This is a genomic window from Marinobacter sp. (genome assembly GCF_033722195.1).
In the GTDB taxonomy this organism is placed as follows: domain Bacteria; phylum Pseudomonadota; class Gammaproteobacteria; order Pseudomonadales; family Oleiphilaceae; genus Marinobacter.
The window spans coordinates 1-57,671 of record NZ_JAWVZL010000005.1 but is presented as its reverse complement, the minus strand read 5'-3'; the positions used below and the strand labels follow the sequence as shown (position 1 = coordinate 57,671).

At 63.7% G+C, this 57,671-nt stretch carries 49 protein-coding genes and 2 tRNA genes (1 of these 51 running past the window's edge); 21 read left to right on the top strand and 30 right to left on the bottom strand.

The window, feature by feature from the left end:
- Nucleotides 1-190, top strand: partial view of an Rne/Rng family ribonuclease gene (locus tag R3280_RS02075; protein WP_318996917.1) — the final stretch only. Its footprint begins 2,984 nt before the window's first position; only the last 190 of its 3,174 coding nucleotides appear in the window; its start codon lies off the left edge, out of view; its stop codon occupies nt 188-190.
- 72 nt (nt 191-262) lie between these two features.
- On the top strand, nt 263-802 hold the full coding sequence (locus R3280_RS02070; RefSeq protein ID WP_318996936.1) for a YecA family protein: 540 nt from the start codon (nt 263-265) through the stop codon (nt 800-802).
- An 18-nt stretch (nt 803-820) separates the two neighbouring features.
- Here the strand turns inward: R3280_RS02070 and R3280_RS02065 are convergent, their stop codons facing one another.
- Entirely contained in the window at nt 821-1,708 is an 888-nt protein-coding gene (locus tag R3280_RS02065; protein ID WP_318996916.1) for a PHP domain-containing protein, read from the bottom strand.
- Between the two features lie 103 nt (nt 1,709-1,811).
- Here R3280_RS02065 and R3280_RS02060 point away from each other — a divergent pair, with 103 nt between their 5' ends.
- From R3280_RS02060 to R3280_RS02050, 3 genes are all read left to right on the top strand, one after another.
- Complete coding sequence (locus R3280_RS02060; RefSeq protein WP_318996915.1) at nt 1,812-2,111, top strand: YciI family protein; 300 nt, start codon at nt 1,812-1,814, stop codon at nt 2,109-2,111.
- Nucleotides 2,112-2,264: 153 nt separating this feature from the next.
- On the top strand, nt 2,265-2,900 hold the full coding sequence (locus R3280_RS02055; RefSeq protein ID WP_318996914.1) for a TIGR04211 family SH3 domain-containing protein: 636 nt from the start codon (nt 2,265-2,267) through the stop codon (nt 2,898-2,900).
- Nucleotides 2,901-3,058: 158 nt separating this feature from the next.
- Entirely contained in the window at nt 3,059-3,349 is a 291-nt protein-coding gene (locus R3280_RS02050; RefSeq protein WP_318996913.1) for a PilZ domain-containing protein, read from the top strand.
- A gap of 104 nt (nt 3,350-3,453) precedes the next feature.
- On the opposite strand, the gene rraA is transcribed toward R3280_RS02050, so the two are convergent.
- Both rraA and ppsA read right to left on the bottom strand, forming a co-directional pair.
- The gene (gene rraA, locus R3280_RS02045) at nt 3,454-3,936 is read right to left on the bottom strand and encodes a ribonuclease E activity regulator RraA (RefSeq protein WP_318996912.1); all 483 of its coding nucleotides are present in this window, start codon (nt 3,934-3,936) and stop codon (nt 3,454-3,456) included.
- An 85-nt stretch (nt 3,937-4,021) separates the two neighbouring features.
- Complete coding sequence (gene ppsA / locus R3280_RS02040) at nt 4,022-6,400, bottom strand: phosphoenolpyruvate synthase (protein WP_318996911.1); 2,379 nt, start codon at nt 6,398-6,400, stop codon at nt 4,022-4,024.
- Between the two features lie 174 nt (nt 6,401-6,574).
- On the opposite strand from ppsA, the gene R3280_RS02035 reads away from it, so the two are divergent.
- Nucleotides 6,575-7,390, top strand: a complete 816-nt coding sequence (locus R3280_RS02035; RefSeq protein ID WP_318996910.1) for a pyruvate, water dikinase regulatory protein — start codon at nt 6,575-6,577, stop codon at nt 7,388-7,390.
- Between the two features lie 68 nt (nt 7,391-7,458).
- On the opposite strand, the gene R3280_RS02030 is transcribed toward R3280_RS02035, so the two are convergent.
- Nucleotides 7,459-10,383 (bottom strand): insulinase family protein, encoded by a 2,925-nt coding sequence (locus R3280_RS02030; protein ID WP_318996909.1) that lies wholly within the window; start codon nt 10,381-10,383, stop codon nt 7,459-7,461.
- A 138-nt stretch (nt 10,384-10,521) separates the two neighbouring features.
- Here R3280_RS02030 and R3280_RS02025 point away from each other — a divergent pair, with 138 nt between their 5' ends.
- The 3 genes from R3280_RS02025 (at nt 10,522) to R3280_RS02015 (ending at nt 13,813) form a co-directional block, all read left to right on the top strand.
- Complete coding sequence (locus R3280_RS02025) at nt 10,522-11,109, top strand: hypothetical protein (protein ID WP_318996908.1); 588 nt, start codon at nt 10,522-10,524, stop codon at nt 11,107-11,109.
- A 178-nt stretch (nt 11,110-11,287) separates the two neighbouring features.
- Nucleotides 11,288-12,625: a PEGA domain-containing protein gene (locus tag R3280_RS02020; protein WP_318996907.1), complete on the top strand. Its 1,338-nt coding sequence runs from the start codon at nt 11,288-11,290 to the stop codon at nt 12,623-12,625.
- 90 nt (nt 12,626-12,715) lie between these two features.
- On the top strand, nt 12,716-13,813 hold the full coding sequence (locus R3280_RS02015) for a response regulator (protein ID WP_413468731.1): 1,098 nt from the start codon (nt 12,716-12,718) through the stop codon (nt 13,811-13,813).
- 10 nt (nt 13,814-13,823) lie between these two features.
- Here R3280_RS02015 and R3280_RS02010 read toward each other — a convergent pair whose 3' ends face one another.
- A complete protein-coding gene (locus R3280_RS02010) occupies nt 13,824-14,441 on the bottom strand; it encodes a nucleotidyltransferase family protein (RefSeq protein ID WP_318996905.1) in 618 nt (205 codons plus the stop codon).
- 94 nt (nt 14,442-14,535) lie between these two features.
- Between R3280_RS02010 and R3280_RS02005 the strand changes: the two genes are divergently transcribed.
- Nucleotides 14,536-15,387 (top strand): 6-pyruvoyl trahydropterin synthase family protein, encoded by an 852-nt coding sequence (locus tag R3280_RS02005; RefSeq protein WP_318996904.1) that lies wholly within the window; start codon nt 14,536-14,538, stop codon nt 15,385-15,387.
- 112 nt (nt 15,388-15,499) lie between these two features.
- On the opposite strand, the gene R3280_RS02000 is transcribed toward R3280_RS02005, so the two are convergent.
- The 3 genes from R3280_RS02000 to gltX form a co-directional block, all read right to left on the bottom strand.
- Nucleotides 15,500-15,575, bottom strand: a tRNA-Glu gene (locus R3280_RS02000).
- A gap of 7 nt (nt 15,576-15,582) precedes the next feature.
- A tRNA-Ala gene (locus R3280_RS01995) sits at nt 15,583-15,658 on the bottom strand.
- A 104-nt stretch (nt 15,659-15,762) separates the two neighbouring features.
- A complete protein-coding gene (gene gltX / locus R3280_RS01990; protein ID WP_318996903.1) occupies nt 15,763-17,247 on the bottom strand; it encodes a glutamate--tRNA ligase in 1,485 nt (494 codons plus the stop codon).
- Nucleotides 17,248-17,405: 158 nt separating this feature from the next.
- Between gltX and R3280_RS01985 the strand changes: the two genes are divergently transcribed.
- Nucleotides 17,406-18,467 (top strand): zinc ABC transporter substrate-binding protein, encoded by a 1,062-nt coding sequence (locus R3280_RS01985; RefSeq protein WP_318996902.1) that lies wholly within the window; start codon nt 17,406-17,408, stop codon nt 18,465-18,467.
- Here R3280_RS01985 and R3280_RS01980 read toward each other — a convergent pair.
- Nucleotides 18,447-19,361 (bottom strand): AEC family transporter, encoded by a 915-nt coding sequence (locus R3280_RS01980; RefSeq protein ID WP_318996901.1) that lies wholly within the window; start codon nt 19,359-19,361, stop codon nt 18,447-18,449. The genes R3280_RS01985 and R3280_RS01980 overlap by 21 nt on opposite strands.
- 156 nt (nt 19,362-19,517) lie before the next feature.
- Nucleotides 19,518-20,183: an SOS response-associated peptidase gene (locus R3280_RS01975; RefSeq protein WP_318996900.1), complete on the bottom strand. Its 666-nt coding sequence runs from the start codon at nt 20,181-20,183 to the stop codon at nt 19,518-19,520.
- A 143-nt stretch (nt 20,184-20,326) separates the two neighbouring features.
- Here R3280_RS01975 and dusA point away from each other — a divergent pair, with 143 nt between their 5' ends.
- The 5 genes from dusA (at nt 20,327) to R3280_RS01950 (ending at nt 24,888) form a co-directional block, all read left to right on the top strand.
- Complete coding sequence (gene dusA, locus R3280_RS01970; protein ID WP_318996899.1) at nt 20,327-21,373, top strand: tRNA dihydrouridine(20/20a) synthase DusA; 1,047 nt, start codon at nt 20,327-20,329, stop codon at nt 21,371-21,373.
- Between the two features lie 144 nt (nt 21,374-21,517).
- A complete protein-coding gene (gene tal, locus R3280_RS01965) occupies nt 21,518-22,483 on the top strand; it encodes a transaldolase (RefSeq protein WP_318996898.1) in 966 nt (321 codons plus the stop codon).
- Nucleotides 22,484-22,505: 22 nt separating this feature from the next.
- A complete protein-coding gene (locus R3280_RS01960) occupies nt 22,506-22,961 on the top strand; it encodes a TerB family tellurite resistance protein (RefSeq protein WP_318996897.1) in 456 nt (151 codons plus the stop codon).
- An 11-nt stretch (nt 22,962-22,972) separates the two neighbouring features.
- Nucleotides 22,973-24,100 (top strand): 3-deoxy-7-phosphoheptulonate synthase, encoded by a 1,128-nt coding sequence (locus R3280_RS01955; RefSeq protein WP_318996896.1) that lies wholly within the window; start codon nt 22,973-22,975, stop codon nt 24,098-24,100.
- Nucleotides 24,097-24,888: a glycerophosphodiester phosphodiesterase gene (locus R3280_RS01950; RefSeq protein WP_318996895.1), complete on the top strand. Its 792-nt coding sequence runs from the start codon at nt 24,097-24,099 to the stop codon at nt 24,886-24,888. Before R3280_RS01955 ends, R3280_RS01950 begins: the two co-directional genes overlap by 4 nt.
- Before the next feature lie 27 nt (nt 24,889-24,915).
- Here R3280_RS01950 and sthA read toward each other — a convergent pair whose 3' ends face one another.
- The 10 genes from sthA to R3280_RS01900 form a co-directional block, all read right to left on the bottom strand.
- On the bottom strand, nt 24,916-26,307 hold the full coding sequence (gene sthA / locus R3280_RS01945) for a Si-specific NAD(P)(+) transhydrogenase (RefSeq protein WP_318996894.1): 1,392 nt from the start codon (nt 26,305-26,307) through the stop codon (nt 24,916-24,918).
- 86 nt (nt 26,308-26,393) lie between these two features.
- Complete coding sequence (gene nqrM, locus R3280_RS01940) at nt 26,394-26,636, bottom strand: (Na+)-NQR maturation NqrM (protein ID WP_318996893.1); 243 nt, start codon at nt 26,634-26,636, stop codon at nt 26,394-26,396.
- Nucleotides 26,637-26,645: 9 nt separating this feature from the next.
- Nucleotides 26,646-27,680, bottom strand: coding sequence for an FAD:protein FMN transferase (locus R3280_RS01935; RefSeq protein ID WP_318996892.1), 1,035 nt, complete (start codon nt 27,678-27,680; stop codon nt 26,646-26,648).
- Nucleotides 27,681-27,689: 9 nt separating this feature from the next.
- Nucleotides 27,690-28,916 carry an NADH:ubiquinone reductase (Na(+)-transporting) subunit F gene (gene nqrF / locus R3280_RS01930; RefSeq protein ID WP_318996891.1) on the bottom strand — a complete coding sequence of 409 codons (1,227 nt, stop codon included), beginning with the start codon at nt 28,914-28,916 and terminating at the stop codon, nt 27,690-27,692.
- A gap of 38 nt (nt 28,917-28,954) precedes the next feature.
- On the bottom strand, nt 28,955-29,563 hold the full coding sequence (nqrE, locus tag R3280_RS01925; RefSeq protein WP_318996890.1) for an NADH:ubiquinone reductase (Na(+)-transporting) subunit E: 609 nt from the start codon (nt 29,561-29,563) through the stop codon (nt 28,955-28,957).
- On the bottom strand, nt 29,563-30,228 hold the full coding sequence (locus tag R3280_RS01920) for an NADH:ubiquinone reductase (Na(+)-transporting) subunit D (RefSeq protein WP_318996889.1): 666 nt from the start codon (nt 30,226-30,228) through the stop codon (nt 29,563-29,565). Before R3280_RS01920 ends, nqrE begins: the two co-directional genes overlap by 1 nt.
- Before the next feature lie 2 nt (nt 30,229-30,230).
- On the bottom strand, nt 30,231-31,034 hold the full coding sequence (locus R3280_RS01915; RefSeq protein ID WP_318996888.1) for a Na(+)-translocating NADH-quinone reductase subunit C: 804 nt from the start codon (nt 31,032-31,034) through the stop codon (nt 30,231-30,233).
- Complete coding sequence (locus R3280_RS01910) at nt 31,021-32,235, bottom strand: NADH:ubiquinone reductase (Na(+)-transporting) subunit B (protein ID WP_318996887.1); 1,215 nt, start codon at nt 32,233-32,235, stop codon at nt 31,021-31,023. The genes R3280_RS01915 and R3280_RS01910 overlap by 14 nt, the downstream gene beginning before the upstream one ends.
- 4 nt (nt 32,236-32,239) lie before the next feature.
- Nucleotides 32,240-33,586, bottom strand: a complete 1,347-nt coding sequence (locus R3280_RS01905) for a Na(+)-translocating NADH-quinone reductase subunit A (RefSeq protein ID WP_318996886.1) — start codon at nt 33,584-33,586, stop codon at nt 32,240-32,242.
- A 362-nt stretch (nt 33,587-33,948) separates the two neighbouring features.
- Nucleotides 33,949-35,424, bottom strand: a complete 1,476-nt coding sequence (locus tag R3280_RS01900; RefSeq protein WP_318996935.1) for a glyceraldehyde-3-phosphate dehydrogenase — start codon at nt 35,422-35,424, stop codon at nt 33,949-33,951.
- A gap of 236 nt (nt 35,425-35,660) precedes the next feature.
- On the opposite strand from R3280_RS01900, the gene mfd reads away from it, so the two are divergent.
- Nucleotides 35,661-39,197, top strand: a complete 3,537-nt coding sequence (mfd, locus tag R3280_RS01895) for a transcription-repair coupling factor (protein WP_318996885.1) — start codon at nt 35,661-35,663, stop codon at nt 39,195-39,197.
- A gap of 32 nt (nt 39,198-39,229) precedes the next feature.
- Nucleotides 39,230-40,060 (top strand): CsiV family protein, encoded by an 831-nt coding sequence (locus tag R3280_RS01890; RefSeq protein ID WP_318996884.1) that lies wholly within the window; start codon nt 39,230-39,232, stop codon nt 40,058-40,060.
- Here the strand turns inward: R3280_RS01890 and R3280_RS01885 are convergent.
- The 5 genes from R3280_RS01885 to R3280_RS01865 all read right to left on the bottom strand — a co-directional run bounded on the left by R3280_RS01885 (nt 39,999) and on the right by R3280_RS01865 (nt 44,435).
- On the bottom strand, nt 39,999-40,775 hold the full coding sequence (locus tag R3280_RS01885) for an S-methyl-5'-thioinosine phosphorylase (RefSeq protein ID WP_318996883.1): 777 nt from the start codon (nt 40,773-40,775) through the stop codon (nt 39,999-40,001). The genes R3280_RS01890 and R3280_RS01885 overlap by 62 nt on opposite strands.
- Nucleotides 40,772-42,040, bottom strand: a complete 1,269-nt coding sequence (locus R3280_RS01880) for a mechanosensitive ion channel family protein (RefSeq protein WP_318996882.1) — start codon at nt 42,038-42,040, stop codon at nt 40,772-40,774. Before R3280_RS01880 ends, R3280_RS01885 begins: the two co-directional genes overlap by 4 nt.
- A gap of 47 nt (nt 42,041-42,087) precedes the next feature.
- Entirely contained in the window at nt 42,088-42,591 is a 504-nt protein-coding gene (locus R3280_RS01875) for a L,D-transpeptidase (RefSeq protein ID WP_318996881.1), read from the bottom strand.
- Between the two features lie 60 nt (nt 42,592-42,651).
- Entirely contained in the window at nt 42,652-43,326 is a 675-nt protein-coding gene (locus R3280_RS01870) for a TetR/AcrR family transcriptional regulator (RefSeq protein WP_318996880.1), read from the bottom strand.
- 134 nt (nt 43,327-43,460) lie between these two features.
- Nucleotides 43,461-44,435, bottom strand: a complete 975-nt coding sequence (locus R3280_RS01865; protein WP_318996879.1) for a hypothetical protein — start codon at nt 44,433-44,435, stop codon at nt 43,461-43,463.
- Nucleotides 44,436-44,614: 179 nt separating this feature from the next.
- Here R3280_RS01865 and R3280_RS01860 point away from each other — a divergent pair, with 179 nt between their 5' ends.
- The gene (locus R3280_RS01860; protein WP_318996878.1) at nt 44,615-45,229 is read left to right on the top strand and encodes a riboflavin synthase subunit alpha; all 615 of its coding nucleotides are present in this window, start codon (nt 44,615-44,617) and stop codon (nt 45,227-45,229) included.
- Here the strand turns inward: R3280_RS01860 and R3280_RS01855 are convergent.
- From R3280_RS01855 to R3280_RS01835, 5 genes are all read right to left on the bottom strand, one after another.
- On the bottom strand, nt 45,208-46,356 hold the full coding sequence (locus tag R3280_RS01855; RefSeq protein ID WP_318996877.1) for a class I SAM-dependent methyltransferase: 1,149 nt from the start codon (nt 46,354-46,356) through the stop codon (nt 45,208-45,210). The two genes, R3280_RS01860 and R3280_RS01855, sit on opposite strands and share 22 nt — an antisense overlap.
- Nucleotides 46,357-46,496: 140 nt before the next feature.
- Nucleotides 46,497-48,350, bottom strand: a complete 1,854-nt coding sequence (locus R3280_RS01850) for a diguanylate cyclase (protein WP_318996876.1) — start codon at nt 48,348-48,350, stop codon at nt 46,497-46,499.
- A 179-nt stretch (nt 48,351-48,529) separates the two neighbouring features.
- The gene (locus R3280_RS01845; protein WP_318996875.1) at nt 48,530-49,396 is read right to left on the bottom strand and encodes a UDP-2,3-diacylglucosamine diphosphatase; all 867 of its coding nucleotides are present in this window, start codon (nt 49,394-49,396) and stop codon (nt 48,530-48,532) included.
- 99 nt (nt 49,397-49,495) lie between these two features.
- Entirely contained in the window at nt 49,496-50,536 is a 1,041-nt protein-coding gene (locus R3280_RS01840; RefSeq protein ID WP_318996874.1) for a methyltransferase, read from the bottom strand.
- Nucleotides 50,537-50,701: 165 nt separating this feature from the next.
- Complete coding sequence (locus R3280_RS01835) at nt 50,702-55,594, bottom strand: NAD-glutamate dehydrogenase (RefSeq protein WP_318996873.1); 4,893 nt, start codon at nt 55,592-55,594, stop codon at nt 50,702-50,704.
- A gap of 210 nt (nt 55,595-55,804) precedes the next feature.
- On the opposite strand from R3280_RS01835, the gene R3280_RS01830 reads away from it, so the two are divergent.
- Together R3280_RS01830 and R3280_RS01825 are read left to right on the top strand one after the other, a co-directional pair.
- Nucleotides 55,805-56,767 carry a MoxR family ATPase gene (locus tag R3280_RS01830; protein ID WP_318996872.1) on the top strand — a complete coding sequence of 321 codons (963 nt, stop codon included), beginning with the start codon at nt 55,805-55,807 and terminating at the stop codon, nt 56,765-56,767.
- Nucleotides 56,768-56,784: 17 nt separating this feature from the next.
- Nucleotides 56,785-57,671: DUF58 domain-containing protein (locus tag R3280_RS01825; protein ID WP_413468730.1), on the top strand; the 887-nt coding region annotated here is incomplete at its 3' end.

Below are 57,671 nucleotides of genomic sequence, written 5' to 3'. Positions count from 1 at the left end.
AACTCCCAAGCCGGCCCCCCAGGCTGCGGACTCCCTGGGCACGACCCCGGGACGCGCCTACAACGACCCCCGCGAGGTGCGTAAGCGCCAGCAGGCGGCCGAAGCGGCGCGCAAGGCCCAGGCCCGCAGCGCCGACGAGGCGAAGGACGATGACACGGCCAAGCAGGACGCCCAGCGTTCTGAGAGCTAGAATGATGCACCAGGGGGAGGCCACGGCCTCCCCCGCCAGTCATCGCCACGGCATTACGCCAGGAGCTTTATGATGTTAACAAACGCGGAAATCGAGTCCCTCGAGGACATTCTGTTTGCCAAGCCTTGGGGCGATGACGCCCTCGATTTCTTTGGTCTTCACGGTGTGGTCTGCGCCAGCGTGGTGGGCCCCGAGCCGGTCTCGGTGGAAACCATGTTCCGCCTCGCCACCGGCCAGGACGAACTGCCGGAGGACGGCGTGCCGGAGACCTTCCGGGCACTGGTCAACCGTCTGTCCCGGGACCTGGCGAATTCGCTGGACATGGGCCAGGCCCTGGAGCTTCCGGAGCCTGAGGATGGCGACCCAATGAACGCCCTGGAAAACTGGTGTGCCGGCTTCGTGGACACCTTCCTGGAGCAGGAGGATGCCTGGCTCAGGGCCGACGAGGCCGAGACCGCGGACTTGCTGGTGCCCATGCTGGCGCTGTCCGGTCTGTTCGAGGACGAGGACTTCCAGCGGGTACGTAACAGTGAGAAGCTGTCGAACCAGATGGCGGATGCCATTCCGGATTCACTGACGGATCTCTATCTGCTGTTCCACGCCCCCGAATAAACCACGCGGCCGCGCTCCCTACCGGCTGATCGCGGCCGACTGACCTGCCACGGGCTGGCGGAAATGCTGCCAGACCGGCACCAGGCCCTCAGGCAGGGCCGGAATCCTGCCCAGCTCACACCAGGGCGCACCGGGAAAGTGAAAATCACTGCCCTGGGAGGCCCACAGGCCCTCACGCCGGCAGAGCTCCGCCAGAAAACCCAGATCACCACTGGACTGGCCGGACGTAATCACTTCCAGGGACTGGCCACCGGCACGCTGGAAGTCCCCCACCAGCGCCCGAAGCTTGGTGGCTGTCAGCTTGTACTTGCGGGGGTGCGCCAGGACGGCGACGCCGCCTGCATCCAGAATCCACTGCACCACGGTCTCCAGCGCCGGCCAGTAAGCCTTCACATCCCCCGGTTTGCCGGTCCCCAGGTAACGCTTGAACGCCTGGTTGGTGTCCTTCACTACACCGGCCTCGATCAATGCTTTGGCAAAATGGGGCCGCCCCGGGACGTCGCCATCGGCCAACGCCCGGGCCCGGTCCAGCAGGTCCGGCACCTTCAGCCGCTCCAGCCTTTCCGCAATCATCGCGGCCCGGCGCCAGCGATTGGCGGTCTGCTCCGCCACGGCCGCGACAAACCCCGGAGCACGGGCATCGAAGTCGAGACCCACCACGTGAATGGTCTGGCTCTTCCATTGGCAGGACAGCTCGATGCCGTTGATCAGCTCGATGCCCGCCTCTTCCGCCGCGCTGCGGGCCTCCGCCAGGCCATCCAGGGTGTCGTGGTCGGTCAGCGCCAGATGGGTCACACCCCGCTCACTGGCCCGGGCCACCAGTTCAGTGGGCGTCAGGGCGCCATCGGAGGCGCGGCTGTGGCAATGCAGGTCGATGCAGGTAAGGCGGGCTTGCGGTATAGTCACGGGATATCCAGAACCGGTAGCGCGGAGCCCTGGCTCCGCCGTAGACGAGCCAGCAGTCTAACAGCTGGCGTCCCAACCCGACAGAAGGAGCGCTCAAGCATCCATGTACTACGCCATCATCAGTGAAGACGTTGAGAACAGCCTGCCCCTGCGGCAATCCGCCCGGCCTGCCCACCTGCAGCGCCTGGAAGACCTCAAAGGCCAGGGCCGCCTGCTGGTGGCCGGGCCGCACCCGGCAATCGACAGCGAGAACCCGGGAGATGCCGGTTTTACCGGCAGCCTGGTGGTTGCCGAGTTCGATTCCCTGGAAGCGGCCAAGCTCTGGGCCGATGCCGACCCCTATCTGGCGGCGGGCGTGTACAAGACGGTGACCGTCAAGCCCTTCAAGGTGGTACTGCCCTGACGGCAGTGCCCCATCGGGGTGCAAGAATGAGCGTTTTGTAATCACAGCCTTCTTGATTGACCCCGCAACTGTGCCAGAATTGCGGCTCTACTTTTAGTTAGTACCTCGGGAACCGACTCAGTGACACCTATCCGCCTGACTGCCCTGCTCCTTATGCTCGCGACCTGCCTGCCCCTGCAGGCCAAGACCGTTTACATCGACGACACCCTTTACGCGCCGGTCCGCAGTGGTGAAGGCACGCAATACCGTATCCTCCATAACGGCCTGCGCAGCGGCACCCCCGTCGAGCTGCTGGAGCGCGCGGAGTCCGGTTACAGCCGCGTCCGCACCCCGGACGGTATCGAGGGCTGGATCGTCAGCCGCTACCTGAGCGAGCAACCCATTGCGCGGGATCGCCTGGCGGCCGCACAGCAGCAGCTGGAGCGTACCCGCAATGAGCTCGCCAGCGTGCGGGAGACCCTGCAGCAGACCCAGGCCGAGCGAGACGAACTGGCCAACGCGGAAAGCCGGCTGGAGAATCGCTCGGAAGAACTCGCAGAGGAGCTCCGGGAAATCAAGTCCATCTCCGCCAACGCCATTTCCCTGAAAGAGCGCAACCAGGAACTGCAGGAGGTCAATCAGCGCCTGCGCAACGACGTGGAAGTACTGACCGCGGAAAAGGAGCGGCTGGAAGCCAAGAAGGAGTCCGACTTCATGCTGCTGGGCGCAGGCCTGGTGCTGCTGGGCGTGATCCTGGCTTTGGTGGTGCCGCTGCTCAAGCCCACCCGCAAGCACGACACCTGGGCCTGACCGGGGCGCCACCCTACATCTGGTGGCTCAACGACCAGAGAACCACTAAATAGTCGGCATTTGCCGATTTTTATGACGGATGATTCTTTGACCGGAGCTCCGTCAGGCCTTATAACTACCAAAACCACAGGCAAGGGGCCGCAGTCATGTCGATGTCCATGAAAGACTATTCCGAGAAGCGTGATTTCCACCGCATGCGGGTGAACTCGGAAATCCAGATCACCACCCTGCAGGGCGAGACCTTCACCGGCATCTGCCGCGATCTCAGCGGCACCGGCATGCAGCTGTATGTGAACAGGCCGGTGGCCGAAGGCGACGAACTGCTGACCCTGCTGGCCGCCAGTGGCAAGGATTTCCCACCTTTTGAAACCAGTGTACGGGTGCTGCGGGCAGAGCCGGAAGGCGACGGTTACCTGCTGGGCACCGCCATCATCGAGGTTAAGCGCTGATATTGACCCCTGACGGGATCTGGAATCGAGCTTGAGAGGGTTCTGGAAGGGGTATGGAAGGGAGTTGCGCCGGTCCGGAAGCCGGCGCTCTCACCAGGGGGACATCACTCCCCGAACAGCGGCTTCTCTGACACCACGATGCCATTGTTGTCGGCGTAGACGTAATGACCGGGCTGGAAGGTAACGCCGGCGAAGGTCACCGGAATGTCCTGCTCTCCCACACCACGCTTGTTGCTCTTGCGGGGATGAGATCCCAGCGCCTGCACACCAAGTGACGTCTTTCCGACCACGTCCACGTCGCGGACGCAACCGTAGATGATCAGCCCGGCCCAGCCGCTGTCAGCGGCTTTCTCCGCCAGCATGTCACCCAGCAGTGCACAGCGTTTGGAGCCGCCGCCATCCACAACCATGACCCGGCCCTTGCCCGGTTCGGCCACCAGCTCCTTGACCAGGGAATTGTCCTCGAAACACTTGACCGTCACGATCGGACCGCCAAAGGCTTCCACGCCACCGTAATTGCGAAAGCCGGGGTCCACCACCTGCACTTCCGGGTGATCGTCACAAATATCGGGTGTTACTATCGGCACGCCTTGCCTCCTGTCATCACTACTGCCATCGTCTGCCCGGCGGGCGCGTTCCCCCGCCTCCCGCCGCCTCAGACACCGTCACATCTCAGCCCATGTCCACCTGTTCTTCCGCCAGGAAGAACCAGGTGTCCAGCACCGAATCCGGGTTCAGGGATACGCTGTCGATACCCTGATCCATCAGCCACTTGGCCAGGTCCGGATGGTCGGAAGGGCCCTGGCCGCAGATGCCCACGTACTTGCCGGCCTTCTTGCAGGCCTGGATGGCGTTGGACAGCAGCGCCTTGACCGCGTCGTTACGCTCATCGAACAGATGCGCCACAATGCCGGAGTCCCGGTCCAGGCCCAGGGTCAGCTGGGTCAGGTCGTTGGAGCCGATGGAGAAACCGTCGAAGTGCTCCAGGAACTGCTCCGCCAGCAGTGCATTGGCCGGCAGTTCACACATCATGATCAGGCGCAGGCCGTTTTCGCCCCGACGCAGGCCGTTCTCCGCCAGCAGCTCCACCACCTGGGCCGCCTCGCCCACGGTGCGCACGAAGGGCACCATGATCTCGACGTTGTCCAGGCCCATCTCGTCACGCACTTTCTTCAGCGCCCGGCATTCCAGCTCGAAGCAGTCACGGAAGGTCTCGGAGATGTAGCGGGAAGCGCCGCGGAAGCCCAGCATCGGGTTCTCTTCGTCGGGCTCGTACAGGGTACCGCCGATCAGGTTGGCGTATTCGTTGGACTTGAAGTCCGACAACCGCACGATGACTTTCTTGGGGGCGAAGGCCGCCGCCAGGGTGGAGATGCCCTCCACCAGCTTGTCGATGTAAAAGTCCACCGGTGAGGTGTAGCCGGAAATCCGCTTCTCCACGGTCTGGCGGATGTCGCGGGGCAGGCCGTCAAAGTTCAGCAGCGCCTTGGGATGGACGCCGATCATGCGGTTGATGATGAACTCCAGGCGGGCCAGGCCCACGCCCTCGTTGGGCAGCGACTGGAAGTCGAAGGCCCGGTCCGGGTTGCCCACGTTCATCATGATCTTGAAGGGAATGTTGGGCATGGACTCGACGGTGTTCTCCCGCAGTTCGAAATCCAGCTGGCCGTCGTAGATCAGGCCGGTATCGCCCTCGGCGCAGGATACGGTGACCGGCTGGCCGTCCTTGAGGAGCTCGGTGGCATCGCCACAGCCCACCACCGCCGGTATGCCCAGCTCCCGGGCAATGATGGCGGCGTGGCAGGTGCGCCCGCCGCGGTCGGTGACGATGGCGGAAGCCCGCTTCATCACCGGCTCCCAGTCCGGGTCGGTCATGTCGGTGACCAGTACGTCGCCGGCCTGGACCCGATCCATCTCGTTGATGCTGGTGACGATCTTGACCGGGCCACTGCCGATCTTGTGACCGATGCTGCGGCCCTCGACAATCACCTTGCCCTGCTCTTTCAGCAGGTAGCGCTCCATGACGTTGGCGGAGGCCCGGCTCTTGACGGTTTCCGGACGGGCCTGAACGATGTAGATGCGGCCGTCGTCACCGTCTTTCGCCCACTCGATGTCCATCGGGCGCTGGTAGTGCTCCTCGATGATCATGGCCTGCTTGGCCAACTCCGACACTTCCGCGTCGGTGATGCAGAAACGGTTGCGGTCCTCCGGCTCCACCTTGACGGTGTCCACCGAGCGTCCGGCTTCCTGGGTGCCTGAGTAGACCATCTTGATGGCCTTGCTGCCCAGGTTGCGACGCAGCACGGCGGGGCGGCCGGCGGTCAGGGTGGGCTTGTGGACGTAGAATTCGTCCGGGTTGACGGCGCCCTGCACCACGGTCTCGCCGAGGCCGTAGGAGGCGGTGATGAAGACCACGTCCTGGAAGCCGGATTCGGTGTCCAGGGTGAACATCACGCCACTTGCGGCGGTCTCACTGCGCACCATCTTCTGGATACCGGCAGACAGGGCCACCAGTTTGTGGTCGAAACCGTGGTGGACACGATAGGAAATGGCGCGATCATTGAACAGGGAGGCGAATACCTCCTTGACGGCGGTTTTGACCTGCTGCAAGCCAACGATATTGAGGAACGTCTCCTGCTGGCCGGCAAAGGACGCGTCCGGCAGATCTTCCGCGGTGGCGGACGAGCGCACCGCAACCGCCATCCGGTGGTTATCCTTGCGCAGCTGCTCGTAGGCCTGCTCCAGGGCGTCTTCCAGGGGCTTGGGCAGAGGCGTGTCCACCACCCACTGGCGAATCTGGGCGCCCACATGGGCCAGTTCGTTGACGTCGTTTACGTCCAGGGAGTCCAGGGCGTTGTCGATGCGCTCTTTGAGGCCATCCTTGGCGAGAAACTCGCGGTAGGCATGGGCGGTGGTCGCGAACCCGCCGGGGACGGTGACCCCGGCATTGGCAAGATTACTGATCATTTCGCCGAGGGAGGCGTTCTTGCCGCCAACCCGGTCAACGTCAGCCATGCCCAGGTCGTCAAACCAGATAATGTAATCTTCCAAAGCGGATCTCCCTTGAGTCTGTAACGCTGCGAGCCAAAAACATTCTGAGGGTCTCGAACCAGGCCCGTATCATACTGTAACCTGCATGGATTACCTAGCCAACAGAGCCCTCCGGGGGCCCTGATATGACTGCACTGGCGTCATAAACCGCCACAATGGAGCCTGTACCCGATCATGAAACGCACCGCCTTTTTTATCTCCGACGGCACCGGCCTGACAGCCGAGGGGCTTGGCAACAGTCTGCTGGCCCAGTTCGAGAAAATAGAGTTCGAGAAGATCACGGTGCCCTACATCGACAATGTCGAGAAGGCGGAGGACATGGTGACCCGGATCAACCAGGCGGCGGAGGTGGATGGCGCCAAGCCGCTGGTGTTCGACACCATCGTCAACAGCGACATCCGGGAGGTGATCGGGCGCGCCAACGGCTTCATGGTGGATATTTTCGGGACTTTCCTGCAGCCGCTGGAAACCGAGCTGAATTCATCCTCCTCCTATACGGTGGGCCGCTCCCACGCCATCAACAACGAAAGCAACTACGAGCGGCGCATTCATGCGGTCAATTTTGCCCTGGATAACGACGACGGCGCCCGTACCCGGCATTACGACGAGGCGGACCTGATCCTTGTCGGGGCTTCCCGCAGCGGCAAGACCCCCACCTGCCTGTACCTGGCACTGCAGTACGGCATCAAGGCCGCCAACTATCCGATCACCGAGGAGGATTTGGCCGATCAGCAGATGCCGGTGCCGCTGCGGCCCCACAAGGAGAAGATTTTCGGGCTCACCATCGACCCGGAGCGGCTGGCCACCATCCGCAACGAGCGCCGGCCCAACTCCCGTTACTCGTCCATCAAGCAGTGCCTGCACGAAGTGGAGGAAATCGAGCTGATGTACCGTCGCGAGCGGATTCCCTACATGAACACCACCACCTCATCGGTGGAGGAGATTTCCACCCGCATCATGGTGACCACCGGCCTGAAGCGTCACCGCTAGACCGTCACCAGACCAGGCAAAGCCGGCCCGGGGCTTTCCGGGGCCGGCTTCCTTTCCCAGGGATTTCTCTAGAGCTCTTCGATCGCCAGACCCAGGGATTCGGCCTTGGCGCGCTGGTCCGGGCTGGTAATGACCGCGGTGCTGGCCTTCTCCGGCACCAGCCAGGTTTTCGCCACCCGGCGCAGGTCGTCGATGGTGGTTTCCAGCACCCGCTGGCGGAACCGGGCCTGCTGTTCCGGTGTGCGCCCGAACAGCCGGTTCTGGAAGGCATGGCGGGCCTCACCGGACGGTGACCGGGGCTTGTCCAGGCCACCGATCACCCCCAGAATCGATTCCTCCAGCGCCTGGGGGTCATGGTCTGCGGTCTGCAGCCATTCCAGGGCATGATCGAAGTCGTCCAGAGTCTCCGCCAGCCGCGGATCCCGGTAGGAGAAAAAGCGGAAGCTGCCGTTGACGCTGTCCTGGCCGGCGCCGCCACCGTAGGCGCCGCCCTTCTCCCGGATTGCCCGGTGCAGGAAGCCATTGCGCAGGAAACCACCCAGCACCGTCAGCGCCGCCGCATCGGGATGATCCACCGGCACCGTGCTGTAGGCCTTGGCACAGAAATTCACCTGGGTGGAGGTGAGCCAGGCCTGGCGGCTCTGGTAGTTCACCGGCTCCACCTGCCAGCGCTCACCCTCCGACTGCTCTGAACTGGGCCAGCACTTGCGGATACCCGCCACCAGCGATTCCAGTTGCTCCTCTTCGGCAATGGCCAGGAACTGCCGCTGCTGCTGGCGCATGCGCCCGTGCAGGTCCGCCAGGCGCTGGCACAAACGCTCCAGCTCCCTGGGGTCGTCCAGGGCATCGTCCAGGGCCTTGATACCCCGGATGGCCTCCAGTCCGCCCAGCTGAAATGAAAGCCAGGCGCCCGGGCTCAGGCCCTGGGACGCCGCGGCCATGGCCAGGGCGTGGCCACTGCCGGTCACCGACTGCTCGCGACGAGAGCGGATCTGGGCGATCAGCTCCCGGATGCGGCCCTGCTCGTCAAAGCGGGCGCCCTGCACCAGGTCGTGGAGCAGTTTGCTGAGGGCGTCCCGGTTGCGGGCCAGGGCCTTGCCGCTGTAGATCAGGTAGCCGGACAGATCCTGCACATCATCGACGCTGCCACGGGCGGAAATGGAGGCAGACAGCCCGCCGGACTCCGCCGAGATGCGGTCCTGCATCGCCAGGTAATCCAGCTCACCGCAGCCCACCTCGGTCACGCAGGTGGTGTAGAGCGGCAGCAGCAGGAGTTCGTCGCGGTCCATGGGGGGCAGCGGCACCACGATCTGCTCGTACACAAGGCCGTTGGTGCCCTGGGCATAGAGGGTGGCCGGCAGCTCGCCACTGTAGCGGGCTTCCGGCTCCGGCATCTTGAGGGGCACGTCGGTCAGGTCCACCTTGGGCAGGATGCTGTCGTCGTCCTTGCGGGTCTGGCGGGCCTCCAGGGCCTGGGCCCGCTCGACGATGCGCCGGGCTTCCTCGTCGCTGAGGGCCTGCTTGCGGCGCTCCAGGGCCGCCCGGATGGCGGCCTGGCGGCGGCTCTCGATCTGGTCGTCCGGACGCAGGGTCAGGGTGACCCGGTGGGGGTTGTCCAGCAGTTTGCGGCGGATCAGATCCGGTATGTAGACGGGGTCCTTGATCTTCTCCCGCATCTCCACCAGGACCGGCTCCAGGTCAAGCAGGGCCACCGGGTCGCCCCCGTGAACCATGGGCGAGATAGCCTCCATGATCAGCTGCAGGCCATAAGGCATGCCGTCACCCGAAATCTCCCGCTGATGCAGTTCGAGCTGGTGCAGGATCGCCTCCAGGCGCTCCTGGCTGACGCCCTCCTCGGCCACCTGTTCGAGCACGCCCTCGATCAGGGCTTCCACGTCGCCGTGGCGGCCGGGTTCGGTGCCCTCGATGCCGCAGACAAAGGTCATTTCCCGGTTGGAGTCCTCCAGCCCGCACAGGGGCGAGGGCGCATGGCCGATATCGTTGGTTTCCAGGGCCCGCATCAGCGGCGAGGCGCTGTTTTCCAGCAGTACGCTGGCCAGCAGCTGGTTTTCCAGGTTTTCCTGCAGGTCGAAGCTGTGGCCCAGCAGCCAGCCCATCACCACGTGGGTCTTGCCCTCGGTGTCCTCGCCCTCACTGACGGCGTAGGCCTGCTCCACCCGTACCGGTGAGAACATCCGCTTCTCGTCCCGCACCGGCAGCTCGATGTCCAGGTGCTCGAAGCGCGACAGCGCCAGCTCCTCGAATTTCTGATGGTGCTCGAAGGCGGGAATGTTGCCAAAGGTGGCAAAGAAAGCGTTGCTGGGGTGGTAATGGTGCCGGTAGAAGGACACCAGGTCGTCGTAGTCCAGCTCGACGATTTCGTCCGGATCACCGCCGCTGTTGTAATGGTAGGTGGTGGTGGGGAACAGGTGGCTGGACAGGGTCTGCCAGAGCTGGGAGGTGGCCGAGCTCATGGCGCCTTTCATCTCGTTGTAGACCACGCCCCGGTACACCAGCGGCGTGCTGGGGTCGTCCGGGGTCTCGAATTCCAGGCGGTGGCCTTCCTGGGCAAAGTCCAGCGGATCCAGCTTGGAGAAGAACACCGAATCCAGGTAGACCGACAGCAGGTTGTCGAAATCCTTGCGGTTCTTGCTGGCGAATGGATAGGCCGTCCAGTCGCTGCTGGTGAAGGCGTTCATGAAGGTGTTCAGCGAGCGGCGGATCATCATGAAGAAAGGATCACGCACCGGGTACTTCTCGCTGCCGCACAGGGCGGTGTGCTCCAGGATGTGGGCCACGCCGGTGGAATCCATGGGGAAGGTCCGCAGCGCCACGAAGAACACGTTCTCGTCGCTGTCTGACGCCATATGGAGATGACGGGCGCCGGTCTTACGGTGCCGGTACTCTTCAACAACGATATTGAGGGTGGCGATGCGGTGACTGCGCACCTTCTCGAACGCTGGATGCACGCCGTTTTCGCTGCCTGCTGTCATTCCGATATCCTGTCTGGTAACAAGTGAGGTCTGTAGGTTAACACGCCATTTCGATTAATATGCAGGTGTGAGGTTTTACGCTACTCGATCAGTCGATAGCTGTATAGACATACTCCTGACCGAGGAAATCCGACCACCATGACCACTGACTCCCAATCCCGACCGGCAGATTCCGACAGTGGCTTTACCCCGGTCAGTGACGCCGGTCCAGACGAAGCCGTAGCGGGGCCGGCACTCGCGGAGACACATCAGGAGCCCGAGCCCCAGGCAGCCTCCGGAGCTGCCACGGCCTCCCGTCCGGCGCCGGGCATCGCCGCCTACTGGGCCGAGCGCCGGCATTACCTGCAGAACATCCGTAAGGTGCCTGAATTGCGGCAGAAGTTCGTCCAGGCCCTGGCCATCTACATCTTGCGGCGCGCGCTCTGGTCGTTCGGCTTCTTTCCGGTTTTCATCGCTTTCTGGGTGCCCTTCGTGCTGGCCAGCTTCAATCCGGTGGTGCTGGTGGGTGAGCTGCTGCCGGCGCTGGAGGCCTTCCTCAACGCCAATCCCGAAGTCCAGGCCAACACCATCAGCACCCTGGTGATCGCCTGGCTGTCCATCGGCTTCTTCTTTCTGGTGTTCGATTTTGTCCTCACGCCCTTCCGCTCCCCCTACCAGTACGAGGCCGATGTCTACATGCGGGCCTGGGAGCTGCGCAACCATGACCAACTTCCGGACAAAGTGTGATAGGGGCTGCAATCTCGTTAACTTAGGTCACTTCCTGTTACATAACGTACAGCCGACCCGCTAAGATGATTTGGCATTGCTGCCAGATCGGTCGCCGGCGGGCACCGCTGAGACCCTGCCCGTTTGCCCCGGCCCCGACAACGCACGCTAAACCGACTGCAGATTGACGAGGATCCGGATGGTCGATTTCAGACCGCTACTGTTCATCAACGCCCTGGCCCTCATGTTGCTGGTCACTGCCGGTTTTGCCGCCATCCAGGAGGGTCCGGATCAGGCCGTGGCAGCACCGGTTGCCGGGACGTCGCAGCCGCGGATCAGCGCCGCCACCAGCATGGCCGACGAGCCCGCCGATGCGCCCCCGGTCTTTGCCGAGACCACTGCACCTGGGTCCGAGCCCGCGCCCGAGGTGGAGCCGGTTCAACTGGCCCTGGCGGAGCCGGCGATGCAGCCGCCCTTCTCCGTAGGCAGCCCCGAATCACCGGCGCCAGCGTCTGCCGGCCCGGACATCGCCAACGCCCCAGCAGACGTTGAGCCCGAGCCACGGGCAACTGCGCAGGAGCAAAGGCCGGAACCGGAGCTACCAAGCCTGGCCAGGGTCACCCTGCGCTCCAACGTCTACCAGGATCAGGTCACCATCAACGGCGAGCCCCGGGGCTCCACCCGGCTGGAGCTGGAGCTGGAACCCGGTCAGTACGAGGTCGTGATCAGCAAGCCGGGCTACCGGCCCTGGCAGCAGAGCCTGGCGGTGGACGCCGGCGATGAGCTGACCCTGGTGGGCGAGCTGGCAGCCTATACCCGGGTGGACTACCGCAACGGAACCTGGGTGGGGGGCGTGAAGACCGGCGACGGCACCTACGACGACCGCGACGGCCTGCGCTACGAGGGCAGCTTCGTGGACGGACAGTTCCACGGCAAGGGCACCGCCTGGTATCCCGACGGCGGCCGCTACGAGGGCGACTGGGACATGGGCCGGCGTGCCGGTGAAGGCAGCTATCGCGGCGCCGACGGCTCCCGCTACACCGGTCAGTTCGCCGGTGACCAGTTCAATGGCCAGGGCACCCTCACCCGGGCCAACGGCGATATTCTCACCGGCGAATGGGTGGACAACCGGCTCAATGGCCACGGCTCGCTGACCACCGCCGACGGCATGCTCTACGTAGGCGGCTTCCGCAACGACCGCTTCCACGGTGAGGGCTCCCTGACCTACCCCGACGGCCGGGCCTACGAAGGCGAATTCTCCAATGGCCAGTTCCACGGCGCGGGCAGCGAGATACTGGCCAGCGGCAAGAAATACCAGGGCGAATACGTGGAAGGAAAGTTCCACGGCAAGGGGCTGCTGCTGAATCCCAACGGCAGCTCCATCGAGGCTACCTTCCGTTACGGCGAGCCTTATGGCCAGGTCAAGCTCACCACCCCGGAGGGCGAGATCTTCCGGGCGCGCACCAGCGAACCGGGGGTTTGCTACCGGGACAAGAGCTACCGCGCAACCCAGTGCCCGCCACTGGAAGGCTGGTAGGCAAAGGAAGTTTCAATGGCAGGGGACGCCCGGGCAGACCGCCGGCCGGCGTTGATCACACAGACACGTGGTAAAGGTTGAGGTTGTATGATGGCTATCAAGAACGCACTTCTGGTGGACGACTCCAAGGTGGCCCGTTTCGCGCTCAGCAAACTGCTGGAGGGCCGCGAGATGGAGGTCAATATGGCCGGCTCCGCCGAGGAGGCACTGGAATACCTCAGCAACAACGGCCGGCCGGACGTCATCTTCATGGACCACCTGATGCCGGGCATGAACGGCGTCGAGGCCACCAAGGCCATCAAGGGCAACCCGGACACCGCCGCCATTCCCATCATCATGTGCACGTCCAAGAAGTCAGCCTCCTTCATGGAGGAGGCCCGCAACTTCGGCGTCTACAACATTCTCACCAAACCGCCCCACACCGAGGGGCTCAATTCGGTGCTGACCCAGCTGGCCAGCGATGTGGCGGAAGGCAACCTGCCAGAGGCCCCCAAACTGACCGCCGTTACCGACCAGGATGCCGGTGAGGACGACGTCCAACTGCCGCCCCACGCCTCCCTGGACATGACGCCCAAGGGCGAAGAGCGGGGCAACGGCCGCGCCACCGGCCCCCAGGTGGTACCGCTGACCAGCGAGCTGATCGAGCAGATTGCCCGCTCGGCGGTGAAAACCCACATCAACAATCGGCTGCACGAGCTGCTCAGCAGCCTGTTTGACGAGCAGTTCGACCATCTCAAGCGGGCCCTGGACGAGGCCGACCGCAAACAGGGCCAGGCCCTGGAAGACCGTCTCGGCGCGGTTACCGAGGCCCTGGAAAAGCAGACTCAGAACCTGAAGGACGAGCTAACCACCGAAGTCAGCCTGACCCTGGCCCGGGAGATGGCGGAACTGCGCAAGGATCTGACCCGCAGCGGCGGTTTCACGCGCGAGCATATGGCCGAGCTCAAGGACCACATCACCAGCGTCCAGACCATCGACACCGAGTTCTGGCAGACCCTGCAATCCGAGGCCATCCAGCAGGCCCACGAGATCTCCCGGGAGACCGCCGAGGACATCGCCCAGCGCACCATCGACCTGTATGTGAACCAGCAGAAAGCCGCCAGTTCCCGACTCTACACCCTGGGACTGTCGGTGAGCCTGGGCATATTTGCGGTGGGTATTGCCTGGTTGTCAGGCCTCTTCGCCTGACCCGAAGCGCTTACGGGTCCTGAGCCGCCCCCGTGAAAGCAAGGGACCGCCAGCGCCGCCACTGGGCCGGGGTATCCAGGTCCCGATCACAGCCCGCCATCCGGATGGTATGGGCGCCCTTCCTGCGCAGCACCTGAGCCGCGCCCCTGTCTCCACGCAATTCCATAAGCTCGGGCCAGAGTCCACGCGGCAGGTATGCCGGCACTCCAGGGCGGCCCCCGTGGTCGGCGGCGACGGGCTGGTCCGGCCGGGCTTCGGCAGCGGCGGCCAGCGCCTGCAGGGATGCCGGCGCAATCAGCGGCTGGTCCACCAGCAACACAAAGCAGCCGGGCACATCCACCGGCAAGGCCGCCAGTCCGGTCTGCAGGGATGAGGCCATACCCTCCGGCCAGCGCTCGTTGAACAGCCAGCGGTAAGGCCGGCGCCGGCAACGGTAGCGCAGCAGCGGATAGCGGCAGCCGGCCACCACCCAGACCCGCGGGCCCAGGCAGAGGCCCTGACCCATGGCGTGGTCCAGCAGACTGCCCTCGCCCCAGCTCAGCATGGCCTTGGACCGCCCCATGCGGCGGGAGGCACCGGCGGCCAGGATCAGGACCGGGAACCGGGAAGACGGGGGCGCGTCGGCCATCGCATTTTCTCACTCTGCCAGGCGGTTTTTTGCTAGAATCCGGCACTATTCAACCATACCCGCGCAAGCAGACCTATTGTCAGCAGGCCTCTTCATGAACCACCTTTTCGTCGACAACCTGACCGTGATCGATTTCGCCTACCTGGACCCGAGCCGCGGCCTGGTGGGGGAAAGCTGGATCGTGGACGTGGTTCTGGGTGGCGAGCTGGACGAGCAGGGCATGGTGTTCGACTTCAGCGCCGTCAAACGCAGCATCAAGCGGGTGATCGACGAGCGGGTCGACCACCGGCTGGTGGTGCCGGCTGACTATCAGGGCCTGGAGCTGGCCCGGGACACCGGCAACACCCTCGTGTGGCAGCTGCGGGACGGCGGGCGCATCGTGCATCGGGGGCCGCAGGAGGCCTTTGTGCTGGTGCCCGGCGAGACCCTGATCACTTCTGCGGTGGCGCAGTTGCTGGAGCGGGAACTCAGGACCGTGCTGCCGGGCAATGTGCAGGACATCCAGATCCAGCTGCGGGAGGAGATCATCGAGGGCGCCTACTACCACTATGTCCACGGCCTCAAGAAGCACCTGGGCAACTGCCAGCGCATCGCCCACGGCCACCGCTCGCCGATCCAGATTCGACGCAACGGCCAGCGGGACCTGACACTGGAGCGCCACTGGGCCAGGCTCTGGCAGGACATCTATGTGGGTTCCGAGGAGGACGTCAGCGACCGTTACGTGGACGACCAGGGCACCGCCTACGTCACCTTCGACTACGAGGCCAACCAGGGCGAGTTCAGCCTGACGCTGCCCGAGGAGCGAGTCTACATGATGGACAGCGACACCACGGTGGAGCTGATTGCCGCCCACATTGCCGACCAGTGTAAGCGGCAGCTACCGGAGGACAGCATTCAGGTGAAAGCCTTCGAGGGGGTTGGTAAGGGGGCGCTGGCGGTGCGCTAGCGCCAGGCGGGTCCGGCAGGGCCCTTTCCGGCTCCGAATGACAGACACAAAAAAACCGCCAGCAGGCGGTTTTTTTGATGGCTGGCCGGCATGCACCGGACTGCCTGAATAGTGGCGTCCCCTACCGGGTTCGAACCGGTGTTACCGCCGTGAAAGGGCGGTGTCCTAGGCCACTAGACGAAGGGGACTGAAAAATGGTGGAGCCAGACGGGATCGAACCGTCGACCTCGACGCTGCCAGCGTCGCGCTCTCCCAGCTGAGCTATGGCCCCATCAACGGAGCGGTATATTAGTGATCGGTCCGGGGTGCGTCAACCCCGGCAACCGCATTTTTTTCAGATAATTCGCGATCGCCGGGAAATCGATCAATTACCGCTCAGTCCAGCGCCAGACTGGCGTATTCCTTTTCCACCGTCTTGGTTTCCTTCTTGGAAAAGCCACCGAGCACATTCAGGGCATGGCGCAGGCGGGAGCGGGTCATGTCCGGCCCCAGCAAGGCCATGGAGTCCATCACCGACCAGGAGTTGGGGGTGCCGGCGATGGCCACGAAGATCGGCGTCATGAAGTCCCCCATCTTCAGGTCCATGGCCTTGGCCAGGGCCTTGATGTCGGCGAAGATGTTGGCCTTGCTCCAGTGACGCTGGGCTTCCAGGCGCCAGAGGGTGAACTGCACCACCCGCCGCAGGGTGCCGTCATCCAGCTTGGAGTGGTTGAAGTCCTCAGGGGTAAGGTTCAGCAGGCCGGAGAACATGAAAGCGGCCATGGGCGCCACATCGCTGAAGATCTCCGCCCGGCCCTTGATATGGGGTACCAGCTCGGCCAGGGCCTCGCGGTTGAACCACCAGTCCCGCATCCGGTCCATGAACTGCTCGTCGCTGAGGTCCTCCCGCAGCCAGACGCCGTTCAGCCAGCGCAGCTTGTCCATATCGAAGATGGGCCCGCCCAGGGACACCCGCTGAATGTCGAAGTTGGCCACCATCTCGTCCAGGGTAAACTTCTCGCGCTCATCCGGCATGGACCAGCCCATCCGACCGAGGTAGTTCAGCACCGCCTCCGGCATGAAGCCCATGCGCTCGTAGAAATTGATGCTGGTGGGGTTCTTGCGCTTGGACAGCTTGCTCTTGTCCGGGTTGCGCAGCAGCGGCATGTGGCACAGTACCGGCATCTGCCAGCCGAAGTACTCGTACAGCAGCTTGTGCTTGGGCGCCGAGTTGATCCACTCCTCGCCCCGCAGCACGTGGGTGATGGCCATCAGGTGGTCGTCCACCACATTGGCCAGGTGGTAGGTAGGCATGCCGTCGGACTTCAGAAGGATCTGGCAGTCCACCTGGGCCCAGTCGATTTCAATGGTGCCCCGCAGCATGTCGTCGATCTGGCAGACGCCCTCGTCCGGCACTTTCATGCGGATCACGTAGGGCTCGCCCGCATCCAGCCGCCGTTTGACCTCGTCCGCCGGCAGTTCCAGGTCGCCCTTGATACCGGGATTCAGGCCCTGGGCCTTGCGCTCCTCCCGGATCGCCTCCAGCTCCTCCGGCGTACGGAAACAGTAGAAGGCATGGCCCTTGTCCACCAGCTCCATGGCGTACTGGCGGTAATCGCCCTTGCGCTCGGACTGGCGGTAGGGCGCGTAGGGGCCGCCCACGTCCGGGCCCTCGTCCCACTCCAGGCCGAGCCAGCGCAGGGCCCGCAGGATGTCCCGTTCGGATTCGGCGGTGCTGCGGGCCTGGTCGGTATCCTCGATGCGCAGGATGAACTGGCCACCGTGCTGGCGCGCGAAACACAGATTGAACAGCGCCACATAGGCAGTGCCTACGTGTGGATCACCGGTGGGGGACGGCGCGATGCGGGTACGTACGGTCATGAAAGCATCCTGGTTGACGGGCGCCGCGAACGGCAGCCGTGAGTGGAAAAGCCCGCATTATACCGGCGATGACCGGATTTCGCATGAGCGGGTCAGGATTGACTGTGCCGTTCAATGCAATATTATAACATTCCAAATTTATTCAGCCGGAAGACCCCATGCGCCGATCCCGATTTCCCTCACTGTTGCCCTCCGCCGCCCTGCTGGCCCTGCTGCTGCCCGCCGGCGCCGCATTCGCCGAGCCGGACGTCCGCATCGTCACCTCCCTGAAGCCCATCGAGCTGCTGGTACACGCCGTGGCCACGCCGGGGATGACGGTCACCACCCTGGTGCCCAGCGGCGCCAGCCCCCACACCTACCAGATGCGACCCTCTGAGCGGCAGGACCTCGCCCGGGCGGACCGGATCTTCTGGGTGGGCCCGGGCATGGAAAACTTCCTGAATCGCATACTGACCGGACCGGATTTCACCGACCGGGCGGTGAGCCTGGCGCCGCCGGGCCTGCTGACGGCGCATGGCGACGAAGAGCATGATGACGAGGGCCATGAGGACCATCATGATGAGCACCACGATGATCACCACGGCCACGACGAGCACCATCACGATGAGCATCATGGTGACCACCACAAGGAGGAAGGCCATGAAGAAGCTCATCACGAACAGGCCGAAGACCCCCACGCCCACGACCATGGCCACGGTGCCGACCCCCACCTCTGGCTTGACCCCGCTCTGGCGCTGATCATGGCCGGCCAGATCCGGGACTCCCTGGCAACACTGCCGGGCGCCGACAAGGCCGCCCTCGATGCCAACCTGGCCCGCTTCCGGGACACCATGAAGGCCAAAGAGAGTCAGATCCGCCAGCAGCTGCAGCCGGCCCGGGACATCGCCATCTTCACCTACCACGACGCCTTCGGCCGCTTCGCCGAGCATTACGGGCTGTCCATCGCCGGGGTTCTGACCCCGACCCCCGAGCGCTCACCGGGCGCACAGCACCTGGCCAAGGTGCAGCAGCAACTGGCCCAGGCCGGGCAGCCCTGCCTGCTGACCGAACCCCAGTTCAGCCGCCAGTGGTGGCGCAACCTGACGGAAGAAGTGAACCTGCGCTTCAGCACTTGGGATCCGCTGGCCAGCGACATCGAAGCGGATCAGGACGGTTACCTGGAATTCCAGCAGAGCCTGGCGGACGCCGTGCTCAAGTGCCTACCAGAGCAGGCCCAGTAACAGTGGCACGGTGACGGTGGCCAGCAGGGTCTGGCCACTGATTATGGCGGCCATCAGGGGGGCGTCGCCCCCCAGCTGGCGGGCCAGGATGTAGGAGGAGGACGCCGTCGGCAGGGCCGCCAGCAGAATCGCCACCTGCAGCATCAGGCCACTCACCCCCAGCAGCAGCGCCAGACCCAGGGTCAGCAGGGGAAACGCGACCAGTTTGGCAACGGCGGCCACCACGAAGGGCATAGACGCGCCCCGCAGGGCCCGCAGCTGCAGGCCGGCACCCACCGTCATCAACCCCAGCGGCAGCGCCAGGTTGCTCAGCGGCTCCAGCATGCCCGCCAGGATCGGATGGAAGCCGATCCGGAAGAAGCTCCAGACCACCCCCACCACCGACCCGATGATCAGCGGGTTGGTGACAATGGCCTTGAGCACCGGCTTGAAACGGATCGGGCCCTGATCCGCAGTCAGCGCGAACATCACGATGCACAGTAGGTTCAGCAGTGGCACCATCACCGCCACCGCAATGGCCATCAGCGACAGGCCCGCGTCTCCCAGCAGCAGACCGGCCGCCGCCAGCGCCACATAGGAGTTGAAGCGGGCGGCTCCCTGGAACACCGAGGAATAGACCGGGCCCGACCAGGACCAGATCAGACGGACGATCACCAGCAGGGCCGTCATGGCCGCCAGCATGGCCAGGATCAGCACCGCGATTTCCAGATAAGCGGAAGGAGCCAGCTCGGCGCTACCCAGCTTGTAGATCAGCATGGCGGGGAAAAGCGCGTAGTAGGTGAAGCGCTCCGCCAGCGGCCAGAAACCTTCACCCGGGAACTGCCAGCGCCGGAACAGGTAACCCAGCATGATCAGCCCGAAAATCGGTACCAGTGCCTCAACCATCACTGCCATCGGAACCGCTCTCCCTTCTGGTCTCGCTACCGCACAGGCGCGGAATGATAGCAGCCCGCCGGTTTCCTCGACAGCAGACCCTCGGACGGATACTGAAAGGTCCCGGTGAAGAATCGGCGATCACCACGGATGCCAGCCGCTTTCTGCCGGGACCGCTCAGTCCGGGTCAAGAACCTCGGCCTCGCCCACCGGCGACAGATTGTTCGGGCTGCATACCGGCTGACATACCAATGGCGCCGGGATATGGCTGCGCAGCAGGCCCCGGAAGGCATCGACATCGTGGAAACCCGGATCCAGCCAGAGGTCGAAATCCTCCGGCCGCAGCATCAGCGGAATGCTCTTGGGGTGAATGTGCTCAAAGCGGGGGTGCGGCGGCAGTGTGATCACGGTAAACGCATGCACCAGCTCGTCTTCGAACTGGTAGGAGCGCCAGAGGCCCCCCAGCGCCGTGGCCTCCCCTTCAGGATGAATGTTGTAGACCTGCTTGCCCCTCCATTCGTGAAAGGCGCTGACCGGCACGACGCAGCGCTGGGACCGGAACGCACTCTTCCACAACCTGCTCTCCATCAGGCGGCTGGACTTGGCATTGAAGGTGCTGAACTTGGGATTAGGGCGGTAGCCGGACTCATCCGGCTTCTCCTCGATGAGCAGCGACCAGATGCCCGGTACCAGATGACGCTTGCCGCCGTTTTCCAGTACAAAATCAGCGGTGCCCCCCGGCGGTACGTTCTTCTGCGGCCGGGGATACAGGCCCGGCAGGCCCAGCTCCTCCATGAGGCCCTGAACCAGAGGGTCGTCACTGACGTTGAAACGGCCACACATACCTTCTCCCTGGCCCGCGCAGGCCATGGGCCCCAAGCAACGAATTCCTGCCCATCAGACGGGCGCCAACACCAGAATACGATCCCGGCAGGCTGCGGCCAACCCCGATGTCCGCAGCGCCACTTTGTTGGTAAACTGCCGCCATGAATTCGACCTCGACCCAGAAACACTTGTCAGATGCCGTGGACGCCCGCGCGCCGGAGCCGTCCCGACGCTTCTGCGTCGCACCGATGATGGACTGGACGACCAGTCACTACCGCTACCTGGCCCGGACCCTGTCCCGTCATGCCCTGCTCTATACCGAGATGGTGACCACCGGGGCGCTGATTCACGGTGACACCGAGCGTTTTCTGCGCCACCAGGCCTACGAATACCCGCTGGCCCTGCAGCTGGGCGGCAGCGATCCGGCCGAGCTGGCCCATTGCGCCCGCCTGGCGGAAGCCGCCGGCTACAGCGAGGTGAACCTGAACGTGGGCTGCCCCAGCGACCGGGTCCAGAACAACATGATCGGCGCCTGCCTGATGGGCCATCCGGACCGGGTGGCCGAGGCCGTTGCCGCCATGATCGGCGCCACCCGCCTGCCGGTCACCGTCAAGCACCGCATCGGCATCAATGGCCGGGAATCCTGGCAGGACCTGTGCGAGTTCATCGAGAAAGTGGCCGCCGCCGGCTGCCGGACCTTTATCGTGCATGCCCGGATCGCCGTGCTGGAGGGTCTGAGCCCGAAGGAAAACCGGGACGTGCCGCCGCTCAAGTACGACTGGGTCTACCGCCTCAAGCAGACTTACCCGGAGCTGGAAATCATCATCAACGGCGGGATCAGAACCTTCGCCGAGTGTGACGACCACCTGCGCCATGTGGACGGGGTGATGCTGGGCCGGGAGGCCTATCACAACCCCTGGCTGCTGGCCGGAGTGGATACCGAATTCTTCAACGCGCCGGCGCCGGTGGCCAGCCGCCATCAGGCCCTGCGCCGCATGCTGCCGTTCATCCAGGCGGAACTGGACCGGGGCGTCTACCTGGGCCATATGTCCCGCCACCTGCTGGGTCTGTTCCATGGCTGCAAGGGGGGCAAGCAGTTCCGCCGCCACATCAGCGAGAACGCCCACAAGTCCGGCGCCGGCCTGGAGGTGATCGAAACCGCCATGAGTCTGGTGCCGGAAATGGAGGTCCGGGCCGAGCCTGCCTGACCGCCCGGTCTAATAGCGGCCATCTCGCCTGCCCTGGCGCCCAGGCGCCTTGTTCCTGTCAAATCCCGCGGTTATTGTAGTTACAGAAGGCCGGCGGGCGCGCCCCGGCGCCGGCCCGGACAATAACACCGATCAGGACGACACATGACAACCAAGCTTGAACAACTGAAAGCCATGACCACCGTGGTGGCCGATACCGGAGACCTGGAGGCGATTGCCCAGTGGCGGCCCGTGGACGCCACCACAAACCCCTCACTGCTGCTCAAGGCGGCCGCTTCCGAGGCCTACCGGCCCATGCTGGATGCCGCCATTGCCGAATCCCTGAGCGCACGGGCCGCCGACGCCGACCAGCTGGCCTACGCCACCGACATGCTGGCAGTGATGGCCGGTGAGAAGATCCTGAAGCTGATTCCCGGCGTGGTATCCACCGAGGTGGACGCCCGCCTGTCCTTCGATACCGACGGTACCGTGGCCCGAGCCCGGCGCCTGATCGAAATGTACGACCAGCGCGGTGTCGATCCGTCACGGGTGCTGATCAAGATCGCCTCCACCTGGGAGGGCATTCGTGCCGCCGAGCAGCTGGAGAAGGAAGGCATCCGGTGCAACCTGACGCTGCTGTTCTCCTTCGTCCAGGCCGCGGCCGCCGCCGACGCCGGGGCCTACCTGGTGTCCCCCTTCGTGGGCCGGATCCTGGACTGGCACCTGGCCAATTCCGATCGTGACGCCTTCGCGCCGGCGGAAGACCCGGGTGTGCTCTCGGTGACCCGGATCTACAACTACTTCAAGGCCAATGGCTACGACACCGTGGTCATGGGCGCCAGTTTCCGCAACGCCGGCGAGATCGAGATGCTGGCCGGCTGCGACCGGCTGACCATCAGCCCCGCGCTGCTGCAGACCCTCCAGGACGACACTGGCGACTTGCCCCGCCGGCTGTCCCCGGAGAAGGCCAGGTCCAGCGACCAGCGCCTGGCCATGGACGAGAACCGCTTCCGCTGGGAGTCCAACGAGGACGCCATGGCGACGGAAAAGCTGGCGGACGGCATTCGCCGCTTCGCCGCCGACCAGATTCAACTGGAAAACCAGGTCCGTAAGCTGTCCAGCGCGGCCTGACCTGTAACTGTGAGAGCGGCCGATGATCGATCTTCTGAAGCAGTGGTTCAGCAACGACACGGGCCGGGAGCAGCGGCCGCCGGATAAACACGACCTGGCGGTCGCCGCCACTGCGCTGATGGTCCAATTGTCTCGGGTGGACAACAACGAGGATGATCGGGAACTGGAAACCATCGTCGACTGCGCAGTGCGGGCCCACGAGGTCACGCCGGAGGAGGCCCGGGCAATCCTGGACGATGCCCGGTCCCACGCCAGCGACGCCACGTCGCTCTACGAGTTCACCGGCAAGCTCAACGACCAGCTCGACCAGGAGGGCAAGCAGGTGATCCTTGAGAGCATCTGGCGGGTCGCCTTCGCCGATGGCCGAATCGACAAGTACGAGGAACACCTTATACGCCGGATGGCGGACCTGCTGCATCTTAACCATCGTGAGTACATGCAGTGTCGCCATCGGGCGGAAGAGAAGATGTCTTCATGACGGAGTAAGCCATGCTCGCCATACTTCACCCGGATACGCCTCTGGACAGCCAGGCTTACCGGGAGACCATGCAGTTTCTGGAGAACCTGCCCAACGTTTCGGTGCGGGTCCACGAGGTCCAGGGCACTCATCAGAAGCTGACCGAAATCTATCTGCTGGGGGAAACCAAGACCCTGGACAAGGATGAGATCGCCGCCCTGCCCGCGGTTGAACGCGTCATCCGCATCTCCGAGGACTACCGGATCCTGGGCCGCCATCGGGACGGCCAGCGCCAGAACGGTTTCAGCTACAACGGTGTCAGCTTCACCCAGGAAAACCTGAACGTGTTCGCCGGCCTCTGCGCCGTCGACAACCAGGAGCACGTGGACATCATGATGCGGGCCCTGAGCGAGCACGGCCAGGTCTGCACCCGCATGGGCGCCTACAAGCCCCGTACCAACCCCTACTCGTTCCAGGGCCACGGCAAGGGCTGTCTGCCCTGGGTGTTCGAGACCGCCGGCAAGTACGGCATCAAGGTGATCGCCATGGAGATCACCCATGAGAGCCACATCGAGGAAATCGATCAGTGCCTGGAGAAGCTGGGGCGGCCGACCGGGGTCATGCTGCAGGTGGGCACCCGCAACACCCAGAATTTCGAGCTGCTCAAGGCCATTGGCCGCCAGAAGACCTACCCGGTGCTGCTCAAGCGCGGTTTTGGCATCACTCTGAATGAATCACTGAACGCCGCCGAGTACCTGGCCAGCGAGGGCAACGCCAACGTCGTTTTCTGTCTGCGGGGCATGAAGACCGAGGCCGGCCAGCCCCATCGCAACATGGTGGATTTCGCCCACGTACCCACCGTCAAGCGTCTGACCCGCATGCCGGTGTGCGTCGACCCCTCCCACTCCGTGGGAAGCCGGGACCGGGCGCCGGACGGTCTGCTGGATGTAACCCATGCCACCGCCCAGGGCATCATCGCCGGTGCCAACATGGTGCTGGCGGATTTCCATCCGCGGCCGGAAAAAGCCCTGGTGGACGGACCCCAGGCCCTGCAGATGTCCGAGCTGCCTGCCTTCCTGGCGGACATACAGCTCTGTCACGACACCTGGAAGAAACGCCAGGCGCTTTACCGCAAACTCGAAGGAAACGAGTCAGAATGATCGTGTACGGACATCGCGGCGCCAAGGGAGAGGCGCCGGAAAACACACTGGCCAGCTTTCGTCATGCCTACCGCCACGGCATCCGGCATTTCGAGCTGGACCTGCTGCTCTCCAAAGACGGCGTTCCGGTGATCATCCACGACCAGACACTGGAGCGGACCACCGGCCACAGCGGCAAAGTGGCGGATCTGACCGCCGCCGAGCTGGCCAAGCTGGACGCCCGGCGCAACACATCGCCCTGGCCCAAACCCACGGGCGTGCCCTCGCTGGTGGACTTTCTGGAAGCGTTTCCCGATCTGGAGCATGTGCAGCTGGAGGTGAAAACCGACAGCCGCCACCGCCTCAACATCCTGTGCAATCGGCTCACCGAGCTGGTCCAGCGCAACAAGCTGGTCAACCGGGTGGCCATCACCTCCTCAGACACCTGGTTCCTGCAGGAAACCAAGCGCCGGGACCGGACCATCCGCACCGGCCTGGTGGCGGACCGGCGCTTTCCCAACCCGCTCAAGCAGGCCCTGCGGCTGAAATGCGACTATCTGTGCCTGAACTGGCGAATCTGCAGCACGGCCATGGTGGAGGCGGCCCACCAGCGGGATCTGCACGTGTCCACCTGGACCGTGAACCGGATCCACGACATGCTGGAGCTTGAGAAGCGTGGTGTGGACAGCATCATCACGGATTTCCCCACCAGCACCCACATCTACTTCCAGAACCGCGACAGCACCCTGCAATTGCGCCTGCCCGAGCGGGGCAAGAATCAGGACGAGCCCGCTACCACCAGCCCCTGAGGCAAGCGGCAGCGGCCGGAAACCGGATCAGAAAATCCGGTTCAGCCCGTTCAGTGCCGCCACCCGGTAGGCTTCCGCCATGGTGGGGTAGTTGAAGGTGGTGTTGATAAAGTAGTTGAGGGAGTTGGCCTCGCCTTCCTGGTTCATGATGGCCTGGCCGATGTGCACGATTTCCGCCGCCTGGTCGCCGAAGCAGTGGATACCAAGGATCTCCCGGGTTTCCCGGTGGAACAGGATCTTCAGCATGCCCACGGCTTCTCCGGTGATCTGCGCCCGGGCCAGGTCCTTGAAAAAAGCCTGGCCAACCTCGTAAGGCACCTTGGCCTCCGTCAGCTCACGTTCGGTGCGCCCCACCGAGCTGATCTCCGGAATCGTGTAGATTCCGGTGGGCACGTCCGACACGTAGCGGAAATGCTCGTCCTTGACGATATCCGAGGATGCCGAGCGACCCTGATCGTAGGCGGCGCTCGCCAGGCTGGGCCAGCCGATCACATCGCCGGCAGCATAGACGTTGGGCACTGCCGTCCGGTAGTGCTCATCCACCGCCAACTGGCCACGGCTGTTGGGCTCAAGGCCGATGTTCTCCAGCGCCAGGCGGTCGGTGTTGCCGGTGCGGCCGTTACACCAGAGGAATGCGTCGGCACGGATCTTCTTGCCGGATTTCAGCGACAGCACCACCCCCTGCTCGTCACCGTCCACCGACTCGTATTCCTCGTTGTGCCGCACCAGGACCCCGTTGTTGCGCAGGTGGTAACTGAGGGCGTCTGAAATTTCGTCATCCAGGAAGGTAAGCAGCCGGCTGCCGGGGTTGATCAGGTCCACCTTGACCCCGAGCCCGGCAAAAATCGACGCGTACTCGCTGCCGATGACACCCGCACCGTAGATGATCAGCGTTCGCGGCGTGTGGGACAGGTTGAGGATGGAGTCACTGTTGTAGATCCGGCGATGGCGGAAATTCACATCCGGTGGCAGGTAGGGACGTGAGCCGGTGGCGATGACGACACTCTTGGTGTGCAGGACATCGTCCGCCTTGGCGCCCCGCACCTGGATCCGGTTGGCGTCGATGAAGGAAGCCTCTCCGGTGATCAGGTCGACCCGATTGCGGGCGTAGAACTGGGTTCTGAGCTTGACCTGCTTGCCGATGACTTTCTGGGCGTTTTGCAGCACACGGGGAAAGGAGAACCAGCGGGGCTCACCAATGTCGCGGAACATGACATTGGTGTTGAAGGTGATGATCTGCTTGACCGAGTGCCGCAAGGCCTTGGAGGGGATGGTGCCCCAATGGGTGCAGTTGCCCCCGACTGTCTGCTTGTCTTCGATGATCGCGACACGTTTACCGCTTTTCGTCGCATTCATGGCGGCGCCTTCGCCAGAAGGGCCCGCTCCGATCACAACGACGTCGTAATGATGTTCTGCCATCTGCGCAGTGTCTCCTCAGCTACGTCTAGGAATTTGTCTGAGCCGTACAGAATGCAAAAACCGGCCCTCGGGCCGGTTTGCTGGTATCAGGAACGTTTTTCGTCCATGGCGTTGTAGGCCAGTGGCGTGCCGTCTTTGGCGGCCTTGCGCTCGTTCTCTTCTTCGCATTTCTTGGTGTCACCCCCGCAGATATCACAGGAACCCCCGAGACCCAGGGCGCCGATACCCCCGCAAGTGCCGCTGATGGGCTTGCGGCCCATGATGACTCCGATTGACATGGCCACCAGCAGGAAGCCGACAATCAACAAAACCAGAAGAAAGGTCCCCATAGATCCCCCTCAATCCACAATGTAGGACGAAAACGCCGGCGTCTGATAGGTCTCAAACCCGCTCTCGCCCCTGACAATAAAATAGGCCGCCAGGTTCAGTCGGGTGGCCAGTGCCATGGCCTTCTCATGGCCCATGACGTTGAATGCCGTCGCCAGGCCGTCGGCCATGGTGCAGTTCTCCACGATCACCGTCACCGAGGCCAGCTTGTGTTTGATCGGCCGCCCGGTTTCCGGGTCAATGGTGTGGGAGAACCGTCGGCCGTTCACTTCGTAGTAATTACGGTAATCGCCCGAGGTGGCCATCGCCTGGTCCTCAAGCACCACGATCCGGTTCACCTGCCGGGCCTGCTCCACCGGTTCCTCCACCGCCAGCCGCCAGGGTTGCTCGCCGGGCTTGCGGCCATGGGCCCGGACCTCTCCCCCGATCTCCACCAGGAAGGCATTGGCGCCCTCGGCGGCAAGGTATTCGGCCACCGCATCCACCGCGTAGCCCTTGGCGATAGCCGACAGGTCAATGTACTGACGCTTGCTGCTGCGGACCGCCGGTGGCTCCTCCCGCAGCTCCAGTGTCTCATATCCGACGCTGGCGAGCACGGACGCCAGGGCCGCGTCGTCCGGCACGGTGTCCGGTCGAGCTTCCGGGCCGAAGCCCCAGAGGTTCACCACCGGCCCTACCGTCACATCAAAGGCACCGTCCGACAGCTTCGATATGTTGTGGGCCGCTGCCAGTACCTCGTATAACGGCTGGGAAATGGGGAACCACTCGCTCTGGTCTTCGACCGTGTTGAAGCGCGACAGTTCCGAATCCGGCCGCCAGGTGGACATGGAGCTGTCCACCGTCTCCAGCACGGCCTTTATGCCGTCCGCCAGGTTCCGCAGGCGGTCCGGATCGTTTTCGAGCACCAAATCGACGGTATAGCGGGTGCCGAAGACCGGACCGGAGATCTCCCAGACCTTTTTCTCAGGTTCAAACGAACAGCCCGCCAGGGCCATGATGGCAGCAGCCACCACGGCCAAGGCGGGCCGGATCACGCTGGATGTCATGAGTCTGTATCAGCCCCCGAAGTCATCCAGCATGATGTTCTCGTCTTCAACACCCAGGTCCTTGAGCATCTTGATGACCGAGGCATTCATGATTGGCGGCCCGCACATGTAGAACTCACAATCCTCCGGTGCCGGGTGGTCCTTCAGGTACTTGTCGTAGAGCACGTTGTGGATGAAGCCTGTGGGCCCGTCCCAATTGTCGTTTGGCTGGGGGTCGGAAAGCGCCACGTGCCATTCGAAATTGTCGTTCTCCTCCGCCAGACCATCGAAGTCCTCCACGTAGAACATCTCGCGGACACTCCGGGCGCCGTACCAGAAGCTGATCTTACGCTTGGAGTTCAGGCGCTTGAGCTGGTCGAAGATATGAGAGCGCATGGGCGCCATGCCGGCACCGCCGCCGATGAAAACCATTTCAGCGTCGGTCTTCTTGGCGAAAAACTCGCCGAAGGGACCGAATACGGTGATCTTGTCACCGGGCTTGAGGTTGAACACGTAGGTGGACATCAGCCCAGGCGGGTGATCGGTTCCCGGAGGCGGTGTCGCGATACGGATGTTGAACTTCAGCACACCCTTCTCTTCCGGGTAGTTGGCCATGGAGTAGGCCCGAATCACCTCCTCCTTGTTCACACCCCGGTAGCGCCAGATGTCGTGCTTGTCCCAGTCTTCGTGGAACTCTTCCTCGATGTCGAAGTCCTTGAAGCTGATGTCGTAGGGCGGACATTCCAGCTGAACGTAGCCACCGGCACGGAAGTCCACTTCCTCGCCTTCCGGCAGCTTCAGCACCAGTTCCTTGATGAAGGTCGCCACGTTGTGGTTGGACTCCACCGTGCATTCCCACTTCTTCACACCGAAGAATTCCTCCGGCACTTCCACTTTCATGTCCTGCTTCACCGGGACCTGGCAGGACAGGCGCCAGCCTTCCTTCTCTTCCCGGTTGGTGAAGTGGGTCTTCTCGGTGGCCAGCATGGCACCGCCGCCTTCCAGGACCTTGCACTTGCACTGGGCGCAGGTGCCGCCGCCACCACAGGCGGAGGACAGGAAGATACCGTTACTCGCCCGGGTACCCAGCAGCTTGCCGCCGGCCTCGGTGGTGAGGGTATGTTCCGGGTCGTCGTTGATTTCGATAGTCACGTCACCGGTGCTGACCAGCCTCGAGCGTGCCGCCAGGATAATCGCCACAAGCGACAGCACGATAACGGTGAACATGACCACGCCAAGAATGATTTCTGTATTCATGGTCTCGCCTTTTCGTTAAACCAGATCAACGGGTTCGGTTACAGGGAGATGCCGGAGAACGACATGAACCCGAGCGACATCAGACCGACGGTGATGAACGTGATGCCCAGACCGCGAAGCCCTTCGGGCACGTCGCTGTACTTGAGCTTCTCACGGATACCGGCCAGGGCCAGAATCGCCAGCGCCCAGCCTGCGCCGGCGCCGAAGCCGTACACCAGACTCTCACCGAAGGTGTAGTCCCGCTCAACCATGAAAAGGGAGGCACCCAGGATGGCGCAGTTCACCGTGATCAGCGGCAGGAACACACCGAGGGCCGCATAGAGCGCCGGTATGTACTTGTCCAGGATCATTTCCATGATCTGAACCATGGCCGCGATCACACCGATGTAGGTCAGCAGACCCAGGAAGCTCAGGTCCACATTGGGCAGACCGGCCCAGCCCAGCGCCCCTTCCCGCAGGATGTAGTTGTAGATCAGGTTGTTGACCGGCACGGTCAGGGTCAGCACCACCACCACGGCGATGCCCAGACCGAACGCCGCTTCGATCTTCTTGGAGATGGCCAGGAAGGTACACATCCCCAGGAAGAAGGCCAGCGCCATGTTCTCTACGAAGATGGCCTTAACGATCAGGCTTATATAGTGCTCCATCAGAAGGCCTCCTTCACTTTATGCCGTGACATCTTGTAGTCCGGCGCCTCAACCTGCTCCGGCTTCCAGGCCCGCAGACCCCAGATCGCCAGACCGATGATGAAGAACGCACTGGGCGGCAGCAGCAGCAGGCCGTTGGGCACGTACCAGCCGCCCTCGTTGACCACCGGCATCAGGCTGACTCCGAACAGCGAACCGGCACCGATCAGCTCCCGGAAGAACGCCACGAAGATCAGCAGCACCGAGTAGCCCAGACCGTTACCGATGCCGTCCAGGAAGCTCAGCCAGGGCCCTTCCTTCATGGCGAAGCCTTCGGCCCGGCCCATGACGATACAGTTGGTGATGATCAGACCCACGAACACCGACAGCTGTTTGCTGATCTCATAGGCGTAGGCCTTGAGCACCTGATCCACCACGATAACCAGCGACGCGATGATGGTCATCTGCACGATGATCCGGATGCTGTTGGGAATCTGCGTCCGGACCAGGGATACCGCCAGGTTGGAAAATGCCGTTACCGCGATCACCGAGGCACACATGACCAGGGTCACGTTCATGCTGGTGGTCACAGCTAGCGCCGAGCAGATCCCGAGAATCTGCAGGGCGATGGGGTTGTTGTTGAATACCGGTTCGAAGAGAACCTGCTTGGCTGTCAGATCCGCCATGATCAGACCTCCCCTTGACGAAGTTTTTTCAGATAAGTCGCGAAACCGCGCTCACCCATCCAGTAATTCACCAGGTTCTCCACACCGCGGCTGGTGAGGGTGGCGCCCGAAAGGCCGTCAACCTTGTGCTCGCGGTCCTGGGCATCGGCACTGACACCGCCCTTGACCAGGCGAATCTGGGGGTCACCGATTTCCTCGTCGTAGAGCTGCTTGCCAACCCACTGGGACTTCCAGCGGGGGTTGTCCACCTCGCCACCAAGGCCCGGGGTTTCAGCGTGATCGTAGAAGCCGATGCCCTCGATGGTGTTCAGGTCCCCTTCCAGGGACACGAAGCCGTACAGGGTCGACCAGAGGCCGTACCCGTGGATCGGCAGCACCACCCGCTTGAGCTCACCGTCCTCCCGCAGCAGGTAGATCTTGGTGACGTTGGGACGACGCTTGATACCCGCCGGGTCTTCCGCGGCCGGAAGATTGATGGAGAGTTCCGGATTGGCGGCGGCACGATACTGGTCGTAGCTCATCACATCCGAGGCACCCACCTCGTCAGGATCCACGTATTCTCCGGTATCCAGGTTCACAAGGCGCACATCGAACTCCTGGAAGGTCTGCTCGATTTCCTGCGGACTCATGCCGGGCTCCAGCATGCCCGCTGCGGCCAGGATGTTGCTCTTGATGTCCAGGCTCTGGTTGGTGATCTGGATCGGGCGCAGCATGACCGCCGCCGCCGATACCACGACCGAACACACAATGCACAGTGCCAGGGCCACCATGATGGTTCTGGAGACGGTTTCCTTAGGCTTGGACACGGGCGAGCCTCCGTTTTACGTTGGCCTGAACCACGTAGTGGTCCATCAGCGGAGCGAAAAGATTGGCGAACAGGATGGCCAGCATGACGCCCTCCGGGAAGGCCGGGTTGATGACCCGGATCAGCACGGTCATCACGCCAATCAGGATACCGAAACACCATTTACCCGTGTTGGTCATGGCAGCGGACACCGGGTCGGTGGCCATGAACATCATGGCGAAGGCGAAGCCGCCGATCACCAGGTGCCAGTGGGGGGGCACGTCGAACATGGGGTTGGTTTCCGAACCCACGATGTTGAGCAGCAGCGACATGGCGATCATACCCAGCATGACGCCACCGACAATCCGGTACGAGGCGATCTTCATTACCAGCAGGGCGATACCGCCGATCAGGATCATCAGGGTGGAGGTTTCCCCCATGGAGCCCTGAATGGTGCCGATGAACGCGGACATCCAGCCGATCTGCTCTTCCAGGGCCTGGACACCGCCGGACGCGGCCCAGCTCAGCGCCGTGGCGCCGCTGAATCCGTCCACCGCGGTCCACACGGTGTCGCCTGAAATCTGCGCCGGATAGGCGAAGTACAGGAAGGCGCGGCCGGTGAGTGCCGGGTTGAGGAAGTTCTTGCCGGTACCACCGAAGACTTCCTTGCCGATCACCACGCCGAATGTGATACCCAGTGCAACCTGCCAGAGCGGGATGGTGGGCGGACAGATAAGCGCGAACAGCACTGAAGTCACGAAGAAGCCCTCGTTCACCTCGTGGCGACGCACGGTGGCGAAAAGCACTTCCCAGAAACCGCCCACCACGAAGGTGACGAAATAGATGGGCACGAAATAGGCCATGCCATAGACAAAGTTGTCCCACCAGCCGGCGCCGGCGCCGGTGACCGCCAGGGCCTGGATGAAGGCCGTGTGCAGGCCGCCGTCCGCCACCATGGCATCCGGATTGGTGGCCAGGTAACTGTTGGCCTGGTAGCCGATGTTCCACATGCCGAAGAACATGGCCGGGAAAGTGAACAGCCACACCGTGATCATGATGCGCTTCAGGTCGATGCCGTCGCGGACATGGGAGGTAGTGGAGGTTACCTTGCCAGGCGTGTAGAAAATGGTATCCACGGCTTCGTAGAGCGCATACCAGCGCTCGTATTTGCCACCTTTCTCAAAGTGGTGCTCGATACCGTCGAGAAACTGTCGAATAGCCATCTGTTTAGCCCTCGATCTCGATACGGGTCAGGTTCTCGCGAAGAATCGGACCGTATTCATATTTACCCGGGCACACAAAGGTACACAGGGCCAGATCTTCTTCATCCAGCTCCAGCGCACCCAGTTTCTGTGCCGTTTCGGTGTCACCGACAATCAGCGACCGCAGAAGCTGGGTCGGCAGGATGTCCAGCGGCATGATGGCCTCGTAGGCGCCCACCGGCACCATGGCCCTCTCGCTGCCGTTGGTGGTGGTGGTCAGATCGAACAGCCGCCCCTTCATCAATTTGGAGATGTAGATATTGAGTGTGGAGAATTTGCGGGTGCCCGGCGACAGCCAGCCCATGAATTCGCGCTTGTGACCCTCTTCCAGCACCGATACCTGGTTGGCGAAACGGCCCAGGTAGGCGCATGGACCGGCAGCACGGCGACCGCCGAAAACGGATCCGGAAATCAGCCGCACCTCACAATCGGTGGCGATCTCTCCCTCCATAAGCTCGGTCAGGCTGGCGCCGATGCGGGTTCTCACCAGTCGCGGCTTCAGCGCCTTGGGGCCACCAATGGCAACCACCCGGTCCACCGGCAACTCGCCGGTCTGGAACAGCAAAGCAATATCGATCACGTCCTGGTAACCAATGGACCAGACCACCTTGTCGCCACCCACCGGATCCAGGTAGTGGATGTGGGTGCCAACGTTACCGGCCGGGTGAACGCCGTCGAACTGCTGGACTTCCACACCTTCCACCTTGGGTACCGGCACGTCGGAGCCGGGCTTGCCGGTGACGAAGACCTTGCCGGTGGTGAGCTTGGACAGCAGACGCAGGCCCTGCTCGAAGGCAGCCTTGTTCTGACCGATGATCACGGTCGGATCTGCCGCCAGCGGATTGGTGTCCATCACCGAGACGAAAATCGAGTGCGGCGAGGTGTCGATGGCCGGCACCTTGCTGTAGGGGCGGGTACGGAAGGCGGTCCAGAGACCGGACTCGATCAGGTTGTCCACCACCTGCTGACGCTCGAGGCCAGCCAGATCGGCCTCGCTGTAGCGGGCAAAGGTTTCGGCCTCATCACCGTCCACCTCGATCACGATGGACTGGAAAACCCGGCGCTCCCCCCGGTTGATTTCCTTGACCACACCGGCAGCCGGTGAGGTGTATCGAACGCCTTCGGTCTTCTTGTCCGTAAACAGCAGCGACCCGCGCTTTACACGGTCCCCTTCTTTAACAGCCATCGTCGGCTTCATGCCGTTGTAGTCGAAACCGATCAATGCCACGTGCTTGACGGGCTTGCCATCGGTAATGGTCTGCTCAGGGGCGCCGCTGATGGGAAGATTCAGGCCTTTTTTGATCTTGATCATTAGCCTCGTCCAATCATCAGAAACTTAGTCGGATTTGTAGCGCCGGGCCCAGGAGGAATCACTTGCAGAAAGGCGTAGCCAGGCTCTCTGGAGCCATGACCCTGTGTCACCGTGAGAGTTTGCACGGACTGCGCCAACTGGATAAGCGAAAAATACGGGTGCCAGACGTACCCAAAATCGCGCCAATTATAGAGGTTGGGGCCTTGCATTTCCACCAGAACCACCGCGACTTTGTAGCGAATCACCCGCTGGAGGCGCGCCGCAACGAGCCTCCCGAGTCCGCACAAAAAACCCCCGCAGGTTACAAACCGGCGGGGGTTCGGGTCATCGGAACACCCTCCAGGAGGGCAATCCGGCAACGATCAGTCGGCGAACTGCTCTGGCCGCTCCCGCTTCGGGAAGATCGGGTAGGTGACCCCGGCCATCTGATTCACGCAACGCACCACCTGGGCACTGTAGCCCGCCTCGTTGTCGTACCAGACGTAGAGGATCAGACGGTGACCGCCGGCAATGGTGGCCTGGGCATCAACAATACCGGCGTGACGGGAGCCCACGAAGTCGGTGGACACCACTTCCGGTGAATTGACGAAGTCGATCTGCTTTTGCAGCTCCGAGTGCAGCGCCATCTCCCGCAGGTATTCGTTGACCCCCTCCACCGTCACTTCCTTGCTCAGGTTGAGGTTGAGAATGGCCATGGACACGTTGGGGGTGGGCACCCGGATGGCATTACCGGTGAGTTTGCCTTTAAGCTCCGGCAACGCCTTGGCCACGGCCTTGGCGGCGCCGGTCTCGGTGATGACCATGTTCAGCGGGGCGCTGCGACCACGGCGACTGCCCTTGTGGTAGTTGTCAATCAGGTTCTGGTCGTTGGTGTAGGAATGTACCGTCTCGACATGACCGTCCTCGATACCGTACTGGTCGTGAATGGCCTTGAGTACGGGCGTGATGGCGTTGGTGGTGCAGGAGGCGGCTGACAGGATCTTGTCGTCGTCGGTGATCCAGTCGTTGTTGATGCCGTAAACGATGTTCTTGATATTGCCCTTGCCCGGGGCAGTCAGGATGACCCGACTGACGCCCTTGGACTTGAGGTGCAGACCCAGGCCGTCCTCATCACGCCAGATACCGGTGTTGTCGATCACGATGGCGTTCTTGATGCCGTAGCTGGTGTAGTCCAGGGTATCCGGGCCGTCGGAGTAGATCACCTTGATGTAGTTGCCGTTGGCAATAATGGCGCAGTTGTCGTAATCCACGGATATCGTGCCCTTGAAGGAACCGTGGACCGAGTCACGGCGCAGCAGGCTGGCGCGCTTCTCCAGGTCGTTGCTGGCACCGCCCTTGCGTACCACGATGGCCCGCAGGCGCAGGTTATTACCGCCACCGGCCTTCTCGATCAGGATACGGGCCAGCAGGCGGCCGATCCGACCGAAGCCGTAGAGCACCACATCCTTGGTGTCCTTTTCGGCATTACTGGCAGATTCGGCGCTGTGCTTGCCGATGATCTCGCCGATCTCGCGCTGCAGGAAGGCATCCAGGGAATCGGCGCCGCCTTCGTTGCGGAACTTGACCGCCAGCTTGCCGATATCGATGTGGGCACAGCCCAGTTCCAGGCGATCCATGGCTTCCAGGATCGGGAAGGTGTCGTGCACGGACAGTTCGCTGTTCTCAACCTGGCGGACGTAGCGATGGGCACGGAGAATGCCGATCACAGACTGGTTGATGATCGCGCGACCGTAGATCGACGTAACCACGTTGTTCTTGCGGTAAAGACGACCGATCAGCGGAATCATCGCCTCGGCGGTGGACTCCCGCTCCGTCCAGTCGGACAGGTGCTCATTCATCTGTTCGTGACTCACGCGTAAACCTCTGCAGTTAACGTTAGCAGACACGGGGGTGGCTGCCGGGAAAATTGGGCGCATATTATCCAATTTAATGCCCCTGATCGCAAATGCCTCCGGCCGGCCACAGGCAATCAGACCGCCATGACACCATCCACCGCGGCCGTTAGAATAACCGCCCGACATTCACCGGAGAGTCGCCCTCTCCCAAGCAGACCCGGCAGGAGTTCCCAGCGCCCATGAGCCAAGGCAGCGTAGAGCAACCGGCAGTTACCGCAGTGGCCAGCAATCAGCCCCTGGTGGCGCCGCCGTTTCCGGACAGGCCTGGAGACCACCGGGTCTGGAGCGGCCTCTACGGCAGCAGCAATGCCCTGGCCATCTGCGAGAGTGCCCGCGCCCATCCAGGCCTGACCCTGGTGATCGCCGGCAGCACCGACGAGGCCATCCGCCTGGAGCAGGCCATGCGCTTCTACCTGGCCCTGCCTTCCGACGAAGACCAGCCAGGCATCACCGACGACGGTCTGGAGCTTCTGTCTCTGCCGGACTGGGAAACCCTGCCTTACGATCTGTTCTCGCCCCACCAGGACATCAGCTCCCGGCGCATCCGCACTCTGCACCGGCTGCCCCGCACCGACCGCGGGGTGCTGGTGGTGCCGGCCCGCACCCTGATGCACCGGTTGCCGCCGGTGGACTATCTGCAAGGTAACACCCTGCTGCTGGAGGTGGGCCAGTCGCTGGACACAGAGCGCTGGCGCCTGCAGCTGGAGGCCGCTGGCTACCGCCATGCCGACAACGTCTACGAACATGGCGAATACGCGGTCCGTGGTGCGATCCTGGACATCTACCCAATGGGCGCCACCCTGCCCTACCGGATCGATCTGTTCGACAACGAAATCGAGACCCTGCGCACCTTCGACCCGGAAACCCAGCGCTCCATCGACCGGATTGAACGCATCGAGCTACTACCGGCCAATGAATTCCCCTGGCACAAGGAGGCCCGGTCCGCGTTCCGGGGCCGCTGGTTCGAGCAGTTCCCCAATGCCGCCAAGGATGCCCCCATCTATCAGGACATCACCCAGGCGATTACGCCACCGGGCATCGAGTACTACCTGCCGCTGTTCTTCGACAACACCGCCACCCTGTTCGACTACCTGCCGCCGGAAACCCGGGTGTTCACCGCCCCGGGGCTGGAAACCGCGGTGGAACAGTTCCAGGCCGACGCGTGGGGTCGCTACGAGGAACGCCGTCACGACCGCATGCGCCCCATCCTCGAGCCGGCGCAGCTGTTTCTGCGCAAGGAGGAGATGTTCAGCCACCTCAAGCGGTTCGCCCGGGTCTCGCCCCAGGCCGAACCGGCCGGCGGCCAGAGCGCCCGCGAGGTGCATTGCCCCGGCGCGGCCCTGCCCAATGTTGCCATGGACGGTCGTGCCACCGACCCGGCCCGGCGCCTGCGGGAGTTTCTCGCCGATTTCCACGGCCGGGTGCTGATCTGTGCCGAGTCCTCCGGCCGGCGCGAGGCGCTGATCGAAAGCCTGGCGGCCAATCGCATCCGCACCGAACCCCTGGACAGCTGGCAGGCCTTCCTGGCAGCGCCGGATATCCGACTGGCGGTCAGCATCGCACCGCTGGAAGAGGGCCTGTTGCTGCCTGACCAGGGTCTTGCCCTGATCACCGAGACCGCCCTCTACGGGGAGCGGGTGCTGCAGCGCCGGCGTCGGGACAAACCCACAGAGGTCAATGACGGTGGCTACCGCGACCTGTCGGAGCTGCGCGTCGGCGCGCCGGTGGTGCATATCGACCATGGTGTCGGCCGCTACCTGGGCCTGGAAACCATCACCGTCGAGGGCGACGCCGCCGAGTTCCTGAAACTGGAATACGCCGGCAGCTCCAAGCTCTACGTACCGGTGTCCAGCCTGCACCTGATCTCCCGCTACACCGGCAGCGACACCGAACACGCGCCCCTGCACAAGCTCGGCACCGAGCGCTGGAGCCAGGCCAAGCAGAAGGCGCTGGAGAAGATCCGCGACACCGCCGCTGAACTGCTGGATGTCTATGCCCGCCGGGAGGCCCGCGAGGGCTACCAGTTCGACCAGCCCGGCGAGGCCTACCGCAGCTTTGCCGCCGGTTTCCCGTTCGAGGAAACCCCGGACCAGCAGGCCGCCATCGAGGCGGTAATCGCCGACATGACCGGCGAGCGACCCATGGACCGGCTGGTGTGTGGCGATGTGGGTTTCGGCAAGACCGAGGTGGCCATGCGGGCCGCCTTCATGGCCACCCATTCCGGCAAGCAGGTGGCGGTGCTGGTGCCCACCACCCTGCTGGCCCAGCAGCATTATGAATCCTTCCGTGACCGCTTCTCGGACACTCCGGTCAATGTCGAGCTGCTGAGCCGCTTCCGCACCAGTGGCCAGACCAGCACCGCCCTGCAGAACATCGCCGAGGGCAGGGCCGACATTGTCATCGGTACCCACAAACTGCTGCAGGGGGACATCACCTTCAAGAACCTGGGACTGGTGATCATCGACGAGGAGCACCGCTTCGGGGTCCAGCAGAAGGAAAAGTTCAAGGCGTTGCGGGCCGAGGTGGACCTGCTCACCCTGACCGCCACCCCCATACCCCGCACCCTGAACCTGGCAATGGGCCATCTGCGGGACCTGTCCATCATCGCCACGCCGCCGGCACGACGGCTGTCGGTGAAGACGTTCGTGCGTCAGCGCGATGACGCCATGGTGAAGGAGGCCATCCTGCGGGAGATCCTGCGGGGCGGCCAGGTGTACTTCCTCCATAACGAGGTCAACACCATCCAGAAGACCGCCGAGGACCTGCGCCGGCTGATTCCGGAGGCCCGGGTCGGGGTGGCTCACGGCCAGATGCGCGAGCGCGAACTGGAACAGATTATGTCGGACTTCTACCACAAGCGCTTCAACGTGCTGGTGTGCACCACCATCATCGAGACCGGCATCGACATTCCCAGCGCCAATACCATCATCATCGAACGCGCCGACAAGTTCGGCCTGGCCCAGCTGCACCAGCTCCGGGGCCGGGTCGGCCGCTCTCATCACCAGGCCTACGCCTACCTGCTGACACCGCCTCCAAAGAGCCTTACCAGCGATGCCCGCAAACGCCTGGAGGCCATCTCCGAGGCCCAGGACCTGGGTGCCGGCTTCATGCTGGCCACCCACGACCTGGAGATCCGCGGCGCCGGCGAGCTGTTGGGTGAGGAGCAGAGCGGCCAGATCGAGAGCATCGGTTTCACGCTCTACATGCAGTTGCTGGATGAAGCGGTCACCGCCATCCGCGAGGGCCGCACGCCCAACGCCGAACTGCCCCTGAGCCACGGCACCGAGATGAACCTGCGCATTCCGGCGCTGATTCCGGACGACTACCTGCCGGATGTCCACAATCGCCTGATGCTTTACAAGCGCATCGCCAGCGCGGACTCCGCCGACGCCCTGAAAGAGCTGCAGGTGGAAATGATCGACCGCTTCGGCCTGCTGCCGGAACCGGCCAAGAACCTGATGCGCCAGTGCCACCTCCGTCTGCGTGCGGAAGCCCTGGGCATCACCAAGGTGGATGCCGGCAAGGAGTGGGCGCGGCTCGAATTCGGCAGCTCCACTCCGGTGGACCCGCTGATCCTGGTGAAGAAAGTGCAGCAGAGCCCGGACCTGTTCCGGCTGGAGGGGGCCAACAGTTTCCGATTCCGGCTGAAGGATGCCTCCACCGATGGTAAACTCGAGGCCGTTGCCACCATGCTGGACCAGCTCAGGCCAGCCTAGCCCTGCAAACCGATAACTGCGGAGACCGTCTCTTGCGACTCACTGGCTTTCCATTGACCGGCACCCAGCTTGCCCGTGCCGCGCTGTCCCTGATCCTTTTGTCCGCAGCCGCCCAGGGCCAGGAAGGCAGCACCGATAGCGACAACCTCTACCGGGCCGAAATCGTCCTGCTGGAGCGACTGGTGGAGCCGGAAGCGGTGGAGGAACGCATGGGAGGGCGCACACCGGAACCCACGCCGGAGCTGGAACGCAAGCTGTGGGTGGTGGGCGAGGACGGCACCCCGCAGACCACCATGAACCTTGTACCCCGGGAGCGCATGAGCCTGAGAAGCGCCGCCGAGCGGCTGGAGCGCAGCGGCCGCTACCGGGTGCTGATGACCGCCGCCTGGCGCCAGGCCTATCCGCCCGATTTCAAGGGCGAGCCCATGCAGATCGCCGTGGGGGACTGGCTGGCGGCAGCCGGCGAGCGGGAAATACAGGGCACCCTCACCATCGAGCGGATGCGTTTTCTACACGTGACAGCCAAGCTGCACCACTGGCAGGAAGCGCCTGCACCCAGCGTTGTCCGTGACAGCGCCGGCACCCTGGAGACCCCCGGCTCGCAGCCCCGCAGTCAATCCGTCAACCGCGCCGATGCCGCCATTGCCTCCGGCAGCGGCGCCGGCCTGGACCCCACCGCGCCGATTCCTTCCGGGACGCTTCGGCCCCTGGAACTGGTGACCTGGATTCACGAGACCCGGCGCATGCGCAGTGAGGAAATCCACTTCCTGGACTCCCCCACCATCGGTCTGCTGGTGTTCTTCAAGCGGATTGAGGACGCGGGTTCCCTAGCGGGCCAACCGAGCGCTCAAGCACTGCCTTGACCCCGGCCATGCCCTGGTCGATGGCGTCCTGGATCTCCGCCATGGTGATGATGTGGTCGGACTTGCCGGCGGCCCAGTTGACCACCAGGCCAAGACACACGTAATCCAGGTTCAGCTCCGCCGCCAGGGCCGCCTCCGGCATGCCGGTCATGCCGACGATGTCGCAGCCGTCCCGCTCCAGCCGCACAATCTCGGCGGCAGTTTCCAGCCTGGGGCCCTGGGTGGCGCCATAAACGCCGCTGGCGGAGTGGCTGAGGCCCAGGGCTTCAGCCGCCAGGATCAGTTCCCGGCGGGCGCGATCGCTGTAGGGGAAGGTGAAGTCAATGTGAGTGACATCCTCCAGCTCCCCCTCAAAAAAGGTGTGACCCCTGCCCCAGGTGTAATCGATCAGCTGATCGGGGATCACAATGTGGGCAGGCCCCATACCGGGGTGAATGCCGCCAACTGCGTTGACACCGACAACGGTGCGGGCCCCGGCCTCCTTGAGCGCCCACAGGTTGGCGCGGTAGTTGACCTGGTGGGGCGGCAGCCGGTGGGGGTCGCCATGGCGGGCCAGGAAAACCACCGCCTGGCTGCCCAGACGCCCGGAAACCAGTGGTGCCGAGGGTGCGCCCCAGGGTGTATCCACAGTCTCCCTGCCGGTGATCTCAAGCCCCGAGAGGCTGGTAAGGCCGGTACCGCCAATGATGGCCACCGGTGCTTGTGTGTTGCTCATGACTCCTCGCCTCCGTCGTCCGCCTGTGCCTGTTCGCCCTCGTCACCCTGGTGTGTCCGCCTGCGACCGGAGTTTGGGGCTTTGGCCCGGCCGCTGGCCCGGGCCTGGCCGCCTTCACGCCCCTCTTCGCTGTCCGCCTCGCGGTCTTGGCCGGGGTCCTGTTCCAGCCTCAGACCCTCCGGCACATGCAGGGTCCGGGTCGGGAAGGCGATCTCGGCGCCGTAGCTCTCAATGATGTCGCTGATGCGCAACAGCACGTCCTGCTTGACGGCATGGTACCTGACCCATTCGGTGGTGCGGGTAAAGGTGTAGACCATGATGTCCAGGGACGATTCACTGAAACCCAGGAAGTTGACGATCAGGGTCTGGCTCGAGTCTATGTCTTCATGTTTTTCCAGCATGCCGCGGATGTCATCGACCACCCCCGCCATCTGACCTACATCCACATACCGCAGGCCGATGGTCTCGAAGATCCGCCGGTTGCTCATCCGGGACGGGTTCTCCACCGCGATGGTGGTAAAGACCGAGTTGGGCACGTAGAGCGGGCGCTTGTCGAAGGTGCGTATGGTGGTGACCCGCCAGCCGATGTGCTCCACCGTGCCCTCGATGTTGCGATCCGGCGAACGCACCCAGTCACCCACCTTGAAGGGCCGGTCCAGGTGCACGATGAAGCCGCCGAAAAAGTTGGCCAGCAGGTCCTTGGCGGCAAAACCGATGGCGATGCCGCCGACGCCACCGAAGGCCAGCACGCCGGAAATGCTGTAGCCCAGGGACTGCATCAGGATCAGCACCGCAGTGATGATCACCACCGCCCGCAGCAGTTTGCTGATGGCGGTGACGGTGGTGTAATCCAGCGGCTGCTCCAGCTTGACCGGCGACGCCAGGATGTACTCACCCTGCTTGATCGCACCCAGAAGTGTCCAGACCACCAGCACCACGAAGCCCACCTCAAGCACGGCATCGTTGGCGGAGAATACTTCGGCTTCGGAGTAGCGATGGGCGATTTCCGCTGCCCAGTACACACCCTGCAGCCAGACAAAGCCCACGACAGGCTTGCGCAGGGCGTGCAGGAAAGCGTCGTCCCACAAATTGCTGCTGCGCATGCAGCGCCGCTCAAGACGCAACACCACCCGGCCCGCGATCCAAGCCACGGTGGCTGTTGCCAGCACCAGCAGGAAGATCACCAGGGCCGCCTGCCAGCTTTCAGGCAGCAGGTCCCAATTCTCTATCCAGCTTTTGAAGTAGCTTGGGGTTTCCTCAACCATGAATGGCCTCTTGCGTGAAGTAACAGCGGCTGCGGACGGATCGGCGCCTACTGCCGGATGATCACCCGTGTGCCCACCGGGATCCGGTCAAACAGATCGGCCAGGTCGCGGTTGCGCATCCGGATGCAGCCGTGGGAACGGGCCTCGCCCATGGGCTCGGTATCCGGTGTGCCGTGAATATAAATGAAGCGTCGGAAGCTATCCACACCGGGGCCCCGGTTGCGGCCCCACTCGAGACCGCAGAGCCAGAGAATACGGGTCAGGATCCAGTCCCGCCGGGGATACTCGCGGGCCAGCTCTGGCGTATAGATCTCACCGGTGGGCCGGCGGCCGACGAATACCGTTCCCTCGGGCTGGCCGTCACCGATCCTGGCGCGGACATAATGCCGGCCACGAGGTGTGCAGCCGGAATCCTGGCGTTCGCCAGGCCCGTTCAGTGCGGTTGAGACGGGGTATTCGAGCAGGGTCGCCCCCGTGTGGGACGTCAGTGTGAGCCGCTGGTGACCCAGATCGATTTCAATGGCTGATTCGGAATCGGGAACTGCCACCATAGAACCGCACTCGTTGCCTTGCCCGTGACTGGCTCACGAGCGTAACCGACGGGTCCGGTGTCAGGCAACCGAGGGCTTAATGATGGCAGGCTTGAGCATGGGGTCCCGGGCCTGCATGCCGGCGGCCAGGAAGGGTACCAGGCGCTGGGCGATCTCCGGCATGGCGGTGGCCACGCCCAGCTTGTTCTCCAGAATGTCCCGCAGCGCGTCGCTGCTGGACATGGTGAAGGCGGTGGCGCCCAGCATGAACTGGATGCGCCAGTAGCGGTCGACGGCGGTCAGTTGCGGCGTGGCTTCCTTGAGCAGGCGCATGAAGCGTCCGAACGGCTTGCTGTATTCCTGTTCCAGGAACTTGCGCAGATGGCCCTGGCTCTGGGTGTAGGCCAACCCCAGCAGGCGCATGAAAATGGAAATGCCCCGCTCATTGCGCTGGGGCATGCGCACCGCGCTCTCGGTTAACGCCCGCAGGGTTTCATCCAGGGTCGGCGGCTCGCCCTGGCAGCGCTCCTCCAGGTCGTCGAAGGCTTTCTCGAGGGTGGCGGAAAAAGGTGTGAGGAAGCGGGCAAAGACGGCGTGGATCAGTGCGTTCTTGGAGCCGAAATGGTAGTTCACCGCAGCCAGGTTGACGTTGGCCTTGCTGGTAATCATGCGCAACGAGGTCTCGGAAAATCCGCGCTCGGCAAACAATTCCTCCGCCGCGTCCAGAATTCTGTCAACTGTATCCGACTGTGCCATAATGAATGTCCGCTACCGCCACTAAACGTCTGTTTTAAACATACGTTTGAAGCACCAACCTGTCAAGGCGACGGCGGCAGAAGCATTCGAAAGTCGCAAAGCCTGCCCAAAGGCCGGGGATGGCATCAGCGCTGTCAGCCTGGGGGCGGCTCACCGGTGCTGTCGGCCCGGGCCGGCGGCGCGTCCGCCCTCTCCGCCGAGGCCTGATCGATCGCTCTCTGATGGCCATCGAAATAGGCCTGCTCCAGCCGACTGTAGGCTTTCTCCGCTTCCAGCAGAAAAATCAGGCACAACCGGATATGCTCCCGGCGGGTCAGTGCCGAGGCCAGCATCCGGCGCTCCGACAGCCGTACCAGGCCGGAGAACCGCGGCGAGCGCAACGCCGGATTGAATTCGGCCATGGCCACGCACTGCCACACCAGGCCGGTGTCGTTCTCCAGGTGAGCAATGTGCTTGCGGGCTTCCCGCAACAGCCGCAACCGCTTCATGACCAGGTCCAGATGGCTCGGGCGGGAGGCATAGAGGCGCCGGATGGCCGGCACGCCCGCCAGGGTGATCAGCACACTGGCACCAAAACCCCCGCCGGCAATCCAGGCCGGCACCAGTCCGGTCATGCCGCTGAGGAACACCAGCGCGCAGAGCGTGGCACTGAACAGCCACAGGTCACGACGCTTGCGGGCCTGGGCCAGCTGGTAGCTGTCGGGCCAGCCCTGCATGGCCAGGGTATCAAAATCCAGCAGCAGGACACGCTCACACTGGCGCAGCAGCTGACGCCGTCTGTGCTGTAGCATTTCCACTTCGGCCTGGGGCCGGGCCGCAGCTTCGGGCTCCGGCGCGGGCTGACCGGATGGCCGATCAGTCCCCGCTTCGGCCTCGGGCGCTTTCGCGTCCGGCTCGGCGGCTGGCATCGCCGCCGTCGCCTGCACTGCCTCCGGTCCCTGCGCTGCCTCGGCAGCCCTCTCGGCCGGCGGGGCGGAGGGAGGCGGGTCCGCCGGTCGGCCAGCGCGCAGCACCGGGCCGCCGCGATCGCGGCCGGGACGGGTCTGCTGGGATCTCTGGGTGTCCGCCATGGTGAGTCCTGTGGCCTGGGGCAGATCGGGGTGGGTCATCAAACCAGGCTCCTGACTGTTTATCGCCCGCGGCAGACAATTCTTGAGGGCCGGCCGGGTTGGCAGCAGCCGGCGCGCTGGTTATGCTTGGGCACCTCGTCAGAAATGGCCGCCGGGCGCCACCGGAACCGACGCCGGCGTTATCCCACAGCCGGCGTCACATCAAAGAAGGATCCGTCATGTTTACTGGTATTGTACAGGGCATCGCCAGCGTCGAAGAGCTCACCAGCAAGCCCGGACTCACCACCCTGTCAGTTCGTTTCCCGGCGGAGCGGGTGGAGAAGGTCAGTATTGGCGCCTCGGTGGCCCTGAACGGCACCTGTCTGACCGTGACCCGTCAGGAGGCGGACTGCCTGAGTTTTGATGCCATGCAGGAAACCCTGAGCCGGACCACACTGGGCGGGTTGAAGCCGGGTGATCGGGTCAACTTCGAGCGGGCCGCCCGGATCGGCGACGAGATCGGCGGCCACCTGCTGTCTGGCCATATCCATACCACCGCCCGCATCGTCGACATCCAGACCCCGGAGAACAACCGGACCCTTACCTTCGAGGTGCCCCGGGACTGGGCGAAGTACCTCTTTCCCAAGGGCTATATCGCGGTCAATGGCGCCAGCCTTACCATCGGTGAGGTCACCGACAGCCGCTTTAACGTCCACCTGATTCCGGAAACCCTGCGGGCCACCACCTTTGGCGAGCTGGCGACCGGTGATGAAGTCAACATCGAAATCGACAGCCAGACCCAGACCATCGTCGACACCCTGGCCCGGATGGGTTACGACCGCCCACCCTCCTGAGGCCTGGCCTCAAACACCACGAAGCGGGGATCGGCGTCCAGCTGGCGGACCCTGAACCACTGCCGCAGACTGCGGTGATAGCCCAGGTGGCGGTTGCCAACCACCAGCATGCGGCCCTGCGGCGCCAACACACGGCTGGCCTGCTGGAACAGGCGCAAGGCAATGTGGTCCCCCACGGTGCCGCCCTCGTGAAAGGGTGGATTGAGCAGGATCAGGTCATAGACCCCGCTATTGCCCGGTACGCCATCGCAATGAAAGAAAGCGGCCCGGGCACCGGCGAAACAGCCGGTAGCGTTCCGGGTCGCGCTGGCCACCGCCTGGCTCGACACATCTGCGAAATTCACCACCAGATCGGGGTTGGCGGCCAGTGCCGTCAACCCCAACAAACCGTTGCCGCAGGCCAGATCCAGCACCCGGGCGCCGGCGGCAAGCTCCCTGGCTACGCTGCTGATCGGCTCCAGCAGCAACCGGCTGCCGATATCCAGGCGCTCGCGCCCGAACACCGCCGGCAGGCCCTGCAGATCCAGCCCACCTGGGGGCGCCGCTGTGGTGTAGCCGCGCCAGAGGCCGGACCAGCCCGCCAGACCGTCCCGCCCTGGCCGGCACTCCAGCAGCCGAGCCTTGCGCCTGGCCCGGTGGACTTCCTCGGTACGCACCAGGCTGTCGAACTTCTCGGCACAGCGATCCGGCAGGTGCTTGATCATGCCGCCGGCCAGCAGGCGTCCGTCCGGCGCCAGGGCGTCGTTGGCCCAGCGCAACAGGTAGGCCAGGTAGTCCACCTGCCGGGGCAGTTTCATGATCACCAGATCAAAGGGGCCAGTGGGAGGCATCAGCCAGGAGCTCACGGCGCCGGGCATGAGATCATTGGCCCTGGCATTGGCGGCGAGGGCAGCGGGCAGCACCGCACTGTCGGCAACACTGACCGGCGTCAGATCCGCCAGTGCCAGCGACAGGGCACCAAAGCTGTCGTCCACAATGGCCACCCGGGCGCCTTCGGATGCCAGCGGCCGGGCCGCCGCGATCAGCTGTTCGTCGGCGGCATCCCAGGCTCGCAGGCCGGTCCTGCCGGCATCCGGACGCGCCAGCGAGAGCGCCCGCTCACCCGCGGAAAGTTCGAGGAGATCCATGTGTCACTCGGCAAAAGGAATTTTCTAGGCTGATTACTCTAGAAATTATGCCTAACCTTGGATTGTAAGGACATGTTTACCGATGTAACCGGTTGGTTGGAGGTTGTGGCCAGGGTCTGGCCACGACCCGGTTTCGCCCCTCACCCCAGGGGCTTTTTTTCGTCCTGCGCCTGCACCGGTCCTTGTGATCGACTCATCTCCGATTCCCTGACCACGCGGTTCCGGCCCTCGGCCTTGGCCTGGTAGAGCGCCCGGTCGGCTCGGGCCAGGAGGGCTTCCAGGGTTCCATCACTGTCACCGGACATGGCGGCCACCCCGATACTGATGGTCATGCTCACGGTCAGGTTGCCGCTGTGCAGGGCCTCGGCCTGCACCAGCGCCCGCAGCCTCTCGGCGGCGACCGCGGCCTGCCGCTCATCGGCATCCTCGAGTACAACGACGAACTCCTCACCGCCGATCCTGGCCAGCAGGTCGATGTCCCGTAGCGCTTTCCCTGCCAGCGTCACCAGGTGGCAAAGGGCCTCGTCACCCACGCCGTGGCCGTAGCTGTCGTTGATGGACTTGAAATGGTCGACATCGAACATCATCGCGCTGAGGGGCCGCTCATGCCGCCTGGCCCGCCTTAGCGCCTGCTCGCCGGCGGCGAAGAAATGCCGGCGATTGCTGACGCCGGTCAGGGCGTCGGTATTGGCGGTCTTTTCCAGCTTGTCCACCAGCTCCCGGCGTTCCTGATAGAGCCGTTCGCGCACATCCATTTCTTGCCGCAACTGTCGGTTCACCGCCTCCAGCTCCGCGGTACGACCCTGGACCCGCTGCTCCAGATTGGCATTGAGCGCTGTCAGCTCCTTCTCCTTGTTGATGAGGCCAACCACCAGTCGACGCAGGCCGTGGGTCAGTACGCGTACTTCCTCGAAATCATTGCGTTGGGTGATGGGCGTATGCAGCCGGCCCTCGTTAAGCGCCTCGGCCTCGTTGGCAAGATCCAGCAGGGGCCGGGATACCCGCCTGGCGGTCAGCCAGGCCAGGACACAGAAAACCAGGGCGACACCGGCTCCGGCGAGAAGTATCCGGTTCCGCAGCGCCACCGCCTCGGCAAAGGCTTCATCCAGGGGCTTGCGAACCATCAGGACCCAATCCAGGCTCTGGTAGAAACGATCATCCCTCAGCTGGGTATAACCCAGTAGGTATTGGCGACCATCATCGGCAGTTTTGGTGGTATAGCCGAAATCCTCGCTGGCGGCGGCCTCGGTGGCAATGCGCTCGAGCATCGCGGAGCCCTGCAGCTCCGCCGGCCCGATAATCATCGAGCCGGTATCACTGGTGATCACCAGATCCGACTGCAGCCTTGACTGCAGTGGCTCCAGCAATGACTGACCCAGGTCCGCCACCCAGCGCAGGTCCAGGTGAGCCCCCAGGACCCCCAGCAGTTCGCCACGGCGACTTTTCATCGGCAACGCCACGTCAATGAACCGCAGGGGCTCCTCACTGTCCGGCTCCAGCAGTTTCTGCAGCAGCAAAGCCTTGTGGACGTCACCCAGAAAAGGCCCCTTGAGAGCCTCCTGGAACCAGGGCCGCTCAGACACATTCTTGCCCACCAGCATGTCACCGGTGGCGGCCCAGACGTGGCCGCTGGGGGAGACAAAGCCGATCCAGGCGTACTGGTCGAAGTTGGATTTGATCTGGTCCAGGATGGGTGTCAATTCCTGGAATTGCTCGGTTTCCACCAGCACCGTTGTCATACGGGCCGCCGTGGCCATGTCGAAGTAACGCTCCCGCAGCTGAAGCTCCAGCTTGTCCCGAAGCTGCAGCGCCACTTCCTGCAAGTTGGAGCCGACCCGCTCCCGCACTTCCTCGGTGGCCACATGCGAGGTATACGCGACAATCAGGGCGGTCAGGGCGATGGTCAGACCGCCGAAGGCGAGACTGAGCCGTGTTTTGAGGCTGGTGCTGATGACGTGATACTGCCTGAATCGATAAAGCCCGGCGCACGTCACTGTACTGCCGCGACTCGGATCCCCACACAACGACCCAGAAATCCCGGCCGGGCCATGAACTGGGTCAGCTGCCGCAGAGCTCGGCAAACCGGATACCCAGGACCGCAGTATACCGGGCCAAACGGCGCCAGCAAACAACGTGCTTTTTACGCATTCCGGGCCGGACCGCCGCCGGAAGGTCAGGCCTGCTGCCGGCGACCACCAGGCCCGGTCGGCATGGCATTGACCTGCTCGATAAAGCTGGCCGCCAGGGGTACCGGTGCGGGTCCCTCGTAGGGGGTCGGCGCATCCGGTTCCTCCGCCACCACCGATGGCTGCTCCGACCAGTGCAGTATGGACAGCCGGCCGTCAAAACCCTCCACCAGGGCGGTGCAGTGTTCCACCCAGTCGCCGTCGTTGCAGTAGAGACCGCTACGGCCGCGACGAAAGCCGGCGGAGTGAATGTGGCCGCAGATGAAGCCGTCGTAGTGGCCACGCTCGGCCACCGTCAGGGCCGCCTGCTCGAAGCGCTGGATGAACGCCCGGGCCTTGCCGATTCGCGGCTTTACCCAGGCCGCCAGCGACCAGTAGGGCTTACCGCGGAAACGGCGGAAGGCATTGAACCAGCGGTTGAGCCGGAGCAGCAGGCCATGTGCCCGATCCCCCACCAGCAGCATCAGGGGGCTGCAGCGCACCACCTGATCGAACTGGTCACCGTGGCAGACCAGAAAGCGGCGACCGTCCGCGGTGATGTGGACCGTCTTCTGCATCAGCTCGATGCCGGCAATGGTCTGACCGCAGAAGGACCGCAGGAATTCGTCATGATTGCCCGGTATGTAGATCACCAGGGTGCCAGTCTCCGCCAGCGCCAGCAGGCGATTGACCACCGCCTGGTGGCTGGCCGGAAAGTACACCCGCCGCTGCATGGCAAGCAGGTCGACAATGTCGCCCACCAGATAGAGTGTCCGGCAGCTCACCCGGGACAGAAAATCCAGCAGGTACTCGGCCTGGCAGTCCGCCGACCCCAAATGAACGTCGGATATGAAAACGCTTCGGTAGGCTGGCATGGCACGGCTCCGTCGGCTCAACAATGTTTCGACCAAGCTTGGTACAGCGCAATGACGTGAACATGACAACTTTGGGAAGGTTCAGTGACCGGTTCCGCTTCAGTGCCGCGGCCCGCTGGCACGGTAGACCCGGAAGCGGCTGTCCTCCGCCAACACCTCGAAGGCCCGGAAGCGGCTCTGGATCAGCTCCGGGTAAGGAAGAAAGCGGTTCGCCACCAGCACCAGCTCACCACTGGCGGTGAGATGCCGGGACACCTGCTGGAGGAACTGGGTGGTCATGGAGGCGTCCGTGCGCACGCCGGTGTGAAATGGCGGATTGGTCACCACGGCGGCATAGCGGCCCAGGTCTGGCGGCAATCCGTCGGCGGCAATGATCGCTCCCGCCACGCCCTGGCGCTGGTAGGTCTGCCGGGCGCAGAAAACCGCCTGGGCCTGCACGTCTATGCCGTCCACCAGAAAATTGTCGCCGTGATGACCGGCAAGCCAGGCGCCGATGGTGCCGGCGCCGCAGGCAAAATCCAGCACCGGCCCCGGCAGAGGCCTCGCGGCCAGGGCTTCCAGCAGCAGCCGGGTGCCCTCGTCCAGGTGTCCGTCACTGAAAATCCCCGGCAGCCCGGCCACCTCGACAGCGGTACCCGCCACCTCCACCCGGTGCCAGCGCAACCATTCCTCCAGGCTGAAGGGAGCCGGCGCGGGGCGAGCCTGCCAGACCTGACAGTGGCGGGCGCTGTCGAGCTTGACCGCCGCACCATCCAGAGATCTGAGCTGTTTGACCGCACCGGCGATACCCTCCCGCTTCTCGCCAATGACCAGCACTTTGCCGCCATCCACCAGGGCAGCGCGGGCCAGGGCCAGACGCAGGTCCAGCTCCTGACGGGCCTTGGGCAGGAAAACCACCACGGTGTCGGCGCGGGCGGTCTGCAGGGCGGGATCGTTGTAGCCAAAGGCCACCTGCCAGCTCGACGGCGCCATCTGGCGCGCCTGCTGGCAGACTCCCTGATGCTCGCTCATGGCCAGGCCGCCGGCAGGCAGCCCGGCCAGCAGGTCAGGGTCCTGCAGACCCAGTACCAGCAGACGGCCTTCGAGGTATTGGCGGTTGCGTAACAGGGCCTGGTGGGAGTTGGTGGGGCCTTGCGCCATCAATCAGGCCTTGCCACGGCTCGCGCGCATCGGCCGCGCCCGATCTTTGCCAGCAAATTTCTCAACCCCCGCATCGCCTGCTTCCTCGCCATCTGACTGGTTCCGGCCTGTCGCCGCGGCCCTGTGTGCCGGCATTGAACGGGATTTTAGTCACCATGGCAACCGTCATTGGGTCGCACCTGCCGGCGGTTCCAGCGGCGTGTGCAGGGTGGTCTGGGCCAGATCCAGCAACTCCCGGAGCGCCACCGAGAACATGGCGTACTCGGGTTCACGGACGCTGCGCAGCTCCGCCAGCATGCTTTTCCAGCGGATCACCATGGGCTGGTAGTAATCCATCCAGTTGTCGACACATTCGATCACGTTGCCGTGGCTGCCGGCCAGACGCAGCACGCCGGATGTAAGCGCACGCTGCTGCCAGTCCAGGTCTTCCCGGAAACTTTCCCGGGCCAGGGCCTGCCAGTGGGAGCTGGGCTGCAGCTTGGCAATGGCGTTGGCAAACCAGTTCAGCTCCAGCTTCTCGCCGAGGCTGTAGTAAAGGTTGGCCACGGTCTTGAGGGACACCCCGGAGGCCTCCTGGGCCTCGATGATGCCGAGCGCGGAATAGAGATAGGAAGTACCCGCCAGCACATTGGCCAGTTCCTCCGGCACGCCCTGGTCCCGCAAGCCCTGGTGCTGCTTCTGCCACTCCGCCACGGCCTGCTCGCCGAGGTAATCCGGCAGGTTGGCGGTGATCTTGCCGATGCTGTTGCAGAAGCGGTCCATATGGGACTGGATGTTGAGCTCACTGCGGCGGTTGCGCAGCAGCCAGCGCACCGAGCGCCGGATCAGCCGCATCAGATCGTTCATCAGGCGGATCTGGAGCTGGGCCGGCACTTCGTAGTCCAGCGCTTCGATCCGGTTCCACCAGGTGTCCAGACGAAACACGTCCCGCGCGATGATCCAGGCCAGGGCAATGGCCGGCGATGAAGCGCCAGTGGACTGCGACAGCCGCTCGACGAAGGTGATGCCCATGTGATTGACCATGTCGTTGGCAATCTGGGTGGCAATGATTTCGCGCTTGAGCTGGTGGTTGTGCAGCTCCTGGGTGAACTCCCGGGTCAGGGCCTGGGGAAACACCTTGTACATTTCCTGGGTCAGGCTGGGCTCGTCCGGCAGGTCGCTGGCGATCAGCGCCTGCTTCAGGTCCGCCTTGACATAGGAGATCAGCACCGACAGCTCGGGCCGGGTCAGACCCTGCTTGCGCACCTTGCGATCCGCCAGCACATCCTCGTCCGGCAGGAATTCGAGCTGGCGGTTGAGCTTGCCCTCGGCCTCGAGGGTATTCATCAGCCGCCGGTATTCCTCCAGGCGGGTAGCGGCCTCGACGCTGGCGATACTGATGGCCTGGGTCTGGCGGTAGTTGTTGAGCAGCACCAGGTCCGCCACATCGTCGGTCATCTGCTCCAGCATCAGGTTGCGCTGCTTCTCGGTGAGGTCACCGGAGGCCACCACCCGGTTGAGCAGGATCTTCATGTTGACCTCGTGGTCGGAGCAGTCCACTCCGCCGGCATTGTCGATGAAGTCGGTGTTGAGGCGACCGCCCTGCAGGGCGAACTCGATGCGGCCGAGCTGGGTCATGCCCAGGTTGCCGCCCTCGCCCACCACCTTGCAGCGCAGCTCGCGGCCGTCCACCCGCAGGCCGTCGTTGGCCTTGTCCCCCACATCGGTGTGGGACTCGGACTGGCTCTTGACGTAGGTGCCGATACCCCCGAACCACAGCAGGTCCGCCTGGGCCTTGAGGATGTGGCTGATCAGCATGTTGGGCGGCACCCGATCAGACTTGATGCCCAGCAGCTTTTTCATTTCGGCGCTGACCGGAATCGACTTGGCACTGCGGCTGAAGACCCCGCCGCCCTTGGAGATCAGGTCGGGGTTGTAATCGGACCAGGCCGAGCGCGGCAGCTCGAACAGGCGCTTGCGCTCCTCAAAGCTGGTGGCCGGGTCCGGGTCAGGATCCACGAAAATGTGCATGTGGTTGAAGGCCGCCACCAGGCGGGCCTTGTCAGACCGCAGCAGGCCATTGCCGAAGACGTCGCCGGCCATGTCGCCGATGCCGATCACCGAGAACAGGTCCTTGGCCGGATTGATGCCGAGCTCGCGGAAATGCCGCTCCACCGACACCCAGGCGCCCTTGGCGGTGATGCCCATCTTCTTGTGGTCATAGCCCTGGCTTCCGCCGGAGGCGAAGGCATCCCCCATCCAGAAGTTGTATTCCGCCGACAGGCTGTTGGCGATGTCCGAGAAGGTGGCGGTGCCCTTGTCCGCTGCCACCACCAGGTAATGGTCATCGTCATCATGGCGCACCACCCGCTCCGGCGGCACGATCTCGCCATCCACGAGGTTGTCGGTGACGTCCAGCAGTCCGCGGATGAAGGTCTTGTAGGCGGCGATACCCTCTTTCTGGAATGCGTCCCGATCGGAGGCGTCCGGCAGCTTCTTGGCCACGAAGCCACCCTTGGCGCCCACCGGCACGATCACCGCGTTCTTGACCTGCTGCGCCTTCACCAGGCCCAGGATCTCTGTGCGGTAGTCCTCAAAGCGGTCCGACCAGCGCAAGCCGCCACGGGCCACCCGGCCACCCCGGAGGTGCACACCCTCGACCCGCGGGGAGTAGACAAAGATCTCGAACATGGGCAGCGGCAGCGGCATGTCCGGAATCCGCGAGGGGTCGAACTTCAGGCTCAGGTAGGGCTTCACCTTGCCCTCGCCGTCAGGCTGGAAATAGTTGGTGCGCAGGGTGGCCTGCATCAGCTCCAGATACAGCCGCAGCACCCGGTCCTCGCTGAGGTTCTCCACCTCATCCAGACCGGCATTGAACTCCAGTTCCAGCTTCTGCTGGGCGGCGGTGCTCTTACCCTCGCTCTGATAGCGGTCCGGGTTGAAACGCACCTCGAAGAATTCCAGCAGCAAAGCAGCCATGGAGACGTGGTTCACCAGGGTGGTCGCGATGAAACTCTGACTGTTGGAGATGCGGATCTGGCGCATGAAGCGGGCGTATGTACGGAGCACCGCAATCTGGCGCCAGCTCAGGTAGGAGGCCAGCACCAGCCTGTTGAAGCTGTCGTTCTCTGCCTCCTTGTACCAGACCCGGCGGAAGAGGTCCTCGAAGATAGGCTTTATGCGGTGGATGTCCACCGTGGCGCCGCTGGCGGCCTGCAGCGAGAAATCGTGAATCCAGATGGTGCGGCCGTTGCGATTGCGCACCTCGAACGGATGCTCGCCGATCACCCGGAAGCCGAGGTTGTCGAAGATGGGCATGACGTCCGAAAGCGGCAGCTGGTCATCGGGGTGGAAGAGTTTGAAATGCAGGGTCGCCTGGTCCTCCTCCAGCGCTCGGTAGAAGCTCATTTCCAGGCCGTCGTTCTCCGCCACATGGGCGATGTGCTCGAGATCAATGGCGGCCCGGCGCGGTGAGAACAGCTCCTGGTAGCTGGCCGGGAAGGCAGAGTGGTACTGGCGCAGCAGGTCATTGCCTCGCTCCTCACCACAGCTCTCGTGCAGGGCCTCCGCCAGGCCGTCATGCCAGGACTGGGCCAGTTCGATGACCCGCTCCTGAAGTTCGTTGACCGGCAGTTGCCGGTTCTCCTCCTGGGGTACCCGGATGGTGAACTGGACGCGGGCCAGCACGGATTCGGAAAAGTGTGTGACGAATTCGATGTCCTCCGCCCCGAGGCGCTCACACAAGACCCGCTCCACCTTCAGGCGCAGTTCGGTGTTATAGATGTCCCGGGGGAAGAAGGCCAGGCAGGTGACAAACTGGCCATAAACGTCCTCTCGCATGAACAGCCGGATCTTGCGGCGCTCCTGGATGTAGAGAATGTCCAGGGCGGTGTCCAGCAGCTCGTCGGGCTCTATCTGGAACAGCTCGTCCCGGGGGTAGGTGGTGAGGATCTGGTCCAGTTCCTTGCCGGCGTAGTCGTCCCGCACGAAACCGGAGCGCTCCAGTACGGTTTCCACCTTGCGGCGCAGCAACGGAATCTCGTCCGGCCGCTCATGGTAAACCTTGGAGGTGTAGAGGCCGAGGAAGCGGCGCTCCCCCACCACCTCGCCTTTGGCGTTGAACTTCTTCACCGCGATGTAGTCCGGGTAGGCCGGACGGTGGACCCGGGAACGCTGGGCCGATTTGGCGAAAATAAAGATGTCGTCGGTGCGGGTCATTTCGTCGCGGGTGCGCTTGGGCAGCTCGTTGAGCCTGACCTTGCCGGGCCGCTCGTTGTTGACCCGCAGGATGCCCAGTTCCGAGTCCGCCACCCGCTGCACCATCACGCCCTGCTTGCCGCCGGCGAAATCATATTCGTCGTAGCCCAGGAAGGTGAAGTGGTCCTGGGTCAGCCACTGCACGAACTCCCGGGCCTCGTGGAGATCGTCCTTGTCGATCTGGGCGCTGGTGCTCTCCAGCTCGTCCATGATCTGCTTGGCCTTGTCCCGCATCACCGGGAAATCCGCCACCGCAATCCGCACCTCGTGCAGCACGTTCTGCAGCATGTCCTCCAGGTTCCGCAGATCCTGCTGGTCGCTATGGCGGTCGATCTCCAGCACGATCATGGCCTCGTCCTGGGCCTTGCTTTTCGACGCCCTGCTCTTGCGGCTGTGCAACTTTTTCAGCTTGCCGTTGTCATCACGATCGACCTTGAGCACCGAGTGGTAGATGGTGTGGGTACCGATCTCGCGCTGGTTAATGGCGATCCGAATGGAGTCGATCAGGAAGGGGATGTTGGGGTGCAGTATGAAAATCACCGAATGGGTGGACTGCCAGCCGTCGCTTTCAAGGTCCGGATTGAACACCGACACCGGGGTTTCATCGGGCTTTCGGGCCTGCAGGAACTGCCAGGCCGCGAGCACCGAGCCGTAGATGTCGGAAAAGCGCCGGCTGAGCAATTCTTCGAGCGGCAGATGGGTAAAGTGCTGAACGGCAAATTCGCTGATTTTCTTGGCTTCGGTCTTCTCAATCTTCTGGTGGAAGGCTTCCGCCAGCTGTTTGAAGAACTGATCCTTGCTGGCCACAGTCAGCGTATTCATAGTCGCCCTCGATGTGTGAACGTATGGTAATGAATGTACTGGGCGGTCATCCCACAGACTCACCAGCCCTCGTAGCCACTCGTCTCATGGCGTTGCACGAGCGATAACCCGGCGCTATCCCCACAGCATAGTCAAACCCTTGATTTTTGCCGGCCAGACACAAAAACTGTGGCGACAAAAAAACAATCACCCCAGGAGTACCTCCCTGACATGGCCCTTCAGCAAACCTTCGGTGAACTCAAAGCCCAGCTGGCAACCCGCATCATCGGCCAGGAAACCCTGGTGGAGCGGCTGCTGATCACTTTGCTGGCGGACGGCCATCTGCTGGTTGAGGGGGCACCGGGTCTGGCGAAGACTACCGCCATCAAGGCCCTGGCAGATCATCTGGAGGGGGATTTCCATCGCATCCAGTTCACCCCCGACCTGCTGCCATCGGACGTCACCGGCAGCGAGATTTACCGGCCGGAAACCGGCGAGTTTGAATTTCAGAGGGGGCCGATCTTCCATAACCTGGTACTGGCGGATGAGATCAACCGGGCGCCGGCGAAAGTGCAGTCGGCCCTGCTGGAAGCGATGGGGGAACGGCAGGTCAGTGTGGGCATGCGAACATTCGCGCTGGACCGGCTGTTCATGGTGATGGCCACTCAGAACCCCATTGAGCAGGAGGGCACCTATCCGTTGCCCGAAGCTCAGCTGGACCGCTTCCTGATGCATGTGAATATCCATTACCCGTCCGCCAGCGCTGAAAGGGACATCCTGCACCTTGCCCGTAACGATTACCGTCAGGGAAAACCCCAATCCCAGGTTCGGGTCAGCGCCGAACAGGTATTCCAGGCCCGCCAGGCCATCAGCGACATCTACATGGCCGATGCGGTGGAGGACTACCTGCTGGCACTGGTGCTGGCCAGCCGTGACCCCGGCAGCCTGGACCCGGAGCTGGCGCGCTGGACCGCCTTTGGCGCCAGCCCCCGCGGTACCATCGCCCTGGATCGCTGCGCCCGGGCCAAGGCCTGGCTTGATGGCCGCGACTTCGTCAGCCCCGACGACGTGCGCAGCATGGCCTTCGACGTTCTCCGCCACCGCCTGCTGCTGACCTTCGAGGCTGAAGCCGAGGGTATGACGCCGGACGCCATCATCCAGCGCCTGATCGACTGCGTGCCGGTGACCGCCTGATCATGACCGCGACCGCCATGGATCCCCACAGCGCATTGACCCACATCGATCTGCCGGCGCTGATTCGCCTGCAGGCCGATGCCCGGGCCCTGCGGTTGCCGGCGGCCAGTCAGGTCCGGACCCGCCAGGCCGGGCTGCAGGCGTCGCCGCGCCGGGGCCGAGGCATGGCGTTTGCGGAAGTGCGACTTTACCAGCCCGGCGACGACATCCGCAGCATCGACTGGCGCGTCACCGCCCGCCGCCAGAGCCCTCACACCAAGCTCTACGAGGAGGAACGGGAGCGCCCGGTGCTGCTGGTGTGCGATCTCAGCCAGAGCCTGTTCTTCGGCAGCCAGGGAGCCTACAAGCAGGTTCGCTGCGCCCAGCTGGCCAGCCTGATCGCCTGGCTTGGGCTCTGGGCCGGCGACCAGATTGGCGGGCTGGTGTTCTCCGAGACGGATGTCGACGTCCAGCGTCCCGCCCGGCGCAAGAAATCGGTGCTCCGACTGCTCGATGCCCTGGCCCGCTTCCAGCGCCGGCCCGGCCAGGCGATCACCGAATCCGCCACCAGCCCTCTGGATGTGGCCCTGCGGGAGGCGCGCCGGGTCGCCCATACCGGCAGCCGCATTTTCGTGCTGAGCGATTTTCTGACCCTCACCGAGGACACCGCCAGCCTGCTGGGCGCCCTGGCCCGCCACAATTCCGTCAGCGCCCTGCGCATTGTTGATCCGCTGGAGCTGGATCTGCCCCATCAGGGCCGTTTTGCAGTGGCGGGGCCGGACGGCCCGGTCTGGTTCAATGGTGGCGACAGCCGCTTCCAGAAAGCTTTCCACGACCGCGTGCTGGCCCACGAACAGGCCCTGGCGAAGTGCTTCCGCACCGCCGCGGTCGACCACCAAACCGTCTCCACGGCGGAGGACCCGGC

Bases quoted from the DNA above. Each gene is read 5' to 3' on its own strand.
- R3280_RS01865 (WP_318996879.1), bottom strand. From the start codon at position 44,435: ATGACCCACCCCGATCTGCCCCAGGCCACAGGACTCACCATGGCGGAC.
- R3280_RS02020 (WP_318996907.1), top strand. From the start codon at position 11,288: ATGGTCGATTTCAGACCGCTACTGTTCATCAACGCCCTGGCCCTCATG.
- R3280_RS01840 (WP_318996874.1), bottom strand. From the start codon at position 50,536: ATGGCGCAAGGCCCCACCAACTCCCACCAGGCCCTGTTACGCAACCGC.
- R3280_RS01885 (WP_318996883.1), bottom strand. From the start codon at position 40,775: ATGAGCAACACACAAGCACCGGTGGCCATCATTGGCGGTACCGGCCTT.
- R3280_RS01870 (WP_318996880.1), bottom strand. From the start codon at position 43,326: ATGGCACAGTCGGATACAGTTGACAGAATTCTGGACGCGGCGGAGGAA.
- R3280_RS01845 (WP_318996875.1), bottom strand. From the start codon at position 49,396: ATGCCAGCCTACCGAAGCGTTTTCATATCCGACGTTCATTTGGGGTCG.
- tal (WP_318996898.1), top strand. From the start codon at position 21,518: ATGACAACCAAGCTTGAACAACTGAAAGCCATGACCACCGTGGTGGCC.
- R3280_RS01875 (WP_318996881.1), bottom strand. From the start codon at position 42,591: ATGGTGGCAGTTCCCGATTCCGAATCAGCCATTGAAATCGATCTGGGT.
- R3280_RS01960 (WP_318996897.1), top strand. From the start codon at position 22,506: ATGATCGATCTTCTGAAGCAGTGGTTCAGCAACGACACGGGCCGGGAG.
- mfd (WP_318996885.1), top strand. From the start codon at position 35,661: ATGAGCCAAGGCAGCGTAGAGCAACCGGCAGTTACCGCAGTGGCCAGC.
- R3280_RS02070 (WP_318996936.1), top strand. From the start codon at position 263: ATGTTAACAAACGCGGAAATCGAGTCCCTCGAGGACATTCTGTTTGCC.
- R3280_RS02015 (WP_413468731.1), top strand. From the start codon at position 12,716: ATGGCTATCAAGAACGCACTTCTGGTGGACGACTCCAAGGTGGCCCGT.
- R3280_RS01920 (WP_318996889.1), bottom strand. From the start codon at position 30,228: ATGGCGGATCTGACAGCCAAGCAGGTTCTCTTCGAACCGGTATTCAAC.
- nqrM (WP_318996893.1), bottom strand. From the start codon at position 26,636: ATGGGGACCTTTCTTCTGGTTTTGTTGATTGTCGGCTTCCTGCTGGTG.
- R3280_RS01835 (WP_318996873.1), bottom strand. From the start codon at position 55,594: ATGAATACGCTGACTGTGGCCAGCAAGGATCAGTTCTTCAAACAGCTG.
- R3280_RS01975 (WP_318996900.1), bottom strand. From the start codon at position 20,183: ATGTGTGGCCGTTTCAACGTCAGTGACGACCCTCTGGTTCAGGGCCTC.
- R3280_RS01935 (WP_318996892.1), bottom strand. From the start codon at position 27,680: ATGACATCCAGCGTGATCCGGCCCGCCTTGGCCGTGGTGGCTGCTGCC.
- R3280_RS01985 (WP_318996902.1), top strand. From the start codon at position 17,406: ATGCGCCGATCCCGATTTCCCTCACTGTTGCCCTCCGCCGCCCTGCTG.
- nqrF (WP_318996891.1), bottom strand. From the start codon at position 28,916: ATGAATACAGAAATCATTCTTGGCGTGGTCATGTTCACCGTTATCGTG.
- R3280_RS01900 (WP_318996935.1), bottom strand. From the start codon at position 35,424: ATGAATGAGCACCTGTCCGACTGGACGGAGCGGGAGTCCACCGCCGAG.
- R3280_RS01860 (WP_318996878.1), top strand. From the start codon at position 44,615: ATGTTTACTGGTATTGTACAGGGCATCGCCAGCGTCGAAGAGCTCACC.
- R3280_RS01980 (WP_318996901.1), bottom strand. From the start codon at position 19,361: ATGGCAGTGATGGTTGAGGCACTGGTACCGATTTTCGGGCTGATCATG.
- R3280_RS02055 (WP_318996914.1), top strand. From the start codon at position 2,265: ATGCTCGCGACCTGCCTGCCCCTGCAGGCCAAGACCGTTTACATCGAC.
- R3280_RS01855 (WP_318996877.1), bottom strand. From the start codon at position 46,356: ATGGATCTCCTCGAACTTTCCGCGGGTGAGCGGGCGCTCTCGCTGGCG.
- R3280_RS01910 (WP_318996887.1), bottom strand. From the start codon at position 32,235: ATGGCTATTCGACAGTTTCTCGACGGTATCGAGCACCACTTTGAGAAA.
- R3280_RS01950 (WP_318996895.1), top strand. From the start codon at position 24,097: ATGATCGTGTACGGACATCGCGGCGCCAAGGGAGAGGCGCCGGAAAAC.
- R3280_RS01880 (WP_318996882.1), bottom strand. From the start codon at position 42,040: ATGGTTGAGGAAACCCCAAGCTACTTCAAAAGCTGGATAGAGAATTGG.
- R3280_RS02035 (WP_318996910.1), top strand. From the start codon at position 6,575: ATGAAACGCACCGCCTTTTTTATCTCCGACGGCACCGGCCTGACAGCC.
- sthA (WP_318996894.1), bottom strand. From the start codon at position 26,307: ATGGCAGAACATCATTACGACGTCGTTGTGATCGGAGCGGGCCCTTCT.
- R3280_RS02060 (WP_318996915.1), top strand. From the start codon at position 1,812: ATGTACTACGCCATCATCAGTGAAGACGTTGAGAACAGCCTGCCCCTG.
- nqrE (WP_318996890.1), bottom strand. From the start codon at position 29,563: ATGGAGCACTATATAAGCCTGATCGTTAAGGCCATCTTCGTAGAGAAC.
- gltX (WP_318996903.1), bottom strand. From the start codon at position 17,247: ATGACCGTACGTACCCGCATCGCGCCGTCCCCCACCGGTGATCCACAC.
- R3280_RS02030 (WP_318996909.1), bottom strand. From the start codon at position 10,383: ATGACAGCAGGCAGCGAAAACGGCGTGCATCCAGCGTTCGAGAAGGTG.
- R3280_RS01905 (WP_318996886.1), bottom strand. From the start codon at position 33,586: ATGATCAAGATCAAAAAAGGCCTGAATCTTCCCATCAGCGGCGCCCCT.
- R3280_RS01830 (WP_318996872.1), top strand. From the start codon at position 55,805: ATGGCCCTTCAGCAAACCTTCGGTGAACTCAAAGCCCAGCTGGCAACC.
- R3280_RS02050 (WP_318996913.1), top strand. From the start codon at position 3,059: ATGAAAGACTATTCCGAGAAGCGTGATTTCCACCGCATGCGGGTGAAC.
- R3280_RS02025 (WP_318996908.1), top strand. From the start codon at position 10,522: ATGACCACTGACTCCCAATCCCGACCGGCAGATTCCGACAGTGGCTTT.
- dusA (WP_318996899.1), top strand. From the start codon at position 20,327: ATGAATTCGACCTCGACCCAGAAACACTTGTCAGATGCCGTGGACGCC.
- R3280_RS02010 (WP_318996905.1), bottom strand. From the start codon at position 14,441: ATGGCCGACGCGCCCCCGTCTTCCCGGTTCCCGGTCCTGATCCTGGCC.
- R3280_RS01955 (WP_318996896.1), top strand. From the start codon at position 22,973: ATGCTCGCCATACTTCACCCGGATACGCCTCTGGACAGCCAGGCTTAC.
- R3280_RS02005 (WP_318996904.1), top strand. From the start codon at position 14,536: ATGAACCACCTTTTCGTCGACAACCTGACCGTGATCGATTTCGCCTAC.